Annotated in this window: 50 protein-coding genes and 1 riboswitch (2 of these 51 running past the window's edge); of the genes, 29 read left to right on the plus strand and 21 right to left on the minus strand. The window is 65.0% G+C overall.

Annotated elements, in window-relative coordinates; translation table 11 throughout:
• A protein-coding gene (locus V8U06_RS03090; protein WP_427139447.1) for a DMT family transporter crosses the window boundary here: on the minus strand, positions 1 to 904 show its 5' portion. The gene continues 2 nt to the left of window position 1, outside the view; 904 of the gene's 906 nt are visible here — the first part of the coding sequence; the start codon lies at positions 902 to 904; only part of the stop codon is in view: it crosses the left edge, with 1 base visible at position 1.
• A gap of 372 nt (positions 905 to 1276) precedes the next feature.
• On the opposite strand from V8U06_RS03090, the gene V8U06_RS03095 reads away from it, so the two are divergent.
• On the plus strand, positions 1277 to 3823 hold the full coding sequence (locus V8U06_RS03095; RefSeq protein WP_427139448.1) for a methyl-accepting chemotaxis protein: 2547 nt from the start codon (positions 1277 to 1279) through the stop codon (positions 3821 to 3823).
• Positions 3824 to 3890: 67 nt separating this feature from the next.
• On the opposite strand, the gene V8U06_RS03100 is transcribed toward V8U06_RS03095, so the two are convergent.
• The 3 genes from V8U06_RS03100 to moaA all read right to left on the minus strand — a co-directional run bounded on the left by V8U06_RS03100 (position 3891) and on the right by moaA (position 6752).
• Positions 3891 to 4823 carry a hypothetical protein gene (locus V8U06_RS03100; RefSeq protein ID WP_427139449.1) on the minus strand — a complete coding sequence of 311 codons (933 nt, stop codon included), beginning with the start codon at positions 4821 to 4823 and terminating at the stop codon, positions 3891 to 3893.
• A gap of 186 nt (positions 4824 to 5009) precedes the next feature.
• Complete coding sequence (locus V8U06_RS03105) at positions 5010 to 5645, minus strand: DUF1176 domain-containing protein (protein ID WP_427139450.1); 636 nt, start codon at positions 5643 to 5645, stop codon at positions 5010 to 5012.
• A gap of 54 nt (positions 5646 to 5699) precedes the next feature.
• Positions 5700 to 6752, minus strand: coding sequence for a GTP 3',8-cyclase MoaA (gene moaA / locus V8U06_RS03110; RefSeq protein ID WP_427139451.1), 1053 nt, complete (start codon positions 6750 to 6752; stop codon positions 5700 to 5702).
• Positions 6753 to 6887: 135 nt separating this feature from the next.
• Between moaA and V8U06_RS03115 the strand changes: the two genes are divergently transcribed.
• The 4 genes from V8U06_RS03115 to V8U06_RS03130 all read left to right on the plus strand — a co-directional run bounded on the left by V8U06_RS03115 (position 6888) and on the right by V8U06_RS03130 (position 11006).
• Complete coding sequence (locus V8U06_RS03115) at positions 6888 to 7262, plus strand: gamma-butyrobetaine hydroxylase-like domain-containing protein (RefSeq protein ID WP_226918797.1); 375 nt, start codon at positions 6888 to 6890, stop codon at positions 7260 to 7262.
• 54 nt (positions 7263 to 7316) lie between these two features.
• Entirely contained in the window at positions 7317 to 9143 is a 1827-nt protein-coding gene (locus tag V8U06_RS03120) for a monovalent cation:proton antiporter-2 (CPA2) family protein (RefSeq protein ID WP_226918798.1), read from the plus strand.
• 70 nt (positions 9144 to 9213) lie between these two features.
• Complete coding sequence (locus V8U06_RS03125) at positions 9214 to 9780, plus strand: TMEM175 family protein (RefSeq protein ID WP_427139452.1); 567 nt, start codon at positions 9214 to 9216, stop codon at positions 9778 to 9780.
• 14 nt (positions 9781 to 9794) lie between these two features.
• Positions 9795 to 11006: a low temperature requirement protein A gene (locus tag V8U06_RS03130; protein WP_427139453.1), complete on the plus strand. Its 1212-nt coding sequence runs from the start codon at positions 9795 to 9797 to the stop codon at positions 11004 to 11006.
• 104 nt (positions 11007 to 11110) lie between these two features.
• On the opposite strand, the gene V8U06_RS03135 is transcribed toward V8U06_RS03130, so the two are convergent.
• Positions 11111 to 11578, minus strand: coding sequence for a MarR family winged helix-turn-helix transcriptional regulator (locus tag V8U06_RS03135; protein WP_427139454.1), 468 nt, complete (start codon positions 11576 to 11578; stop codon positions 11111 to 11113).
• Positions 11579 to 11626: 48 nt separating this feature from the next.
• Here V8U06_RS03135 and V8U06_RS03140 point away from each other — a divergent pair, with 48 nt between their 5' ends.
• The 4 genes from V8U06_RS03140 (at position 11627) to V8U06_RS03155 (ending at position 14461) form a co-directional block, all read left to right on the plus strand.
• Positions 11627 to 12535: an alpha/beta hydrolase gene (locus V8U06_RS03140; RefSeq protein WP_427139455.1), complete on the plus strand. Its 909-nt coding sequence runs from the start codon at positions 11627 to 11629 to the stop codon at positions 12533 to 12535.
• A 69-nt stretch (positions 12536 to 12604) separates the two neighbouring features.
• Positions 12605 to 13213: a pyridoxamine 5'-phosphate oxidase family protein gene (locus tag V8U06_RS03145; protein WP_427139456.1), complete on the plus strand. Its 609-nt coding sequence runs from the start codon at positions 12605 to 12607 to the stop codon at positions 13211 to 13213.
• 80 nt (positions 13214 to 13293) lie between these two features.
• A complete protein-coding gene (locus V8U06_RS03150) occupies positions 13294 to 13677 on the plus strand; it encodes a hypothetical protein (RefSeq protein WP_226918804.1) in 384 nt (127 codons plus the stop codon).
• On the plus strand, positions 13658 to 14461 hold the full coding sequence (locus V8U06_RS03155; protein WP_427139457.1) for a M15 family metallopeptidase: 804 nt from the start codon (positions 13658 to 13660) through the stop codon (positions 14459 to 14461). The genes V8U06_RS03150 and V8U06_RS03155 overlap by 20 nt, the downstream gene beginning before the upstream one ends.
• A gap of 147 nt (positions 14462 to 14608) precedes the next feature.
• Here the strand turns inward: V8U06_RS03155 and V8U06_RS03160 are convergent, their stop codons facing one another.
• The 3 genes from V8U06_RS03160 to fumC all read right to left on the minus strand — a co-directional run bounded on the left by V8U06_RS03160 (position 14609) and on the right by fumC (position 18266).
• Positions 14609 to 15256, minus strand: coding sequence for a L,D-transpeptidase (locus V8U06_RS03160; RefSeq protein ID WP_427139458.1), 648 nt, complete (start codon positions 15254 to 15256; stop codon positions 14609 to 14611).
• 320 nt (positions 15257 to 15576) lie between these two features.
• The gene (locus V8U06_RS03165) at positions 15577 to 16647 is read right to left on the minus strand and encodes a GGDEF domain-containing protein (RefSeq protein ID WP_226918807.1); all 1071 of its coding nucleotides are present in this window, start codon (positions 16645 to 16647) and stop codon (positions 15577 to 15579) included.
• Between the two features lie 167 nt (positions 16648 to 16814).
• Entirely contained in the window at positions 16815 to 18266 is a 1452-nt protein-coding gene (gene fumC, locus V8U06_RS03170) for a class II fumarate hydratase (RefSeq protein ID WP_427139459.1), read from the minus strand.
• 475 nt (positions 18267 to 18741) lie between these two features.
• Here fumC and V8U06_RS03175 point away from each other — a divergent pair, with 475 nt between their 5' ends.
• Positions 18742 to 20622 (plus strand): L,D-transpeptidase family protein, encoded by a 1881-nt coding sequence (locus V8U06_RS03175; RefSeq protein ID WP_427139460.1) that lies wholly within the window; start codon positions 18742 to 18744, stop codon positions 20620 to 20622.
• A gap of 4 nt (positions 20623 to 20626) precedes the next feature.
• Here V8U06_RS03175 and V8U06_RS03180 read toward each other — a convergent pair whose 3' ends face one another.
• Both V8U06_RS03180 and V8U06_RS03185 read right to left on the minus strand, forming a co-directional pair.
• A complete protein-coding gene (locus V8U06_RS03180; protein ID WP_427139582.1) occupies positions 20627 to 21418 on the minus strand; it encodes an APH(3'') family aminoglycoside O-phosphotransferase in 792 nt (263 codons plus the stop codon).
• Between the two features lie 23 nt (positions 21419 to 21441).
• Positions 21442 to 22116 carry an HAD family hydrolase gene (locus V8U06_RS03185; protein ID WP_427139461.1) on the minus strand — a complete coding sequence of 225 codons (675 nt, stop codon included), beginning with the start codon at positions 22114 to 22116 and terminating at the stop codon, positions 21442 to 21444.
• Positions 22117 to 22317: 201 nt separating this feature from the next.
• Here V8U06_RS03185 and rpiA point away from each other — a divergent pair, with 201 nt between their 5' ends.
• Both rpiA and V8U06_RS03195 read left to right on the plus strand, forming a co-directional pair.
• Positions 22318 to 23016 carry a ribose-5-phosphate isomerase RpiA gene (gene rpiA, locus V8U06_RS03190; RefSeq protein ID WP_427139462.1) on the plus strand — a complete coding sequence of 233 codons (699 nt, stop codon included), beginning with the start codon at positions 22318 to 22320 and terminating at the stop codon, positions 23014 to 23016.
• An 18-nt stretch (positions 23017 to 23034) separates the two neighbouring features.
• Positions 23035 to 23577 carry a DUF2059 domain-containing protein gene (locus V8U06_RS03195; RefSeq protein ID WP_226918812.1) on the plus strand — a complete coding sequence of 181 codons (543 nt, stop codon included), beginning with the start codon at positions 23035 to 23037 and terminating at the stop codon, positions 23575 to 23577.
• Between the two features lie 62 nt (positions 23578 to 23639).
• On the opposite strand, the gene V8U06_RS03200 is transcribed toward V8U06_RS03195, so the two are convergent.
• Positions 23640 to 23975 carry a hypothetical protein gene (locus V8U06_RS03200; protein ID WP_226918813.1) on the minus strand — a complete coding sequence of 112 codons (336 nt, stop codon included), beginning with the start codon at positions 23973 to 23975 and terminating at the stop codon, positions 23640 to 23642.
• 251 nt (positions 23976 to 24226) lie between these two features.
• On the opposite strand from V8U06_RS03200, the gene gor reads away from it, so the two are divergent.
• A complete protein-coding gene (gene gor, locus V8U06_RS03205; protein ID WP_427139463.1) occupies positions 24227 to 25615 on the plus strand; it encodes a glutathione-disulfide reductase in 1389 nt (462 codons plus the stop codon).
• On the opposite strand, the gene V8U06_RS03210 is transcribed toward gor, so the two are convergent.
• Entirely contained in the window at positions 25593 to 26492 is a 900-nt protein-coding gene (locus V8U06_RS03210) for a LysR family transcriptional regulator (RefSeq protein WP_427139464.1), read from the minus strand. The two genes, gor and V8U06_RS03210, sit on opposite strands and share 23 nt — an antisense overlap.
• Positions 26493 to 26643: 151 nt before the next feature.
• Between V8U06_RS03210 and V8U06_RS03215 the strand changes: the two genes are divergently transcribed.
• From V8U06_RS03215 to V8U06_RS03225, 3 genes are all read left to right on the plus strand, one after another.
• Positions 26644 to 26871 carry a hypothetical protein gene (locus tag V8U06_RS03215; protein ID WP_427139465.1) on the plus strand — a complete coding sequence of 76 codons (228 nt, stop codon included), beginning with the start codon at positions 26644 to 26646 and terminating at the stop codon, positions 26869 to 26871.
• A gap of 186 nt (positions 26872 to 27057) precedes the next feature.
• The gene (locus V8U06_RS03220; RefSeq protein ID WP_226918817.1) at positions 27058 to 28431 is read left to right on the plus strand and encodes a class II 3-deoxy-7-phosphoheptulonate synthase; all 1374 of its coding nucleotides are present in this window, start codon (positions 27058 to 27060) and stop codon (positions 28429 to 28431) included.
• Positions 28432 to 28554: 123 nt separating this feature from the next.
• On the plus strand, positions 28555 to 28950 hold the full coding sequence (locus V8U06_RS03225) for a GFA family protein (protein WP_427139466.1): 396 nt from the start codon (positions 28555 to 28557) through the stop codon (positions 28948 to 28950).
• Between the two features lie 21 nt (positions 28951 to 28971).
• On the opposite strand, the gene V8U06_RS03230 is transcribed toward V8U06_RS03225, so the two are convergent.
• From V8U06_RS03230 to V8U06_RS03245, 4 genes are all read right to left on the minus strand, one after another.
• Positions 28972 to 30681, minus strand: coding sequence for a pilus assembly protein TadG-related protein (locus tag V8U06_RS03230; RefSeq protein WP_427139467.1), 1710 nt, complete (start codon positions 30679 to 30681; stop codon positions 28972 to 28974).
• 1 nt (position 30682) lies between these two features.
• Positions 30683 to 31105 carry a TadE/TadG family type IV pilus assembly protein gene (locus V8U06_RS03235; protein WP_226918820.1) on the minus strand — a complete coding sequence of 141 codons (423 nt, stop codon included), beginning with the start codon at positions 31103 to 31105 and terminating at the stop codon, positions 30683 to 30685.
• Between the two features lie 145 nt (positions 31106 to 31250).
• Entirely contained in the window at positions 31251 to 31781 is a 531-nt protein-coding gene (locus V8U06_RS03240; RefSeq protein ID WP_427139468.1) for a DUF1003 domain-containing protein, read from the minus strand.
• Positions 31782 to 31836: 55 nt separating this feature from the next.
• Positions 31837 to 33735, minus strand: a complete 1899-nt coding sequence (locus V8U06_RS03245) for an LTA synthase family protein (protein ID WP_427139583.1) — start codon at positions 33733 to 33735, stop codon at positions 31837 to 31839.
• 315 nt (positions 33736 to 34050) lie between these two features.
• On the opposite strand from V8U06_RS03245, the gene V8U06_RS03250 reads away from it, so the two are divergent.
• The 6 genes from V8U06_RS03250 to bluB all read left to right on the plus strand — a co-directional run bounded on the left by V8U06_RS03250 (position 34051) and on the right by bluB (position 40411).
• Complete coding sequence (locus V8U06_RS03250; protein WP_427139469.1) at positions 34051 to 35730, plus strand: NAD+ synthase; 1680 nt, start codon at positions 34051 to 34053, stop codon at positions 35728 to 35730.
• 97 nt (positions 35731 to 35827) lie between these two features.
• Positions 35828 to 36547 carry an NYN domain-containing protein gene (locus V8U06_RS03255; RefSeq protein WP_427139470.1) on the plus strand — a complete coding sequence of 240 codons (720 nt, stop codon included), beginning with the start codon at positions 35828 to 35830 and terminating at the stop codon, positions 36545 to 36547.
• 94 nt (positions 36548 to 36641) lie between these two features.
• The gene (locus V8U06_RS03260) at positions 36642 to 36965 is read left to right on the plus strand and encodes a hypothetical protein (RefSeq protein WP_427139471.1); all 324 of its coding nucleotides are present in this window, start codon (positions 36642 to 36644) and stop codon (positions 36963 to 36965) included.
• 2 nt (positions 36966 to 36967) lie between these two features.
• Positions 36968 to 37792 (plus strand): TolB family protein, encoded by an 825-nt coding sequence (locus tag V8U06_RS03265; RefSeq protein ID WP_427139472.1) that lies wholly within the window; start codon positions 36968 to 36970, stop codon positions 37790 to 37792.
• Positions 37793 to 37964: 172 nt separating this feature from the next.
• On the plus strand, positions 37965 to 39416 hold the full coding sequence (locus V8U06_RS03270) for a GGDEF domain-containing protein (protein ID WP_427139473.1): 1452 nt from the start codon (positions 37965 to 37967) through the stop codon (positions 39414 to 39416).
• Between the two features lie 34 nt (positions 39417 to 39450).
• Positions 39451 to 39667: riboswitch (cobalamin riboswitch) on the plus strand.
• Between the two features lie 45 nt (positions 39668 to 39712).
• The gene (gene bluB, locus V8U06_RS03275) at positions 39713 to 40411 is read left to right on the plus strand and encodes a 5,6-dimethylbenzimidazole synthase (RefSeq protein ID WP_427139474.1); all 699 of its coding nucleotides are present in this window, start codon (positions 39713 to 39715) and stop codon (positions 40409 to 40411) included.
• Here bluB and V8U06_RS03280 read toward each other — a convergent pair.
• Positions 40404 to 41513 carry a DUF2865 domain-containing protein gene (locus tag V8U06_RS03280; RefSeq protein WP_427139475.1) on the minus strand — a complete coding sequence of 370 codons (1110 nt, stop codon included), beginning with the start codon at positions 41511 to 41513 and terminating at the stop codon, positions 40404 to 40406. The genes bluB and V8U06_RS03280 overlap by 8 nt on opposite strands.
• Positions 41514 to 41751: 238 nt before the next feature.
• On the opposite strand from V8U06_RS03280, the gene V8U06_RS03285 reads away from it, so the two are divergent.
• Positions 41752 to 43338: an ABC-F family ATP-binding cassette domain-containing protein gene (locus V8U06_RS03285; protein WP_427139476.1), complete on the plus strand. Its 1587-nt coding sequence runs from the start codon at positions 41752 to 41754 to the stop codon at positions 43336 to 43338.
• Between the two features lie 49 nt (positions 43339 to 43387).
• Here the strand turns inward: V8U06_RS03285 and V8U06_RS03290 are convergent, their stop codons facing one another.
• Complete coding sequence (locus tag V8U06_RS03290; RefSeq protein ID WP_427139477.1) at positions 43388 to 45700, minus strand: NADP-dependent malic enzyme; 2313 nt, start codon at positions 45698 to 45700, stop codon at positions 43388 to 43390.
• 236 nt (positions 45701 to 45936) lie between these two features.
• Between V8U06_RS03290 and V8U06_RS03295 the strand changes: the two genes are divergently transcribed.
• Both V8U06_RS03295 and V8U06_RS03300 read left to right on the plus strand, forming a co-directional pair.
• Entirely contained in the window at positions 45937 to 46782 is an 846-nt protein-coding gene (locus V8U06_RS03295) for a UDP-2,3-diacylglucosamine diphosphatase (protein WP_427139478.1), read from the plus strand.
• Positions 46783 to 46907: 125 nt separating this feature from the next.
• Positions 46908 to 48131, plus strand: coding sequence for an MFS transporter (locus tag V8U06_RS03300; RefSeq protein ID WP_427139479.1), 1224 nt, complete (start codon positions 46908 to 46910; stop codon positions 48129 to 48131).
• On the opposite strand, the gene dgcA is transcribed toward V8U06_RS03300, so the two are convergent.
• Positions 48101 to 49084: an N-acetyl-D-Glu racemase DgcA gene (gene dgcA / locus V8U06_RS03305; RefSeq protein ID WP_427139480.1), complete on the minus strand. Its 984-nt coding sequence runs from the start codon at positions 49082 to 49084 to the stop codon at positions 48101 to 48103. The two genes, V8U06_RS03300 and dgcA, sit on opposite strands and share 31 nt — an antisense overlap.
• Positions 49085 to 49183: 99 nt before the next feature.
• Here dgcA and V8U06_RS03310 point away from each other — a divergent pair, with 99 nt between their 5' ends.
• From V8U06_RS03310 to V8U06_RS03325, 4 genes are all read left to right on the plus strand, one after another.
• Positions 49184 to 50371, plus strand: coding sequence for an MlaE family lipid ABC transporter permease subunit (locus V8U06_RS03310; protein WP_427139481.1), 1188 nt, complete (start codon positions 49184 to 49186; stop codon positions 50369 to 50371).
• A gap of 2 nt (positions 50372 to 50373) precedes the next feature.
• Positions 50374 to 51165 carry an ABC transporter ATP-binding protein gene (locus V8U06_RS03315; RefSeq protein WP_427139482.1) on the plus strand — a complete coding sequence of 264 codons (792 nt, stop codon included), beginning with the start codon at positions 50374 to 50376 and terminating at the stop codon, positions 51163 to 51165.
• 60 nt (positions 51166 to 51225) lie between these two features.
• Positions 51226 to 52596: an MlaD family protein gene (locus tag V8U06_RS03320; protein ID WP_427139483.1), complete on the plus strand. Its 1371-nt coding sequence runs from the start codon at positions 51226 to 51228 to the stop codon at positions 52594 to 52596.
• 134 nt (positions 52597 to 52730) lie between these two features.
• A complete protein-coding gene (locus V8U06_RS03325; RefSeq protein WP_427139484.1) occupies positions 52731 to 53348 on the plus strand; it encodes an ABC-type transport auxiliary lipoprotein family protein in 618 nt (205 codons plus the stop codon).
• 200 nt (positions 53349 to 53548) lie between these two features.
• Here the strand turns inward: V8U06_RS03325 and V8U06_RS03330 are convergent, their stop codons facing one another.
• Together V8U06_RS03330 and V8U06_RS03335 are read right to left on the minus strand one after the other, a co-directional pair.
• Positions 53549 to 54520: a Tim44 domain-containing protein gene (locus V8U06_RS03330; protein ID WP_427139485.1), complete on the minus strand. Its 972-nt coding sequence runs from the start codon at positions 54518 to 54520 to the stop codon at positions 53549 to 53551.
• Positions 54521 to 54821: 301 nt separating this feature from the next.
• Positions 54822 to 56312, minus strand: partial view of a kinesin gene (locus V8U06_RS03335; RefSeq protein WP_427139486.1) — the final stretch only. The gene runs 4410 nt beyond the window's last position; the window shows 1491 of its 5901 coding nt (coding positions 4411–5901); its start codon lies off the right edge, out of view — the gene reads right to left on this strand; it ends in the stop codon at positions 54822 to 54824.

Below are 56312 nucleotides of genomic sequence, written 5' to 3' on the forward strand. Positions count from 1 at the left end.
ACGGGGATTCGGGCGTCGATCCCTGCGCCAGGGTCTTCGCCCGGCGGCGGTTCTCGCGGTAGAAGGTATAGAGGCCGGAGGCGACGATGATCGCGACGCCGACCGTCATCCAGAGATCGGGCACTTCGCCGAAGAACAGGAAGCCGATGGCGATGGCCCAGATGAGGCTGGTGTAGCGGAAGGGCGCGACGAAGGAGATTTCCCCGGCGCGCATGGCGTTGACGATGGTCTGGTAGCCGACGAGCAGCAGGACGCTCGCCCCGGCGAGCCGCGCCAGCACATCCGGCGCCATCGGCTGCCAGCCGCCCATCGGCCCGGTCAACACGCCGCCGACGAGGGTGATGGCGAGCGCCGTTACCGCGCTGATGAAGATGGACGGGATGTCGCCGGGGATCTTGCGCGTGGACAGGTCGCGCGCCGCCGCACCGACGACCGAGGCGATGACATAGAGCGCCGCCAGCGAAAACCCGTCCGGCCCCGGACGGATGACGATGAGCACGCCGGCAAAGCCCGCGGCAATGGCAAGCCAGCGCCGCCAGCCGACCTGTTCGCCGAGAAAGAGGGCGGCGCCCAGCGTGACGGCGAGCGGCAGGGACTGCAGGATGGCGGCGGTGTTGGCGAGCGGCATGGCGCCGAGGGCGGAAATATAGGCGAGCGAAGCGAGGATTTCGGCCGAAAGGCGCAGCGCCACCGCCGGCTGCAGCACGATCCGCCACGAACCGAGCGCGCCCATGCTCCTGGCGATGGCGAGCACCAGCACGCTCGTCATCAATCCGCGCACGAAAAGGATCTGCCCGGTGTTCATGGCATGGGTGACGGATTTGACGAGGGCGTCGTTGCAGGTGAAGGCCGCCATGGCGATGACCATGAAAAGTGCGCCCCTGGCATTTCCGGAGGAGTTCATGCGGATGATTCCAAGCGTCTGTACCTCTCTCATAGGCCCAATGGGCGGCGCTTGCCATCAGGGCCTCAGGCGGAACAATCGGGGTGGATGGGGACGCGGGGCCGACATTTCGGTGCGGTGCATGAAGCGCCGGGTCCAAAGGCTTGAATTGCTGCCGTTTCGCCGAAGGGTTTCATTAAGCTTCCGCACCTATCGTTGCGTCATCCCATTGAGCGATCGCATGATGCGACGGGTGAGGGCGCGCCGCCTGGTGGAAGATCGGCCGAAGCCCCGACAGCAAACACGGCCGCGCTCGTATGACGAGCCTTTTGCGGCCGCTTCGGCTTTGAGACACCCGGGGGAGCTTGGTCGTCACAAAACGTCGGGGAACCCATGTCCTTCATCGACCGCCTGCTGCAGCAGCGCCGCATCGTCACCAAGGTGCTGTTGTTCGTCATCCCTCTCGTCGCGCTGATCGCGGGCATCGGCCTTGTCGGTTATTTCACCGCCAGCACGCTGAACGGCCATATGACGGTGACGCGCGAGACGATCAACAGCCTGTCGCATTTCCAGAACCTGCGCTCCGGCCTGCAGGACTTTGCCGACAAGCCAAGCCAGCAGACGCGGGGCGCGCTCGGCGTGCGGATCGACGAGCAGGAGGCCGGCATTCGCGATCTCGACGCTCTCCTGCCCGACGCGGCGGAAAAGGCGAAGATCGCTTCGGTCGTCGCCCTTGCCGCCACCATGCGCGACCAGGCGCAAACGCTCTGGACCATCGATGAAGAGCGCAACGCCGTTACCGCCGACCTCGAAGGGGCGCTGGCGGCGATGGCGAAGGACGGGGAGTTCGCCGAGAAGCAGATCGGCGTGATCCGCAGCGAATCGGGCGAAAAGGAAGCCTTCGCCAAGGCGTTGCTCTTCGACGCCGCCGCCTATCAGGGGCTTGCCGAACGCATCGGCAAGTTCCGCAAGCCCGTCGCGCTGGCGATGAAGGCGGAGGACAAGGTGAAGGCGGCCGAAACCTACCTGCCGCAGTTGCTCAAGCAACTGGACGAATCCAAGGCCATCGCCTCGCAGAAGGCGCTGACGCAGATCAAGGCCTTCGAGACCGAACTGGCCAAGGTGCGCGAAATCCTTGCCGGCGCCGACGATGCCGAGGGCAAGAAGGCGAAGTTCGTGCCTGTGCTCACCAAGCTTGCCAAGTTCGACGCCGACTTCCTCAAGGAAGCCGGCAAGAATTCCGATACGGCGGCAAAGCGCTTCGTCGGCATGGATGCGGAAATCGCCGTGCTGAAGACGTTGATCGCGCTGATGGGCGATACGTTCAAGGGCATCGACGAAACGCGCCTGCATATCAGCGAATTGCATCGCAAGCTGAACCAGGAGAGCCGCGACGCCGTGCTGGCCGACGTGAAGGCCGTTTCGACGAGCGCTGCCGAACTGGCCAAGCTCGGGGCCAAGAACGCGGCCTTGCGCGACCTCTCGCAGAAGCTCGCGCCGTCGCTGGCGAAGATCGAGAAGGGCACGGGCGACCTGATTGCCGTCGGCGAGAAGTGGCAGGCGGCGCGCATCGCCGCCTATGCCTCGGTTGCCGATGCCAGCCAGACGCTCGAACAGTTCGTCTCCAGCGCCCAGGAGGCCGGCAAGAAGGACAGCCAGCGCTCGGCCAATGTCTCGATCATCGCCATGGTCGCCGGCACGCTGCTCGCCATCATCGGTGGCCTGATGCTGGTGGAGACGCTGCGCGGACCGCTGAAGCGCGTCACCGAAGCCATGTCGCGGCTTGCCAGCGGCGACCTCGACATCAGCATCGACGGCCGCAACCGCGGCGACGAGATCGGCGACATGGTGCGCTCGGTCGCCGTCTTCCGCGACGCGGCACGGGAAAACATCCGGCTGGAGCAGCAGGCGGAAGCCCAGCGCCAGCTCACCGCCGAGGACGAGGCCCGCCGCGCCAGCGAACGCGCCCGCATCGAGGCCGAGCAGACGGAGGCGCTGAGCGCGCTCTCCGACGTTCTCGGCAAGCTTGCGGCCGGCAATCTCGAGGAAAGCATGACGGAGGCGCTGGCGGCCGAATATGTCGCCATGGCCCGAACCTACAACAATGCCGTCGAGGCCCTGCGCGCCACGCTTTCGGACGTGCGCGCGACGACGGTGGAGATCAACGGCGGCACCGGCAACCTTGCCGCCTCCGCCGACGACCTCGCCCGTCGCACGGAGCAGCAGGCCGCGGCGCTGGAGGAAAGCTCGCGGGCGCTCCGCCAGCTCACCGACATCGTCCGCTCCACGGCCGAAAGCGCGCAGAAGACGGCCGTCTCCGTCGACGAGACGCACAGCTACGCCCAGCGCTCCGGCGCGGTCGTGGCCAAGGCCGTCGACGCCATGGGCGAGATCAACCGCTCCTCGGAGAAGATCGGCACGATCATCGGCGTCATCGACGAGATCGCTTTCCAGACGAACCTGCTTGCGCTCAATGCCGGCGTCGAGGCCGCCCGCGCAGGCGAGGCGGGCCGCGGCTTTGCCGTCGTCGCGCAGGAGGTCCGCGAACTTGCCCAGCGCTGCGCCGGCGCGGCCCGCGAGATCAAGGGGCTCATTTCCGACAGTTCCGCCCAGGTGCGCAACGGCGTCGCTCTCGTCACCGAGACCGGCGAGGCGCTGAGCGTCATCAACGAGCACATCTCCTCGATCCACACGCTTGTCGGCAAGATCGAAGCGGCCGCGGCCGCCCAGTACGAGGGCATCAGCGAAGTGAACCAGGCGGTACACAAGGTCGAACTCATCACGCAGCAGAACGCCGCGATGGTCGAGGAGAACACCGCCGAGATCCACGGCCTGCGCCGCCGCGTGCAGACGCTCAACGAGAAGATCGACCACTTCAAGACGCGCGACCTTGAGACGCGACCGGAGGATGGTTACGGCCGGCAGCACTACGCCGCGTAAGGGCAGGTGACATGAAACGAAAGCGGCCGGGTGAAAACCCGGCCGCTTTGCGTTTCTGGTGCGTGGCCTACTGAAGTCCGTGCTGGTATTCCCGATCGAGGTAGAGTTTGCGGTCGATCGTCCTGAGGACGCCGGCTGCGGGCTTGATCGTGACCGGCTTCTTCGCCCCGGCCGTCACCGCCTGCTGCGGCTTCAGCTGCAGTGCGATGATCACCTTGTGCTTGTCGGTTCGCTTCCAGGTGTTTGTCATGCCTGCGTCTGCGAGCCCTACGCCATGCTTGACGGGAGACAGTTCGATCTTCGGGTTGACCCGTCCCGAGATCGTCGTTTGAAACTCGATGGCGTCCGAGAATGTCGTTGTCTTGTCGCCTTCCGCCTTACGCTCGATCCCGGCGATGTCGTTGAGATTGATGAAGGTCCGTACAACCTCCTTGAGGCCGATCGTGCCGGTGATCGGGTAAAGCGCGTTGCCGGCGGCGAGCCGGAAGCAGGAATCTTTGCCGTCCTTCGTCTCGTAGAGTTTGGCGAGTTCCGTAAACGTGTCGACGATCTGGAAGCTTCTCGTTCCCTGGTTCTGGCGCGCGACGCCCGCGCCGATGTCGAACGTCCTCGTGCCATTGCTGAAGGGATTGAACAGGTTGATTCCAACGCTGTTGTCGGTGTTGACGGTGATGTCGAAATTGAAATCGTAACCGATGGCCCCCTCCGCATAGGTGCGCAGATAGCTCTTCATGTCTTCGCTGAGCTGGGCCCTGTCCTTCCTGAGGATTCTCGTGCGATCGCTCCTCAGGTCGGCGGCATACCGCTTGTCGGATTCCGTCCCTCGTTCGTTGATTTTACTTATCATTGCATCCAGTACGGCATCGCGCGCCTCGCATCGTATCTTTTGCACGATGGCGACCGTATCGAGTGTTACGTCATCGGGAATTGGATGGGCATTGCAGCCGGCGAGCAGGACGACGGCGAGCAATGCGGCATTGCGTTTGTGGCTTTTCTGCATGACGGTCTCCCCCAAGGATATCCCCGGTCCGAGGATATTGGGCGGGAAACCGGGCGCAACCCTGCATGTCTATTTTCAAAAATTAAATTCCCGTTATGGGGGAGTTTGGGTTGCGGCGGAGAATGCGGGATGGCGCGTCGCTTTTGAGGGGGCGAAGGGAAGCGGGAACGGGAAGGGCGCGCCGCGCTACTTCCCGGCCTCATAAACCACGTAGCTCTCCGCAGCCGGGTCCGGGTCGCCGTAGGTCGGGTCGACCTCGAAGCGGGTCAGGATGAAATCGCCGTTGCGGAAGATCCAGTCGCCGCTGTCCCAGGCGTCGCCGATGCCGCGCCAGGCGGCGTGGCTGGAGATGGTGCGGGTTTTCTCGTTGAAGCTGGCATTGACCAAAAGGCCGGTGGCGCGGAAGCCGCAGACTTTCGGGGCCGCCTTCAGCGTGTTCATCTCCTCGTCCGCATAGGCATAGTCGAGATCGGGCGTGGCGAAGGCAATGAGCTTCGGCGTTTCCTCGTCGCTCTTCTTCAGCACGAAGGCATGGCGGATATTGTAGGCGCCGGAGCCGCAGAAGAGCTGGAACAGTTCGGCCTCGACGGCCGGACCATCAGGATTGTAGTCGGGCTTGTAGGTGAAGCGGTAGACGCTATGGCCGTAGCCCTCGTCGTCGGGGCCGGCCATCGGCACTTCCGGCATGCCGTTCATGTCGCAGTCCGCGCCGAAGGCGGCCTTGGCGATCGTTTCGGCGGCTGCGATGCCATCCGGACGGTCGGCGGCCAGCGGCATGGAGGGCAGGGCGGCGCAGAGGAGGGCAGGCAGAAGGCGCTTCACTGAAACCTCGTTCGCTCTTTCGGATGCCGCCCGACGCCCAATCGCCGGTGACGCTCAGCCGCCGGTGACGCTCATATGGCGGGCGACGGCCGGGCGGTTGCGGCGGTCGATGATGAAATCGTGACCCTTCGGCTTGCGGCCGATGGCCTCGTCGATCGCCTGGGAGAGCAGGGCATCGTCGTCGGAGGCGCGCAGGGGCAGGCGCAGGTCCGCGGCGTCGTTCTGGCCGAGGCAGAGATAGAGCGTGCCGGTGCAGGTGAGACGCACGCGGTTGCAGCTTTCGCAGAAATTATGCGTCATCGGGGTGATGAAGCCGAGGCGGCCGCCGGTCTCCGCCACCGTGACGTAACGCGCGGGACCGCCGGTGCGGTAGGCGTTGTCGGTGAGGGTAAAGTCTTCCGCCAGCTGCGCCCGCATCTGCGACAGCGGCAGGTAGCGGTCGGTGCGGTCTTCCTCGATCTCACCCATCGGCATGGTCTCGATCAGGGTGAGGTCCATGCCGCGACCATGCGCCCAGCGCATCAGGTCGGGGATTTCGCGGTCGTTGAAGTCCTTCAGCGCGACGGCGTTGATCTTGATCTTCAGGCCGGCGGCCTGCGCCGCGTCGATGCCTTCGATGACCTTGGAAAGATCGCCCCAGCGGGTGATCGCCCGGAACTTGTCCGGATCGAGCGTATCGAGGGAAACGTTGATGCGTCGCACGCCGCAATCGGCAAGTTCGGCAGCGTGCTTGGCGAGCTGCGAACCGTTGGTCGTCAGCGTCAGTTCGTCGAGCTGGCCGTCATGGATCTTCTTGCCGAGCTCGCGCACGAGATACATGATGTTCTTGCGCACCAGCGGCTCGCCGCCGGTCAGGCGCAGCTTGCGAACGCCCTTGGCGATGAAGGCGGAACAGAGCCGGTTCAGCTCCTCCAGCGTCAAAAGATCCTTCTTGGGCAGGAAGGTCATGTTTTCCGCCATGCAGTAGGTGCAGCGGAAATCGCAGCGGTCGGTGACGGAAACGCGCAGATAGGTGACCGCGCGCCCGAAGGGGTCGATCATCGGGGCGTCGGATCGGGCGACCGGGTCGGCGCCGTTCCAGGGTCCTGCAGGCGAATTCACGTCCATTCCTCCATCACCGACATGTCGTGCGCGCAACGCGCCGCGTCAAGCCGATGCGGCAATTATGACAGCATTTTCAGCCTTGCACATCCCCGGCTTGCGGCATAGTCCTTCGCGAAATCGAATGGAAAGGGATCTGGCATGAGCGACCTCTGGCCGACCGAACTGCGCGTGTCCAAGGACCGCCAGCGCCTTCTCGTCACCTTCAACGACGGCGAGAGCTTCGATCTTTCCGCCGAGCTCTTGCGCGTCCTCTCGCCCTCCGCCGAGGTGCAGGGCCATGGGCCGGGGCAGAAGGTGACGGTGCCGGGCAAGCGCAATGTGGCGATCATCGCCATGACGCCGACCGGCAACTATGCCGTCCGCATCGGCTTCGACGATTTTCATGATACCGGCATCTATACATGGTCCTATCTGCGGGAACTCGGGGAAAAGGGCGCGAGCCTCTTTGCCGATTACGAGCGCGAGCTTGCGGAGAAGGGCATGAGCCGCGATATATCCGAAAAGCCGCGATAATCCGGACTGCCTGCCGAAGGGCGCGTCCACCCAGAAACAAACGGGAGATGCCCCTTGGCCGCAGAAGCGAACGCAAACGATCTCACCCAGGTTGTCGTCCTGCTGGCGGCGGGCGTCGCCGCCGTGCCGGTGTTCAAGAAGATCGGGCTCGGTTCCGTGCTCGGCTATCTGGCGGCCGGGCTTGCCATCGGTCCGTTCGGCCTCGGCTTCTTCGCCGATCCGCAGGCGATCATCCATGTCGCCGAGCTCGGCGTGGTGATGTTCCTCTTCATCATCGGCCTCGAAATGCAGCCATCGCGGCTGTGGGGCATGCGCAAGGATATTTTCGGGCTCGGCGCGATCCAGGTGATGGGCGCCATGGCGGCGCTGACCGGCATCGGGCTTTCCTTCGGTTTCCCGCTCATTCCCTCCTTCGTCGCCGGCACCGGCTTCGTGCTCACCTCCACGGCCATCGTCATGCAGATGCTGCAGGAGCGCGGGACGATCTCGACGCTGAAGGGCCAGCGCATCATCGCCATCCTGCTCTTCGAGGATCTGGCCATCGTGCCGCTGCTCGCCATCGTCGTGCTGCTCGGCACGGGCGCGGCGGCGACGGACGCCTCCGATCGCTGGCTTGCCATCGGCATCGCCATCGGCGCCATCGTGGCGCTGGTGCTGGCCGGACGCTACCTGCTGAACCCGCTCTTCCGGGTGCTGGCCGCCTCCGGCGCGCGTGAGGTGATGACGGCGGCGGCGCTGCTGGTGGTGCTGGGCTCGGCGCTCGCCATGCAGGTCTCCGGGCTTTCCATGGCGATGGGCGCATTCCTTGCCGGCGTGCTGCTGTCCGAATCCTCCTTCCGCCACCAGCTCGAAGCGGACATCGAACCGTTCCGCGGCATCCTGCTCGGCCTCTTCTTCCTCGGCGTCGGCATGGCGATCGATCTTTCGGTCATCGCCGCCAACTGGCAGCTCGTGGTAGCGAGCGTCATCGGCTACATGGTCGCGAAGATCCTGCTGATCTACCTGGTCGCGCGCCTCGTCGGCACCTGCCACAGCGAAAGCCTGGAGCGGGCGGTGCTGATGGCGCAGGGCGGCGAATTCGCCTTCGTGCTCTACGCCGCGGCCGTTTCGGCCGGCATCCTCAGCGGCAAGGACAATGCCATCCTGACGGCGACGATCATCATCTCGATGATCCTGACGCCGCTGATGGTGATCCTGCACGACCGCCTCGTGCCGAAGCAGCAGCCGTCCACCGAGGGGCTGACGCTGCCGGAAAATGTCGAGGGCACGGTGCTGATGATCGGCTTCGGCCGCTTCGGCCAGATCGTCAGCCAGCCGCTTCTGGCGCGCGGCTACACGCTCTCGCTGATCGACAAGGATGCGGAATTCGTGCGCGACGCGTCGGAATTCGGCTTCAAGGTCTATTACGGCGACGGATCGCGCATCGATATCCTGCATGCCGCCGGCGCGGCGACCGCCAAGGCGATCCTCATCTGCCTCGACGACAGGCAGGCGGCCGTGAAGATCGCCGAGGTGGTGAAGGAGGAATTCCCGCTCGTGCCGATCCTCGCGCGCGCCTACGACCGTGGCCACGCCATCGACCTCGTGCATGCGGGCGTCGACTTCCAGATCCGCGAGACCTTCGAGTCGGCCATGACCTTCAGCCGCGAGACGCTGAAGGCGCTCGGCGAGGACGAGGACCTTGCGGCCGAGGTGGTGGAGGAATTCCGCGACATCGACCGCCAGCGCCTCGAGATCGAGACCGTCGGCGGCATCTATGCCGGTCGCCAGCTCATTCGCGGCAACGCCCAGCCCGCCGACATCGTCGCCGCCCGCACCGGGCGCGAGCGCGCTGCGGCGGAGGAAGAGCGCCACCGTCATGCCGACGAAGAGGTCAATTGACGTTACGCAATCTTCTGTAGCGACTCGCGGCAACATGCGGCATGTCTTATAAAAAGGACACGAGGCGCGCATGAACAAGGGACGTCTGGAAGCCTTCAGCGATGGCGTCATCGCCATCATCATCACGATCATGGTGCTGCAGCTCACCGTGCCGAAGGAGCCGACGCTGGCAGCGCTGCTGCCGTTGATGCCGGTGTTCCTCGGCTACCTGCTCAGCTTCGTCTATGTGGCGATCTACTGGAACAACCACCACCATCTCCTGACGGTGTGCGACAATGCCAGCGGCAGCGTGCTGTGGGCCAACATGCATCTGCTGTTCTGGATGTCGCTCATTCCCTTCGTCACGGCCTGGATGGGCAACAATCCGGCCGCCGCCTTTCCGACCGCGCTCTACGGCGCGATCCTGCTGCTCTCGGCCATCGCCTATGAGATCCTGCAGATCCGCATCGTTGCCGTCCATCCGGAAGCCGGCAGGCTGCGCGGCGTGCTGGGGCGGGATTTCAAGGGGCGCTTCTCGCCCGTCTTCTATCTGGCGGCCATCGGGCTTGCCTTTGTCTCGCCGGTGATTTCCCATGTCATCTATGCCGCGGTCGCGCTGCTTTGGGTCGTGCCCGACCGCCGTCTTGAACGGCTGTAACGAAAGGACGCGCCATGACGGCGACGAATGACGAGCGCTTTGCCAATTCCGCCTGCCTGCGCGCCCGCGGCACGGCCCGCGAAGGCAAGGTGGCCTTCGCGGAACTCTTCTTCGACCTGATCTTCGTCCTGACGATCATCCAGCTTTCCCATTCGCTGGCCGCGCACTATTCGCCGCTCGGCCTCGTCGAGGCCGCGATGCTGATGCTGGCGGTGTGGTGGGTGTGGATCTACACGACCTGGGCGACCAACTGGCTGGATCCCGACAAGGCGCCGGTGCGGGTGCTGCTCTTCGTGCTGATGTTCCTCGGCCTGATGCTCTCCATCGCCATTCCCACCGCCTTCGGCGCGGGCGGCTTCCTCTTCGCCCTGACCTATGTCGCCATGCAGGTGGGACGTTCGGCGTTCACCGCCTATGTCATGCGGCGGGACTGGCCGGAAAACAGCGCGAACTTCATCCGCATCACCGCCTGGAGTGCGTTTTCCGCAGTGTTCTGGTTTGCCGGCGCGATGGTGGAACACGAGGCGCGGCTGGCGCTCTGGCTGGTGGCGCTCGGCATCGAATATGCCTCGCCGGCGCTCGGCTTCGCCGTGCCAGGCCTCGGGCGCTCGTCGGTCAGCGACTGGCAGGTCTCGGGCGAGCATATGGCGGAGCGCTGCGCGCTCTTCGTCATCATCTGCCTTGGCGAAACCATCCTCGTCACGGGGCGGACGGTCGCCGGCATGGAGCTTCTCGACGGCTTCACCGTCTTCCTGCTGGCCACCGCCTTCTTCTCGACGGCCACCATGTGGTGGATCTATTTCCGCTTCGGCCATGGCGAGGCGGCGCATCTGATCGAGCATTCGCCGACGCCCGGGCGCATCGCGCGCATGGCCTTCACCTATGCGCATATCCCCATCGTCGCCGGCATCATCCTTTCGGCGGTGGCGGAGGAGTTCGCGCTTGCCCATCCGCACGGCCATGTGGATTTCAAGACCGCCAGCGCCATCATCGGCGGACCCGTCGTCTTCCTGCTCGGCAATATCTGGTTCAAGGCGGCGATCCGCGGCCGCTCGCCGCTGTCGCATCTCGCCGGCATTGCCGGGCTGCTGGCGCTGTCGCTCGCGGTGCCCTTCTTCGAGCCCTACCAGCTCTTCATGGCCGCCGCCGCGGTGCTGTTCATCGTCGCGCTGTGGGAGTTCCTGTCGCTGAAATCGACACCGGCGGATGACGTGGCCGTCGTCTAGGTCATGTCAGGTTCAGATCGAACCGGATATGCTCTGAATTCTTTTGTTTTCGTTTGTCCTTTCGGGAAAACCGGTTCCCACTTTTCCCTGACAAACTCCAGACTTCAGCCCTCGTCCGGCTCCATGGTCTGGAGGATGTGGATGATATCCTCCATGGCTTCGGCGACCTGAAGGCAGCGGTCGGCGGGCGTCTGCGACATGATGCGTTCGATCATGCCGGTCTGGATGGCCATCGCCTCGGCGGTGAGGCTGCGGCCGGACTGGGTGAGGAAGAGGCGCAGCACGCGTTTGTCCTTCGCATCGGGCTTGCGCTCGATGAGGCCGCGCTTTTCCAGCTGCGGCAGCAGCATGCTCATGTTGGAGCGCCCGACGAGCAGCTTGCGCGCCAGTTCCTGCTGGGAAATGCCCTCGAACCGGTAGAGATTGATCAGGATATCGAGATGCGGCGTCTTGATGTCGAGGTCGGCAATGGCCCGCGTCATCGCCTGCTGCATGAGCTGGCAGGCGCGCGCCACGCCGATCCAGCTGCGAAAGCGCGGATGATCCCACGGGAAGGCTTGATTTTTGTTCATCGTTGTACTTTATTGTTCAGCATTGAACATTTTTTACGGATTCCCACTATGGCATCCTTTGGCTTGAAGGTCATCCGGCTCGCGCTTTCGGGCGTCGCCAAGGTTTCTCCCGATGCGGCCGGCCGCGCCGCCTTCCGTCTCTTTGCGACGACGCCCGGCCGCCGGCCGCGCACCGCCAAGGAGAAGGAACTGTTTGCCCGCTCCGAAGGCTGGATGCGGCAGGCGCAGCGTGTCGAGCTGGCTTTTGCCGGCGGTACGGCCGTGGCGCACCGCTTCGCGGCACGTCCCTGCGAGGCCTTTGCCGGCCGCGTCCTCGTCGTGCACGGCTGGGGCTCGCGCGCGGCCTATCTCGCCACCCTGACGGAGGGGCTGGTCGCCGCCGGCCACGAGGTCGTGGCGCTCGACCTGCCGGGCCATGGTGCCTCGCGCGGGCGCACGCTGACGCTGCCGATGGCGGTCAGGGCCATTGACGCGGCCTGGCAGCGCTTCGGCGGCTTCGACTATTTCTGCGGCCATTCCTTCGGCGGCGCCTCGCTTGCCTGCGCGGCAAGCGGGCTCGTGCCCTCGGTGCCCGCGCACCGGCCGCGCCGGCTCGTCACCATCGGCTCTCCAAGCGAAATGACCTGGCTGTTCAAGGATCTCGGGCGTTATCTGAAACTCGGCCAGAAGGCGCAGGTGGCGCTGGAAGACCATGTCGAACGCATCGCCGGCGCACCGCTCTCCGCCTTCGATGCGGCCAGCGGGGCAGGGCGGCTCGATACGCCCATGCTGGTCATCCATGCCGAGGACGACAAGGAAGTCTCCGCGACCCATGCCCGGCGCTATGCCGCCTCCGGCCCGAACGTCACGCTGCACTGGGCGAACGGTTTCGGTCATCGTCGCATCGTCTCGGCCGAACCGGTGATCGACAGCATCGTGGATTTTCTCGCCGAGGACCGGCGCCGCATCGCCGCCTGATTGGCTTTGCGTCATGGGAATGTCATGCAAGGGTGCGATGCGCCGAAGGGCACAGCACAGGAGCAGGACATGACCATCGTCACCTCGGTCGAGGAATTGCAGGCACTTTACGGCGAACCGGGCGAGGCCTCGCTCGTCAAGGTGACGGACCACCTCCTTCCCGAATACCGCGCGATGATCGCGGCCTCGCCCTTCATGGCGCTTGCCACCGTCGGGCCGGAGGGGCTCGACTGCTCGCCGCGCGGCGACGCCGGCGCGGTCATTCATATCGAGGACGAGCGCACGCTGATGCTGCCCGACTGGCGCGGCAACAACCGCATCGATTCGCTCTCCAACATCGTGCGCGATCCGCGCGTGGCGCTGATGTTCCTCATTCCGGGCTCCAATACGACCATGCGGCTCAACGGCCGTGCCGTGGTGCGCATCGACGACGCGATCACGCAGCGCTTCGTGATGGACGGCCGCCATCCGCGCGCCGTCGTCGTCATCGCCATCGAGGAGGTCTATTCGCAATGCGCCCGGGCCGTTCTGCGCGCCGACCTCTGGAACCCGGAGAAGTTCCGCGATACGTCCCTGCTGCCGACGGTGGGGCAGATGCTCGCCTCGGCCAAGAAGGGCTTCGACGGCGACAGCTATGACCGGGAGTGGCCGGGCAGGGCCGCCAAGACGATGTGGTAGGACCGGCATGGCGAATATCCATGCGGTCAGGCCCGTCTTGTCAGTGATCGAAAATGGCTTCGGCCGATTGGGAGCATGAAATGCGGACAGGAATTTTTGCGGCAACCTTCGCGGCGGTCATGGCGGTCTCGGGCGCCGCGCATGCGGACGAACTGCTGGAGAGCTACAACGCCTATATCGGCCAGGACGATCTCTACAATTCCAGCGGCGCACGGCTGACCCAGCCCTGGCAGGTCATCCGTCAGGACCGCGCCAACGTGCACCGCTTCGGCATCAGCCAGCCGGGCGACGACACGGACGGCTATTTCGATTCCGCCCGCAACCGTGACCTCGCCGAGCGCATGATCCGCGACGGCCGCATGGAGAACAGCGCGGCGCGCAGCCTGCTGCGCGGCGACGTGCGCATCTATGTCGAAGTCTGGCGTGGCTCCAATGGCGACTATCTTGCGATCACCGTGGATTAAGCCCGGCCTCGCCGTCGCGGTCGCGCTGGCGGCCGGTCTGCCTCAGGCCTGCGCGGCCGAGCCTGATCCCGCGACCCGTCTTAAGCTGCTTGTGGACGCCTATCCGGAAAGCCTTGCCGGCGTTGACGGCAACAGGCTTGTCTTCCGCGATGGCGGATCGGCGCTCGAGATCGACGATGGCAGGACCAAGGACCATCAGGCGGCGCTCAAGGCCGGCGATGTCGAGGACAGTCTTCGGCAGATCTACCCGCTCGGCGCCTGCGAGATGACGCCGGCGGTGAATGCCGATCCCGGTCGCATCCGCAGCGATGCGCTGATGATGCGGCTCTATGGCGGATCGGCGAAGGCCGTGGAGGCCGACCTCGTGCGCGTCGACTGGTTCGGCGCGACGCTCCGCGTGACGAAGCGGCAGGGGGCCGCCGCGGCGCTGGAGAAGGTGCGCGACGCGCTGGCGGAACGGCCCGAGCTGAAACGCTATCTTGCGCCCTCGGCCGGCACGTTCAACTGGCGCAAGGTCTCGGGCGCGCCGAACCTTTCGGTGCACAGTTTCGGTGCGGCCATCGATCTCAACACGAAATATGCCGATTACTGGGTCTGGTCGGGCGGCAAGCCGGGCAAGGTGCCGACCTATGCCAACAAGTATCCGCTGGAGATCGTCGACCTCTTCGAGCGTCACGGCTTCATCTGGGGCGGCCGGTGGTATCACTACGATACGATGCATTTCGAGTACCGGCCGGAACTCATCGCCATCGCGAAGGCGGCGGGCGCTTCGGCCTGCCGCTAGCGTTTGTCAGGGAAAAGTGGGAACCGGTTTTCCCGAACAGACAAACGAAAACAAAAGAATTTGGAGCATGTCCGGTTCAATCGGAACCTGACATGCCCTAGATCCGCGCCGAAGCGTTGCCGCCTCGGCTGGAAATGCGTGGATGGCTCAATCCCGCACGATGACCGTCGCGCCCGCCGTCACCTGGGCATAGAGATGTTCGACGTCTTCGTTCGCCATGCGGATGCAGCCGGACGATTGCGCCTTGCCGAGCGAGGACGGCTGGTTGGTGCCGTGGATGCGATAGATCGTCGAGCCGAGATAGATGGCGCGCGAGCCGAGCGGGTTGTCGAGGCCGCCCTTCATCGAGACCGGCAGGATCTTGCCCTTCTTGGCTTCGCGGGCGCGCATGTCTTCCGGCGGCGTCCAGGTCGGCCATTCGGTCTTGCCGGTCACCTTTTCCGTGCCGGTCCAGATGAAGCCCTCGCGGCCGACGCTGACGGCGTATTTCACCGCAAGGCCCGAGCCGAGCACGTGGTAGAGGCGGCGTTCGGAATTGTCGACGATGATGGTGCCGGGCGCGACATCCTCGTTGAAGGCGACGAGTTCGCGGGCGATCGGGGCGCGGGAAACGGCGGCGATCTTCTTGTCCGCCTTCACGGGCTTGCCGCCCGAGAGCACCTGCAGCCAGCCCGTCTTCTGGACGGAGGAGGACAGCGAGGCGACTTCGATGGGGTCGACGGCATTGTCGGCGGCATGGGCGGCGCCGGCGGTGGAGAGGAGGCCGGCGATAAGGGCGATGGCGAGCGTTTTCATCTGTGCTGTCCCTGTCTGGAGGCCGGGTCTTCATGCCCGGCGCCTTGTTCTGATGGGGACGTTTTAGGACAGCACCGCCCGGCGTGATGTTCCGATGGGAACAGGCCTCAGAAGGGCTGGATCCAGACGAGGCTGCTCAGCATCAGCACGGCGATCATCGTCATTTCGAGAAATCCGGTTTGCATGGCACGCTCCTCCTTTGGCGGAAAAACGCCGGCAGGCCGCCATGGTTCCGCCGGATTTCGCGCGGGAAGAAAAATCGTTGCCAAAATGCAAAACGGCGCCGCTGGGGCGCCGTTTCGGGACAGGATCGAGCCGTCCTATTTCCGATAGATCAGCCAGCTCTTGGCGAAATCCTTCTTCATGCCGTCCTCGAAGGCCATGGTGCGGTTGCGACCGCCGTTCTTGGCGCAGTAGAGAGCGATGTCGGCCTTGGAGTAGAGTTCGCCCGGGCCTTCCGCCCAGGACGCCATGCAGAAGCCGAGCGAGATGGTGATCGGGCCGTAGTTGACGCCGGTCTTGGAATTCTTGAAGGGCGTGTGTTCCAGCGCGGTGCGGATGCGCTCAGCGATCGCCATCGCCTCGTCCTCGGTATTGCCTTCCACGATCATGGCGAATTCCTCGCCGCCGGTGCGGGCGACGAGAATGTCCTTGCGCACATTGGCGCGGATCAGGCTGCCGACCGAGGCGAGGATCTTGTCGCCGACGGGGTGACCGTAGGTGTCGTTGATCTTCTTGAAATGGTCGATATCGGCGAGGATCAGCGCGGTGACGTTGCGCGACATCGGGGAATTGTAGATGGCCGAGAGCTTGTCGTCGAAGGCGCGGCGGTTGGAGAGCTGCGTCAGCGAATCCGTGTTGGCGATACGCTTGTACTCGTCCAGTTCCTTGCGGACATTCTCCATCTCGCGCGACTTCTGCGTGACGTTCTCCACCATCTCCTTGCCCTGGCTGATGGTGTCGCCGGTCGCTTCCGTCAGGACGCTGATGACGCTCTTGATGATGTCGACGCTGGTCGTGTTCTTGCCGTTGATACGCACGAAGGTTTCGTCGAGCAGCTTGTTGTAGCTTTCGAGCGAGGTCTGTTCCTGCTTGAGCAGGCGCAGCAGGCCTTCCAGTTCGCCGACGATCTTGGTGTGCACGCCGTCAATGGAGGTCGCACCGTGATGGTGGCCGAAATACTGCTCGCCGATCTCGTCCAGTTCCTCCTGCGAGGCCTTGCTGCCGAGGGCGGCAAGCTCGCGCGTCAACTTGGGGTTGGAGCCGATATAGGCTTCGTAGAACAGCTCGTAATTGCGGGGAATGGGAGAAACGCCCATTATGCGCATGGCGTAGGTCACTTGCGCCGCGATATCCGGCACCTGGACCTTCTGCGCAACTGCCGTATTCATATCGGCTGCTCCTGATTTCGTTCGTTGGCTCCCATCCCCCAAAATAGAGCGGAAATGCTTTGGGAATCCTTAACGGTTGTAATTTCCGTAAGGGGAGCCGGAAAGAAAAAAGGCCGCAAATCCAACGATCTGCGGCCCTCGAAGCGGGAATATTCAAAAATTCTGTCTCAACCCGGCATAATCATTTTCTCGGGACGTACAACCTCGTCGAACTCTTCGTTCGTGACATAGCCGCCGCCGACGGCTTCCTCACGCAGGGTTGTGCCGTTCTTGTGGGCGGTCTTGGCGATCTTGGCCGCGTTGTCGTAGCCGATCTTCGGGGCGAGCGCCGTGACGAGCATCAGCGAGCGGTCGAGCGCCGCCTTGATGTTGTCTTCGCGCGCCTCGATGCCGACGACGCAGTTGTCGGTGAAGGAGATCGCCGCGTCCGACAGCAGCTGGACCGATTGCAGGAAGTTGTAGGCCATCAGCGGGTTGAAGACGTTCAGCTCGAAATGGCCCTGGCTGCCGGCGAAGGTGAGCGAGGCGTGGTTGCCGAAGACCTGGGCGCAGACCTGGGTGAGGGCTTCGCACTGGGTCGGGTTGACCTTGCCGGGCATGATGGACGAGCCGGGTTCGTTTTCGGGCAGCGACAGTTCGCCAAGGCCGGAGCGCGGGCCGGATCCGAGGAAGCGGATGTCGTTGGCGATCTTGAAGAGCGCCGCGGCGGCCGCGTTGATCGCGCCGTGCGAGAAGACCATGGAATCGTGGGCGGCCAGCGCCTCGAACTTGTTCGGCGCGGTCTTGAAGGCGATGCCGGTGATGGCGGCGATGTGTTCGGCGACCTTTTCCGCAAAGCCGACCGGGGCGTTGAGGCCGGTGCCGACGGCGGTGCCGCCCTGGGCGAGTTCACACAGGCCCGGCAGCGTCAGTTCGATGCGCTTGATCGAGGAGGCGACCTGCGCGGCATAGCCGGAGAATTCCTGGCCGAGCGTCAGCGGGGTGGCGTCCTGCGTGTGCGTGCGGCCGATCTTGATGATGTGATCGAAGGCCTTCACCTTGGCTTCGAGCGCGGCATGCAGGTGCTTCAGCGCCGGCAGCAGGTCGTGCACGATGCGTTCGGCGCAGGCGATGTGCATGGCCGTCGGATAGGTGTCGTTCGACGACTGGCTCATGTTGACGTGGTCGTTCGGATGCACCGGCTTCTTGGAGCCCATGACGCCGCCGAGCATTTCGATCGCCCGATTGGAGATCACTTCATTGGCGTTCATGTTGGACTGGGTGCCCGAACCGGTCTGCCAGACGACGAGCGGGAAATGGTCGTTGAGCTTGCCGTCGATGACTTCCTGCGCGGCTTCCGTGATGGCCTTGCCGATGGCGGGGTCGAGGCGGTTCAGCTCCATGTTGGCGCGGGCGGCGGCCTGCTTGACGATGCCGAGGGCGCGGACCACGGAAAGCGGCTGCTTTTCCCAACCGATCTTGAAGTTGCCGAGCGAACGCTGGGCCTGAGCGCCCCAATAGCGGCTGTTGTCCACTTCGATGGGGCCGAATGTATCCGTTTCCGTGCGCGTCGATGTCATAGTGCGTCCCGTTTCTTCGAGCCCATGCGTCAAGGTCTGCCGCCGGCGATGCCGCCGCATGGGGCGCGGCAGGCCGGGCGAGCGCGGGCAATCCGGGGAGGCCCGCGCTGGCGCGAAATCGCGCAATTCTCTGGCCCATCCGCGACCCAGTTGCAAGGGTGGATTTGCCCGTCGCAGCCGAGACTTTCGGTTAAAATCGATTAGGCCGCGAGGGCCGATGGAGGGTTGTCGGGCGGCCTTTGCGGTTGTGCTTTTTTCATCACAACGGTCCGCCGATTTTTTATCCGATTTTCCGGCGGGCGGCGGGGAGCGGCTTGCGAAAAGCAAAAAATATGCGTCGATTCAAATTTTTACGCGGCCTGATCCGTCATGCCTGCCATGGTCCGGCGTCACGGTTTCGTGAGGCCTGGAGGGGCTGGCGGGGAGGGGCGTTTCCTTTTCATTCACCATCCTTTCCTATAACTTACCGGCCTGCTGGTTCGGGCGCCGCCAGGGACCGCGATGGGCGGTTCATACGGGGAATGGAATACGACTTATGAAGCTGACAAAGACTGCCGTGCTGGCCGCTGCGCTGGCGCTTTCCTGTGCCACCATCACGCTCCACGCCGCGCCCGCCAATGCCATCACGCTGATGGACTTCATCCGCGGCGGCAAGAAGAAAGAACCCAAGCGCGAAGCGCTGCCCGGCGTCGAGACGGGCCTCGCGCTGCCGGGCGCCGAGGTCAAGCAGGAGCCGAGGCCCCTGCCGCGCGTCACCGGCCCGCGCTACTACACCTACAAGGCCGACGCCCTGAAGCGCGTCGCCGTCGACAAGTTCGCCGACCCGGTCGTCACCAGCTCGATTTCCACCGATGTCGCGCCGGCGGGCGATGCCGGCATCCGCGCGGCCTTTTCGACCGTCAACCTGCGTGCGTCCGCGGACGCTGCCAAGGCGGTCGAGACCTATTACAGCGACAAGAAGGGCTTCCTCTGGATCCAGGGCACCGGCATCACCGAGAAGGCGAAGACGGCGATCGCCGTGCTGGCCGATGCGGCGTCCGTCGGTCTCGATCCCTGGGACTATGCGGTGAAAATTCCCGCCGACAGCTTCGACAGCGCCAACATGAATGCGCGCTACAGCGAGCTGGCGACGTTCGAGCTCGCGCTTTCCGCTGCCGTTGCGACCTATGTGCAGGACGCCGCGCGCGGCCGCATCGATCCCAACCGCATTTCGGGCTATCACGACTTCAAGCGCAAGGACGTCAACCTCGTCGCGGCGCTGAAGAACGTCGGCCTCAGCGGCAACGTCAAGGCGTATCTCGAAAGCCGTTCGCCGATGAGCGACGACTTCCTGGCGCTGAAGGCAGAACTTGCGAAGCTGAAGGCGGAAACCCAGGGTGACGACCGTGTGGTCATTGCCGAGGGCACGCTGCTGAAGCCCGGCCAGAGCAATCCGGAACTCGCCAATATCGTCAAGGGCATCGTCAAGCACGGTTCCGACGCGCTGAAGACCGAGCATTCGGTGACCATCGCGTCCTACAAGGACACGCCGGACTACACGCCGGAACTCGTCACGCTGGTCGAAGCCTTCCAGAAGGAAAACGGCCTGAAGCCGGACGGCGTCGTCGGCAAGGCATCCATCCGCAAGATGGTCGGCGGCGATTCCGTCGCCGACAAGGTCGCCAAGCTCGAAGTGGCGCTGGAACAGGCGCGCTGGCTGCCGGTCGATCTCGGCGCGCGCCACGTCTTCATCAACCAGCCCGCCTTCATGGTCTACTACTACGAAGAGGGCCGCGAGAAGTTCTCGATGCGCACGGTGGTCGGCTCCAAGTCGAACCAGACCTACTTCTTCGAGGACCGCATCCAGACCGTCGAGGTCAATCCGTACTGGGGCGTGCCGCAGTCGATCATCATCAACGAGATGCTGCCGAAGCTGCGCAACGATCCGTCCTATCTCGACCGCATGGGCTATGAAGTGGCCGTCGGCGGGCAGGCCGTCGCCTCGTCCTCGGTCAACTGGAACGGCTCCACGTCGGGCATTTCCGTTCGCCAGCCGCCGAGCGGCGACAATGCGCTGGGCGAATTGAAGATTCTCTTCCCGAACAGCCACGCCATCTACATGCACGACACACCTTCGAAGAGCTTCTTCAAGAAGGACATGCGCGCGCTGAGCCATGGCTGCGTGCGCCTTGCCGAACCGCGCAAGATGGCCGCCGCCGTGCTGGGCGTCAGCGAAGAGGATGTCGGCAAGGAAATCTCGGCCGGCCGCAACAAGGCGCTGACCGTCAAGGCGGATATCCCGATCTATATCGCCTATTTCACCGCCTGGCCGAACAAGGATGGCGCGGTCGAATATTTCGACGACGTCTATGGTCGCGACGACTACATGCGCAAGGCATTCGCCGCCACGCGCGCTGCCCGGAAGGTGGAGAGCTGATCCGTCAGCCCCAGGTCAGCGGATCCAGCCTGAGATAGAATGCGAGGCGCCCCCTGTCGGGCGCCTCTATTTTTATGGTCCTGAAGAGAATGTCGAAGGCCTTCTCCGCCTCGTCCGCGCTCGTCCAGCTTTCCCCGGCATTGGCCAGCATCAGCGTCAGGTCAGAATAGCGGTCGGCGGTGCCGAGCCGGCCGAGATCGATCAGGCCCGTGCAGCGCAGCGTGACGGGGTCCACCAGGATGTTCGGCATGCAGGGATCGCCGTGGCAGACGACACGGCCGGCGGCCTCCTGCGCGAGCCGCAAGGGCAATTCCGTTTCAACGCGCGCCAGCAGGTCTTCACCCGGCATTTGCCTGTCCTCGTCCGGCAGGAAATCCGGATTGACGGCGCCGCGCGAAACGACGTCGGCGGCGCGGGCGGCAAGTTCCGCGAGGGATTTTCCGAAGGGGCAGTTTTCAGCGGGAAGGGCGTGCACGGCTGCAAGCTGTTCGACCATCGAGGGCCAGGCCTCGATGAGGTCCGCGCCCGAAAGCGAAGCGGCGGGAATGCCGGGAAGGGCGGTCATGACCAGGCAGGCGCCGTGCTCGTTCTCGCGCCAGTCGACCGCCTCCGGGCAGGCGACGGCCCTGCCGGCGAGCCAGGCGAGACGGTCGCGCTCGCCGGCCAGCGCTTCGGCGCGCGGACGCGCGGCGATCTTGGCATAGCGTTGCCCGTCGGCGCTGCGGAAAACCCGGTCGCCCGATTCGCCCTGATGCGCCGGGATCCAGCCGGACCGGATATCGAGAAGAGCTTCCATCCAGTCCACGGGCACTCCTGGGGTCAGTTGGCGAGCAGGCGCTCCACCAGATCGGGCGTCAGTTCATCGAAATGGGAGATGACGTGGTTCGGTTCAAGCGTGGCGACCGGCACGTCGGAATAGCCGAAGGGCACGCCGATGGAGGGCACGCCGGCATTGCGGGCGACGAGGATGTCGTTGAGGCTGTCGCCGATCATCACCGTACGCTTCGGGTCGGCCTCGGCAAGACGGACGGTGCCCATCAGGTGCTCGGCGTCCGGCTTGCGAACGGCGAAGGTGTCGCCGCCGGTGATGGCCGAAAAACGCGGCGTCAGCGCAAGGCCGTCGAGCAGGCGGCGGGCGAGGCCTTCCGTCTTGTTCGTGCAGACCGCGAGCCGGTAGCCGGCATCGGCGAGGCGATCCATCGCGTCCGTCAGGCCGGGATAGGGCACGGAAACGCCGGGCATCGCGTTGCCGTAATGCTCGATGAAGACGCCGAGCATGCGCTGGAGATCGCTGTCGGCCATCTCGCGGCCCCGCAGCGCGAAGGCGCGCTTGATCATCACCTGCCCGCCATGGCCGACGAGATAGGTAAGGTCGCCATAGCCGACCGGATCCAGCCCTTCGAGGCCGATGGTGTGGTTGAGGCTCGTCACGAGATCGTGCGCCGTATCGATGAGCGTACCGTCGAGATCGAAGACAACGAGAGAAGCGGACATGGCGGACCTTGCGGAAGGAGAGGAGGGAGGGACTTCTCCGGTATGCGATGGCGCGGGCATTTGCAATCCGGTTCTTGCTCCCGGTTTCGGGTGAGCCTCGCTGCGGCGATTTTGGCTTTCGTTTGCCATGCAGGGCGTGTAAGTGTCTCACCGGAATTCCGGCCGCTTCGCGCCGGTCACATCACTATGGAGTGTTGGGGCATGGACGCCCGGGAAATGAAGATCAAGGCCGCGGAGGCCGCGCTCGCCCATGTGGAAGACGGCATGCGCCTCGGCATCGGCACCGGCTCGACCGCGGAAGAATTCGTACGGCTTCTGGCGGAAAAGGTGGCCAGCGGCCTTCGGGTCGAGGGCGTTCCGACCTCCGAGCGCACGGCGCGGCTCTGCGTCGAACTCGGCGTGCCGCTGAAGTCGCTCGACGAACTGCCGGAACTGGACCTCACCATCGACGGCGCCGACGAAGTCGACGGCCGGTTGCGCCTTATCAAGGGCGGCGGCGGTGCGCTGCTGCGCGAGAAGATCGTCGCCAGCGCCTCCACCCGCATGATCGTCATCGCCGACGAGAGCAAGGTGGTCGACACGCTCGGCGCCTTCAAGCTGCCGATCGAGGTCAATCCGTTCGGCCTCGTTTCCACCCGTATCGCCATCGACAAGGCGGCCTCGCGCCTCGGCCTTTCCGGCGCGATCACGCTGCGCGCCTCGGGCGACGGCACCTTCATGACGGACGGTGGACACTACATTCTCGACGCATCTTTTGGCCGCATTCCTGATGCAGATGCGCTCGCAAGCAACCTCAATGACATACCGGGCGTTGTCGAACACGGCCTCTTCATCAATATGGCGTCGCTTGCCATCATCGCGGGACCCGCTGGTGCGCGCACGCTGACGGCAAAAGAATAGACAGGAGCACAGACCGACATGATCAAATTTGCTGGTTTCGGCCGGACCCTCGCGGTGACCCTCATCGTTTCGGCAGGCCTTTCCGGCGCCGCCAAGGCGCAGGACGTCACGGACGAGCAGATCAAGGCCGCGCGCGCCGCCATCGACGCCATCGGCGCGACGAGCCGCTTCGACAACATCCTGCCGGGTCTTGCCGTGCGCGTGAAGTCGACCCTCGTGCAGGCTTCGCCGAACCATGAGGCGGAGATCAACGCCGTCGTCGACGAGCAGGCCCTGGCACTCGCTCCGCGCCGCGCCGACCTCGAGAAGGAAGCCGCGACGATCTACGCCAAGACCTTCACGCAGGAAGAGCTCAAGACCATCGCCGATTTCTACAGCTCTGCCGTCGGCAAGAAGCTGCTGGCCGATGGTCCGATCGCCACGCGCGAAGTCATGAAGGCCGCCGAAATCTGGGCGACCGGCGTCGACCGCGACCTGCGCGCGGAAAGCGGCAAGAAGCTGGACGCGATGATCGGCACGCCGCCGGCGACCGAAGGCGGCGACGCGCAGCCGCAGCAGTAAGAAATGCAAAAAGGCGGCCATCGGCCGCCTTTTCTCTTTCCGGGATCGTCTTCCCGCGGGTCTTATTCGTGGATGGTGTAGGTGCCGAGTTCGCAGAGGTTCTGCGTGTCGGTGGTCGTGTCGAGGTCGGACTCTTCCGTGAACTCGAAACGCATGTCGTATTCGCAGACGCTGCGGCCGTCGGCGATGGTGATCTCGATCGTCTCGCCCGGGTTCAGCACCTGGTCGCCGAAGACGTCATCCTCCCACTTGTCGACGCCGACCGGGGAGGTATGGAAACGGGTGAGGACGGAGTTCGTGCCGTTCTTCAGCGTGAAGACGAGGTCTTCCGCGAGAGCCGGGCCTGCAAGCATGGCGAGCGCTGCGGCACAGGCCGCGATATGCGTCAATTTTTTCATCTTGATCATCCACTTAGACCACAATCGGTCGGGTGTATTTCTTAAGTCTGATTTTTGGCGGCGTAAATCGGGTTTGAGGGCGCGGCCTGCTCATTTTTGAACGGCCCCTCCGGTCCTGCTCGATGACGTGACGATGTGGCCTTTTCCTTTTCGTCCTGCTGTTCCTATATGTGTCGAGCCCGCAGGCGGATTCGCCTGCCGCACCCCGCCAGACGGCCGCCCGGCCAGGCTTGCCCGCAGGAGATCACGACATGACGGCATATGACTACGACCTCTTCGTCATCGGCGGGGGCTCCGGCGGCGTGCGCAGCGCGCGTCTTGCGGCCAGCATGGGCAAGAAGGTGGCGATCGCGGAAGAGTTCCGCTTCGGCGGCACCTGCGTCATCCGCGGCTGCGTGCCCAAGAAGCTCTATGTCTATGCCTCGCAGTTCCACGAGCATTTCGAGGATGCGGCCGGCTTCGGCTGGCAGGTCGGCGAGAGCCGTTTCGACTGGCAGGCGCTCGTCGCCGCCAAGGAGAAGGAGATCACCCGTCTCGAGGGCCTCTACCGCAAGGGGCTGGACAACGCCGCTGCGACGATCCTTTCCACCCGCGCCGTGCTGGTCGGCCCCAACACCGTGCGCCTCACGGCGACCGACGAACTGGTGACGGCCGAGCGCATCCTGATCGCCGTCGGCGGTCATCCGACGCCGCATGTCGACCTGCCGGGGCACGATCTCTGCATCACCTCCAACGAGGCCTTCGACCTGCCGGTCATGCCGAAGTCGATCCTGATTTCCGGCGGCGGCTATATCGCGGTCGAGTTCGCCAACATCTTCCATGGGCTCGGCGTGGAGACGACGCTGATCTATCGCGGCAAGCAGATCCTGTCGCGCTTCGACCAGGACATGCGCCAGGGCGTGCAGTCCGCCATGATCGCCAAGGGCATCCGCGTCCTCTGCGAGGACCTCATCACCAGCGTTGCCGAGGCCGGGGACGGCCGCCGCACCGTGACGACCAAGGCCGGCGAGACGCTGACCGTCGACCAGGTGATGCTGGCGCTCGGCCGCGTGCCGAACACCGGCAGCCTCGGGCTGGAGACGGCGGGCGTCAAGACGAACGAGCGGGGCGCGATCGTCGTCGACGCCTATTCCCGCACCAACGTGCCGGGCATCTTCGCGCTGGGCGACGTGACCGACCGCGTGCAGCTCACCCCTGTCGCGATCCATGAAGCCATGTGCTTCATCGAGACGGAGTTCCGCGGCAACCCGGTCTCGCCCGACCACGACCTCATCGCGACTGCCGTCTTCTCGCAGCCGGAGATCGGCACCGTCGGCCTCAGCGAGGAGGATGCCGCGAAAAAGTTCGATGACCTCGAAGTCTACCGCGCCGAATTCCGCCCGATGAAGGCGACGCTCACCGGCCGGCAGGAAAAGACGATCATGAAGCTCGTCGTCAACGCGGCCGACCGCAGGGTGGTGGGCGCGCATATCCTCGGCCACGAGGCCGGCGAAATGGCGCAGCTCCTCGGCATTTCGCTGAAGGCCGGCGTCACCAAGGACGATTTCGACCGCACGATGGCGGTGCATCCGACGGCGGCGGAGGAACTGGTGACGATGTACCAGCCGAGCTATCGCGTCAGGAACGGGCAGCGGGTCTGAGGCCTGACTGCGCCCGTGCGGCACGGCCGGCGAAGCGGTCCTCGTGATGCTTGAAGAGCGCTGAAAGGCGATCGATCGCCAGCCGCATTTCCGGCCGGTGGCGGTCGTCGTCGTTCACAGCCAGCCACAGCGGATGCGTGAGGTCCTCGATGACCTCGCCCTCGCGCGCCAGCGCGGGCATGGCATCGCCGACGAAGACGGGCAGGACGCCGCGCCCGGCGCCGCTCGCGATCAGCCGGGCAAGCACATCGGGCGCATTCGTCCAGGTGTGGATGTGCGGTTCGTGGGTGCGGAACACCCATTTCTCCGCGTCCGACGCCGCCACCTCCGTGCCGATGGATATCCAGGGCAGGTCCTTTTCCAGTTCCCGGTCCGCCGCGCGGTAGACGGCGTAGGCGACCTCGACCGACCGTCGCACCGCGACATTGCCGGTCTTCGGCGCCGTGTCGAAGAGCGCGATCATGCCATGGCGATAGGTGAGGTCCTCGCCCGGCATCAGCTGCTTGCAGCAAAGGCGAAAACCATCAGCCGGACTGCGCAGCGCGCCGATGTTGTCGGCAATGAAGCCGGTCAGCCAGATGTTGGCGGCAATGGAGACGATCGGCAGCGCGAAGGCGTCGCCATGCCAGCGGGTGATGTCGGCCGTGGTGCGGCGGATGGTCTGGACATGCTCGAACAGGATGGCGCCGTCCGCGGCGAGCCGGTAGCCCTGCTGGCTGCGGATGAAGAGCGCACGACCCATGGCGCGCTCCAGCGCGAGCATGCGGCGCCCGATGGTCGGCGCGCTGACGCCTGTCATCGCAGCCGCGCCGGCAAGCCCGCCTTCGCTGGCCACATGGAAGAAAAGCTGCAGGTCGCTCCAGTCGACTTCCGCCATTGCGGGTTCCCCGTTCGGATATCCCCTTCTACCGCAAAAGCCGCCTGGCGGTATCGCTCATCGGTGAAACGGGCGTTTCATTTGCGCCTCTACGGTCCGGCGAGCGGCCAGCCTACCTCCTAGGCGTGATTGAAAGCCAAGGAGTTTGCCCATGAGCCCGGAATGGATGTTCGCTCTCGACCGCGTCGAAAGGACGGCGCGCGGCCGCAACCGGAACCGTCTGTCCGATCCGCTGGAACGGGAAGAGTGGAAAGGGCTTGGATGGCTGATCGGTCTGTTCATGCGCCTGTCGAGCCGCCGCCGACACGGGGCGAAACGCGCCGCGCCTGCCGGCTTTGGCCGGTCTTTTCCACCGCTTGCTGCACCGCGTCGCAATTAGGCCGAAACTCGCCGGCCAACCGTGCTCTACCACCCGTCGCGGCATGGGGCTTTTCGACCGTCGCAATTGCGTGGCCGCCGCTGGAAAGTCGGCTATGCAAGAACCATCTAACGGTTTATAAGCCCGCATCTTCAATACGGAGGGGCGTTTGCTCGTTGCGCGAACGCGTCAGGACAGGTGAGTAACATGGCACAGAATTGGACCCCGAGCAGCTGGCGGCAGAAGGCCATTCAGCAGGTTCCGGATTATCCCGATCTCGCCGCATTGGCGGCGACCGAAGAGCGCCTCGCGAAGTTTCCGCCGCTCGTCTTCGCCGGTGAGGCACGCCGCCTCAAGAGCGCGCTGGCGAACGTTGCCGAAGGCAAGGGCTTCCTGCTTCAGGGTGGCGATTGCGCCGAGAGCTTCGCCGAACACGGTGCCGACACCATCCGCGACTTCTTCCGCGCCTTCCTGCAGATGGCCGTGGTGCTGACCTTCGGCGCCCAGCAGCCGGTCGTGAAGGTCGGCCGCATCGCCGGCCAGTTCGCCAAGCCCCGCTCCTCGGGCATCGAGAAGCAGGGTGACGTGACGCTGCCGTCCTACCGCGGCGACATCATCAACGGCATCGAGTTCACGGAAGAGGCGCGCGTGCCGAATCCGGAGCGCCAGATCATGGCCTACCGCCAGTCTGCCGCCACGCTGAACCTGCTGCGCGCCTTCGCCATGGGCGGCTATGCCAACCTGGAGAACGTCAACCAGTGGATGCTTGGCTTCGTCAAGGATTCGCCGCAGGCCGAGCGTTACCGCAAGCTCGCCGACCGGATTTCCGAGACCATGGACTTCATGAAGGCCATCGGCATCACGGCGGAGAACCATCCGAACCTGCGCGAGACGGATTTCTTCACCAGCCATGAGGCGCTGCTGCTCGGCTACGAGCAGGCGCTGACCCGCGTCGATTCGACCTCGGGCGACTGGTACGCGACGTCGGGCCACATGATCTGGATCGGCGACCGCACGCGCCAGCCCGACCATGCCCATATCGAATACTGCCGCGGCATCAAGAACCCGATCGGCCTCAAGTGCGGCCCGTCGCTGACCGGCGACGGTCTCCTGGAGCTGATCGATCTCCTCAATCCGCAGAACGAGGCCGGCCGCCTGACGCTGATCTGCCGCTTCGGCCACGACAAGGTCGCCGAGAACCTGCCGCGCCTCATCCGCGCGGTCGAGCGGGAAGGCAAGAAGGTCGTCTGGTCCTGCGACCCGATGCACGGCAACACGATCACGCTCAACAACTACAAGACCCGTCCCTTCGAGCGGATCCTGTCGGAAGTCGAAAGCTTCTTCCAGATTCACCGCGCCGAAGGCACGCATCCGGGCGGCATCCATATCGAGATGACCGGCAATGACGTGACGGAATGCACGGGCGGCGCCCGCGCGCTTTCGGGCGACGACCTTGCCGACCGCTACCACACGCATTGCGACCCGCGTCTCAATGCCGACCAGGCGCTCGAACTCGCCTTCCTTCTTGCCGAGCGCATGAAGGGCGGCCGCGACGAAAAACGCATGGTCGTGAACGGCTGATCACGTTCCGTTCATGCTTCGGTTCCGTAAATTAGCGGAGCTGATGCAAGCATTCAGGAATGTGAAATTGACAGGACCGGGCCGGCTGGCAAAGCTGGCCCGGTTTTCGTTTGGGGGGGAAGAATGAGCCAGGAACATACGGGGCATTGCCTTTGCGGCACGGTGCGCTTTCGCACGAGCGGCGACCTCAGCAAGGTGATCGCCTGCCATTGCAGCCAGTGCCGCCGCCAGACCGGCCACTTCTATGCCGCGACCAATGTGACGAACGACACGCTGACCGTCGAGGGCGCGGAGAACGTCACCTGGTATCGGGCAAGCGATACGGCGAGCCGCGGCTTCTGCCGCACCTGCGGCTCGGCGCTGTTCTGGAAGGGGGACGGCGCCGGCTATACCTCGATCATGGCCGGCACGTTCGACCAGCCGACAGGCCTGACGATCGGCGTGCACATCTACTGCGCCGACAAGGGCGATTATTACGAGATCGACGACGGCGCGCCGCAGTTCGCCCAGAGCCGCTGACGCGGGGCTACCGTACCCGAACTACTGCACCAGGGCTGGGCGCTGGCATTGCACGCCCGTCACCCGCACGTCGGCCTCGCCGACCCTGACGCCGACCACCAGAAGCAGGTTGTAGAGCAACTCGTCGATGGCGGGTGTTACGGTCGTCAGCGTCGAGGCGAGCGCCTTGGAAACGAGGTCCAGGCCGAGCCCGAGGCCGAGCAGGTTGATATCGACGTCGAGATCGCCCAGCAGGGTCTTGACGGCCGAGGTCAGCGTGTCGCGGGTCGAAACGGTCTTTATTGTCTTGGCGGAAATCTCCGTCGGCGTGTAGGTGAGGCGCGTCTTGCCGAGGTTCTTCACCTCGCCATGGGCATAGGCATCGATGTTGATGAGCGCGGATTCGACGATGCGGGCTTTCTGCACGCGCGGCTCGTCGGAGAAGTCGGAGAGGACCGAGGGATCGACCTTGCCGATGGCGATCTCGGCAATGCCGGGCACGGCATCGACCGAGACATTGGCATTGGACGGCGTGCCGCCCAGGCAGCGGATATCGGCAAGCTTCGCCTCCGAGGCGGCGACCTCGACATAGAGCGGCAGCTTGATGCGCAGCCCCGCGAGGGCAGCAAGGCCATTGATGCCGATCTCCACGGACAGCCGCGTCTGGGCGCTGCGCACGGCGCTACCCGGGGCGCCGAGGCGCAGCGACGGCGTTTCCACCGGCGGTTCGCCGATGGCGAGATTGATCTTCACCGTCGCGATGCCCGGAAGGCTGACGCCGGTATCGAGCGCCACCTGGTTCTTGCCGTTCGCCAATGCAGCGGCGGCGGCCACCATCTGCATGACATTGGCCGACATTTCCCAGTTGCCGCCGGCATTCACCGCGACGCCCTTCTTGGGGTCGATGTTGAGGATCTTCGACAGCGGCAGCTTCACCTTGCTGCCCGCGGTCGCCTGTTCGATGGCGCGCAGCGCCGAACGGACGGGGCCGGAAAGGCCGTCCACCGCCTGCATGGAGGCCAGAAGCTGCGGCATGGTCAGGCCGGCATTCAGCACGTCCTCATAGGTCGCCGCCGTCAGGTTGAGGTCGGTGGCGATGGCCTTGAGGAAGGGCTGGACCGAAAGGTCGGCATCGACCAGCGCCTGGTAGTCCATCGCCTTCAGCGACAGGCTTGTGCCGAGCAATTTGCCGAGCAGCGCGTTGAGTATACCCTCGTTGAGGCTGGCGAGGCGCGTGCCGATGGAGAAGGCGGCGACCTTGGTGCGCGAGGCCGACCCGGTTGCCGACAGGAGCGGCGACTTCGGCATGAACATCGCGGCAAGGAAGAGATCGGCGGAGCGCGAAACGGTCACGCGGGCAGCATCCGCATCGGTGGTCGCCGCCTTGAAGCGCTCCTCGGGTGCGATATCGGGGTCGGCGACATAGCGGCCGCGCTCGACGCTCGCCGTGCCCGTGATGACATTGGCGTGGATCGGTGTTGCGGCGGGGAAGGAGACCCCGTTCTTGCCGGTGACGGCGACGGAGAGGTTGTTGAGCGAGAAATAGGTCGCCGCGGCCTTCTCGGCCTGCACGACGTCGGAGGCGGCCGCGATGGCGGCAAGGTCTGCCGTTGCCTGCAACTGCCGCTGCTGCACGGTGAGGTAGCCGTAGTCGACGCCGAGCGCGAGCGAGAAGATCATCAGTGGCAGGCTCAGGGCCGACAGCGTGGCGATGTTGCCGCGCCGGTCTTCGATAAAACGGCGAAGCGTCATGTCACAGTCCTCCCACGCGCACCGTGGCATAGCGCTGGATCTTTTCGTGCGGCAGCGCGAAGGTGAAGAGCTTCCAGATCGGCAGGTCGCTGGAATCGTAGGAGATCGTCACCGTGAACTGGTCCGGATTGCCGGGATCGTCGGCGACGATCACCTGCATCTTGGAGCGGTTCAGAAAGGAATAGTTGAAGCGCGAGGCGTCGAGGTAGCGGTTGACCAGCGTGACGCGCTCGGTCGGGTTGAGGCCCGCGACCGCCGTACGCGCGGCATCAGCGGCGATCTGCTGGACCGAATGGGTGACGGACAGATAGATGCCGTAGGCGATGAGCGTGAAGAGGGCGAGAAAGAACAGCGGCGCCACGATGGCGAATTCCAGCGCCGAGGTTCCGGCGCGATCCTTCGACAGGCGGGTGAGGGCGTGCATGACATCTCCTCCTTCTGGTTTTGTGATGACGACAGGCAATCCCGCATCCGGAAGGTGGATGCACGTTTATCGTGCGCCCAGAGTCTTAATTTCTCCTATAGATTGATTTTTGACAAAGGCGTGTAGCGTTGGTTGTGGAGGATTGTCACTCCTTCTGGCGCAGCAGGTCGTGCAGGCGCAGCACCTCCATCTTCAGCGCGGCGATCTCGCCGAGGAAATGCGTGTCGATCTTGTGGTGCAGCGCCATCAGTTCGATCTCCGCCTTGAGGTTGACCTCGTAGTCCTTGGTTGCCTCGAAGCGGTCGCGCGCCGCCTGCCGGTTCTGCGACATCATGATGATCGGCGCCTGCAGCGCGGCGAGCATGGACAGCACGAGATTGAGGAAGATGAAGGGGTAGGGGTCGAAGGCATCCTTCGTCAGCAGGACCGTGTTTGCGATGGTCCAGGCGACGAGAAAGACGAGAAAGCCGATGATGAAGGCCCAGGAGCCACCGACGCGGGCGATGGCGTCGGCGACGCGTTCGCCGGGCGATTGCTTGGACTGGTAGGCGCTGTTGCGATCCGCCGAAAGAATACGGCCCTCGCGGGAATGGAGGAGGACCTCGCGCTCGGTCTCGTCGAGCTGGTCGGCGGGCTTGCCGAAGAGGATCTGGGCGGCGTCGTCGAAAGGTCTCATGGCCGGGCTCCGGAAGGCGAATCGGAGCCCTAGCCTAGTCCCGTTTCAGGGAAAATCAGTAGCCGGCGCTCATCAGCTCCGCATGGGAATCGAAGAAGCGTTCCAGGCCGTACTGCTTGCCGAACATGATGTCGTGCTGCAGGAAGCGGAAGTCGCGGACCAGCGGGTCGACGGTCTTCTTGCGCGCCCAGTCGGCGGTGGCGTTGCCCTTGGCGTCGATCAGCATGTAGCGGTCGATGACGCGCAGCTTGTCATGCACGGCGCCGAGGAAGCCGGTGTAGTAGGGATGCTCGTAGCCGGCTTCCTTGAGGATGTAGTAGGACAGGAAGGCCGGGCTGATCGTGCCGATCTCCTTCTCGACGCCGGTCTTGTTCGACCAGATGACGAGCGGGGTCTCGTGTTCCTTCTTCATCTGCTCGGGCGAGCCCTTGCGCGCGGCGGTGATGCCCTTCATGTAGCCCGAGTTCTGATAGACCGTGTTGAGCGGCGGCAGGTGGTCGCCGAAGACGACGATAATCGTCTCGCGGTCGCGTCCCTTGGCCCAGTCCATCAGCATCTTCAGGCTCTTGTCGGCTTCCTTCACGCCCTGGGCGTAGCTGGCCAGCATGCGGTTGTCGCGCGCATCGAGCTTGCCTTCGACGGCAATGTCCGTCTTCGTGTAGCGGCCGTCGTCATAGGGGCCATGGCCCTGCAGGGTGACGGTGAAGAAGAAGAACGGGTCTTCCTGCGCATCCGCCTGGCGGATGATCTCCTTGGTCAGCGCCTCGTCCGAGGTGAAGTTGCCGCGTTTTGCCAGCGGCGGCATCTTGTCGACATCCTTGAAGGTCTCGAAGCCGAAGGCCTTGTAGACGCTGCTGCGGTTCCAGAACCAGCCCGAGAAGGGATGGATGGCGCGCGCCGTGTAGCCTTCCGCGCGGAAGAACGTCGCGAGCGAAGGGATCGGCTTGCGGACATACTGCTGGTAGGGAATGCTGCCGGTCGGCAGGAAGGCGTTGGAGAAGCCGGTCAGCGCCTCGAATTCGACATTGGCGGTAAGGCCGCCGAATTCCGGCGAGAAGACGTTGCCGCCCTGGCTTTCGCGGATGGTCGGCATCGGATCGGCCGAGAGCTTCACGTTTGCGATGCGCGTCGGATCCCACAGGGATTCGCTCATGACGACGATGACGTCGGGCTTGGAGCGGTGCGTCGTGCCGGCCGGAAGGGGCTTGGACGGGATCTTGTCGATGGCATCGACCATGTAGCCGGAGGGGGCCTGGACATTGGCCATCGGCAGGTTGATGGCGAAGGCCATGACGAAGCCGTTGTGGCGATAGTTCTCCGCCTGGTCCCACATGATCGGGAAGACCTTGAGCCGGTCGCGGACCCAGGAGAATTCGTTGTAGTCCATGATGGAGACGAAGCCGGCAATCAGCGGCAGCGCGACGGCAAGGCGCGTCAGGCGTTCCTTGCGCGTCAGCGGCCGGAAGCGGCGCCAGGCGAAGATCCAGAGCGAAATGAGGCCGACGATGCCGCCGAGGACGGCGACCGCGAGCGCTGCGGCGGTCCACGGACGGTCCTGCACGAGGACGGGCATCAGCTCCATGATCTGACGGCCGAACAGCAGGTCCGCCGGATAGAGCGGGTCGGTCAGGAAGACCTGCTTCTGCTGCGAGATGACGCCCATCAGCACGACGAGCGGGGAGACGAGCAGCACGGCCTTGTGCTGGCGGCCGATCAGCGCATCGATGGCGAGATAGAGCAGGAAGAACATGCCCGTGGTGGTCCAGCCGGGCTGTTCGGTATTGGTGAGATAGAGCCAGGTCTGGGCAAGCGAGCCGCGCGTGATCCATTCCACGACGACGACGGTGGCAAGCGCGAGAAGGCCGGAGACGACGAGCGAACGCAGGACGGCGAGCGCCTTGGCATGGCGCGCGAGGAAGCCTGCCTTGAGGGCAAGTCCTTCGGTGGCATCCATCGCCAGGGCTGCGGGAGTAAACAGGGCCAAGGCCGTCTCCAAACTTCATGAAACTTTCGTGTATCTGTCATACGGATGTCATCTTGAACAGAAGATGAATGGTTTCTGCAACGTTCGGCCGGTGCTTTGGTTCCCTCTGTTGCATTGCGGCAATGGTGCGCGGAACCCGCTGGAAAACAGGCATTTTCGGCGAAAGCGCCCGCAATCGGTGCCGCCCTTCATTCCCAAAGCGCCCGTGATGTTCTAAAGAGCGGATGACCGTTCGGGAGCGCGGGCCGCCGCGGGATCGGACACAGCAGGAGACGGACCGCAGACATGACTTCCGAGACCGTAAAGACGACCTTGCGCATTGCCGTCGCGCAATTGAACCCGACCGTCGGCGATGTGACGGGCAACCTTGCCAAGGCCCGTGCCGCCCGCGAGGACGCCAAGCGCCAGGGTGCCGACCTCCTGCTCCTCACCGAACTTTTCATCTCCGGCTATCCGCCTGAGGACCTCGTGCTGAAGCCCGCCTTCCTCAAGGCCTGCCGCCGCGCGGTGGACGACCTTGCCGCCGACACCGCCGATGGCGGCCCCGGCGTCATCGTCGGCTTCCCCCGCCAGGACGAGACGGGCCGCTACAATGCCGTCGCCGTGCTCGACGGCGGCAAGGTGATCGCCGTGCGCGACAAGGTGGACCTGCCGAACTACGGCGAGTTCGACGAAAAGCGCGTCTTCGACCAGGGCGCGATGCCTGGACCGGTGAATTTCCGCGGCATCCGGCTCGGCATTCCGATCTGCGAGGATATCTGGGGTGAACTCGGCGTCTGCGAGACGCTGGCCGAGAGCGGTGCGGAAATCCTGCTGTCGCCGAACGGCTCGCCCTATTATCGCGGCAAGGTCGATATCCGCCATCAGGTCGTGCTCAAGCAGGTCATCGAAACCGGCCTGCCGCTGCTCTATGCCAACCAGCTCGGCGGGCAGGACGAACTCGTCTTCGACGGCGCGAGCTTCGCCTTCAACGCCGACAAGTCGCTCGCCTTCCAGATGAGCCAGTTCGAGGAGACGATCGCGCTCGTCACCTGGAAGAAACATGGCGAGAGCTGGGTCTGCGACGGCGGGCCGATGTCGCGCATTCCGGAAAAGGAGGAGGCGGACTATCGCGCCTGCCTGCTCGGCTTCCGCGACTACGTCAACAAGAACAGTTTCAAGAACGTGGTGCTCGGGCTGTCCGGCGGCATCGACTCGGCGATCTGCGCCGCCATCGCGGTCGATGCGCTGGGCGAGGAGCGGGTGCGCTGCATCATGCTGCCCTATCGCTACACCTCGAAGGATTCCCTGAAGGACGCCGCCGACTGCGCCAGGCTGCTGGGCTGCCGCTATGACATCGTGCCGATCGAGGCGCCGGTGACGGGCTTCCTCTCCTCGCTGTCCGAGCTCTTCGAGGGCACGGAAGAGGGCATCACGGAAGAGAACCTGCAGAGCCGCACGCGCGGCACGATCCTGATGGCCGTCTCGAACAAGTTCGGCTCGATGGTGGTGACGACGGGCAACAAGTCGGAAATGTCGGTCGGCTACGCCACGCTCTACGGCGACATGAACGGCGGCTTCAATCCGATCAAGGACCTCTACAAGATGCAGGTCTACGCGATCTCGCGCTGGCGCAACGACCACGTTCCGCCGGGCGCGCTCGGCCCGTCCGGCCTGGTGATCCCGCAGAACATCATCGACAAGGCGCCGTCGGCGGAACTGCGTCCCAACCAGACCGACCAGGATTCGCTGCCGCCCTATCCCGTGCTCGACGACATCCTCGAATGCCTCGTGGAACAGGAGATGAGCACGGAGGAGATCGTCGCGCGCGGCCACGATGCGGCGACCGTGCACCGGGTCGAGCACCTGCTCTATATCGCCGAATACAAGCGCCGCCAGTCGGCCCCCGGCGTCAAGATCACCAAGAAGAACTTCGGCCGCGATCGCCGCTACCCCATCACCAACCGCTATCGGGACCGGGGATAGCATCGCGTTAACCTCCGCAAGCAAAAGGCGCATCCGGCGATTGCGACGGATGCGCCTTTTGTTACTGTCGAAGACAGTTTGCCGGAGTGTGACCAGGATGGAAAAGCGGATTGCTCTGTTTGTTGATGCGGAGAACCTTCCGTCGGCGTTGGCGTCCGAGATCGTCAGGCAAGCAGGACAGTACGGACTACTCGCGCAACGCCGTATATATGGCGACTTCTCCGGCGGTGGTCTTTCGGATTGGCTCAACGAGGCTCCACGTCATGCCTTCTCCGTTTTTCAGACGATCCGCGGTGCTGCCGGCAAGAATGGGGCTGATATAGCCCTGGTTATCGACGTCATGGACCGGCTTCATGCAAACGACGTCGACGTGTTCTGTCTGGCGACCTGTGACAGTGACTTCGCGCAATTGGCAATGCGGATACGACAGGATGGAAAAACTGTTGTCGGCATTGGCCTCAAGCATGCGGCTGCCACTTTCCGGGCTGCGTGTGATGTCTTCAATTTCTTGAGGTCGCCGGTAGAATCCGCCACTCAGACAGGAAACCAGCCAGTAGCACCCATGGCGTCGAGAGTGCTGAGTTCGGATCTGTCGCAAAGGGCTTTTGTCGCCGCGCCGCAGCTTGATGGCGGTTGGGTCGCATTGACCGACGTTATGAAGGCCTTGAAATCCTGCGACCCGAACTTCACGCTCCAATCATACGGCCATAGCAAGCTCAGCAAATTGCTCGCCGTTTCCGGCGTCGAATTGACCGCCGACAATCGGAAGGCACGATTGAAGACCCGGCAGTTGAAGAAGGTGATCGATAACGGCTAAGCTTCGGGGCTCTCACCATCCCGGCGGGCTGTGGTGAAATGTTGTCGGGGAAACTGGCAAGAGCTGCTTCAGCCGACGTGAGAAACGAGGAGTAATGGATTTGTCTTCCGTGGAGCCGAGCCAACCGATCTTCACGGAAGAGGAAATCCGGTTGATCCGACTGTGGTCGCTCAGCGACGTTTCTGCCGGGCGGCAGGTTTTTGCGCAGGTCGCCTATTTCGCGACGCCGGCCGTCTTCGGCCTCTACGGCCTTGCGACCGGCAGCCAGACGGTGCTGGGTGTCGCCTTCATCGCCGTCCTGCTGCTGCTGGCATGGGGCTTCGTGTCGACCTGGCGTGCGCAGAAGGCTTCGCTCCTGATGCAGTCGATCTTCCGCAAGCTCTCCGCCGGGTTGCCGGCCGGCGACGGAAAGCCGTGACCATGCGCAGCTCCGTCGAAATCCACGATATCGTCACCGGTGAGACGCGGGTCGTCTGGCAGACGGAGCGGCTGGTCGAGGCGCCGAATTTTTCCAGGGACGGGCGCTTTCTCGTCATCAATGGCGACGGGTTGCTCTACCGTCTTCCCCTCGATGGCGGCGAGCCGACCCGGATCGATACGGGCTTTGCCACGCGCTGCAACAACGACCACGGCCTGTCGCCGGATGGCCGCCTGCTGGCGATCAGCGACAAGGTCGAATTCGGCAAGTCGGCGATCTACGTGCTGCCTGCCGAAGGCGGCACGCCGCGACTGGTGACGGAAAACCTGCCGTCCTACTGGCACGGCTGGTCGCCGGACGGTGCGACGCTCGCCTATTGCGGCATCCGCGACGATCTCTTCGATATCTATACCATCCCCGTCGCCGGCGGCGCCGAGCGGCGGCTGACCTTCGGCGAAGGGCGCAACGACGGGCCGGATTATTCGGCGGATGGCGCGTGGATCTACTTCAACTCCAGCCGCACCGGGCGCATGCAGATCTGGCGGGTGCGGCCGGATGGCAGCGAGCCGACGCGCATCACCGACAGTCCCTATGGCGACTGGTTTGCGCATCCTTCGCCCGATGGCCGCAACCTCCTGGTCCTGTCCTATGACGGCGATGTCTTCGACCATCCGCGCGACCTCACCGTGCGGCTGCGGCTGATGGACATGGACGGCGGCAATGCGCGTGTGCTTTTCGAGCTTTTCGGCGGGCAGGGCACGATGAACGTGCCGAACTGGTCGCCGGACGGCCGGCAGTTCGCCTTCGTGCGTTACGCGCCCGCCTGAGCGAAATGACCGCGATTAAGCTTTCGCTCACCAGCCTGTTTAAGCGAATTTTGCCGTCTGTCCTCTAGCCTTCGTTCAACAATGCCCGGAAACGCGGGCAGGGGACGGCAGGCAGGGAAAAATGACGGGCAAGGCGGAACAGGGCCGCGCAAAGCGGCGACGCGGAGTGGGCATGGCGATCCGGGCGGCGGCCCTGATGATCGTCCTGCTGTTCGGCACCGCCAACTATCTGGTGCTCGACCACGCCATCGACCGGGCCGACAGTTTTGTCGCCGAGACGGAGCGCACGCTGGTGCGCAACGAATTCAGCCACCAGATCGACCAGGTCGTTCAATACCAGAGCCAGATCTCCTTCTGGGACAAGAGTTTTCAGGAGCTTGCCTTCGGCATGCCCGGCGACAGCTTCGTGCGCGACCAGTTGCGGGACTGGATGTGGGCGGACTTCGGCTTTTCCTGGATGATCTTCACCACGCCCGAGGGCGACAAGGTGCTCGGCGTGCATCGCGGTGAAAAGGTTTCCGACCGCAAGGCGCGCGAGAAGCTGCACTGGGTGAGCGACCTCACCAAGAAGGCCGAGCGGGCCTATTACGAGGCGCTGTCGCCCGACCGCGGCGGCTGGCAGGTGGCGGGCGCCAAGGAGGACCCGGACCTGCTGACGCCGGCGCTTCCCGAAATCCACGTTTCCGGCATGCGGCTCATCGACCGCGTCATGAGCATCGTCGTCGTGCAGGCCGTCGTGCCGAAGACGCTCTACATTCCCGCCAGCCGGCGCGAGCCGACGCTGCTCATCACCGTCAAGCCGGTCTCGCAGAAGATGCTGGCCAATTCCGAGCGGCGCCTCGGCGTGCACGGGCTCGGTTTCACGCCCATCGTCACCCAGGAGCCGGGGTTGCTGATGACGCCGGTCGGCGGCGATACCTACAATCCCATGGTCGCCTCCTGGCGGCCGAACATGCCGGGTTCCTTCGTCTGGCAGTCCGCGCTGATCCAGATCACCCTGTTCGTTCTGGTCTTTGCCGGCGTCATGCTTTTCGTCACGCTGCGCTTCTCGACGCTCGTGCGGGCGCTCCAGCGCAGCGAGGCGCAGAACGCCTTCCTCGCGCGGCACGATCCGCTGACAGGGCTGAAGAACCGCAGCGGCTTCGACGAGGATGTCCTGCGCGCCATCGGCCGGGGCGAGAACAAGCCGTTCACGATCCTCGCGCTCGACCTCGACCGGTTCAAGGCCGTCAACGACCGGCACGGCCACGCGGCCGGCGACGCCGTCCTGCAGGCCGTCGCCCGGCGGTTCTCCGAGCGCATCGGCGCGCGCGGCTGTGTGGCGCGTCTTGGCGGTGACGAGTTCTGCGTGCTGCTGACAGGTGCCTATGAACGCGAAAGCCTCCTGGAACTCGCCAACAGTCTCGTGCTCGATACGCAGGTACCCGTCGCCTATGACGGGCAGTTGCTGCTCATCGGCGGCAGCGCCGGCATCGCGCAATTCCCGGCCCATGGCAAATCGGTGCACGATGTCATGGTGATCGCCGACGCCGCGCTCTACGCCGCCAAGAACGGTGGGCGCAACCGCGCCGTCCATGCCGACGACATCGAGATCGACGGCGCGGAGGCCGCCCGCGCCGCCTGACATGGGGTGGGCTTGATCGCAGCGCCGAGCCGTGCGCATATCCTCCTTGTCAGGTGCCCGCTCTGCGGGAGAATCGGGAATCCGGTGCGGGTCCATGCCCAGGTCCGGAACGTGCCCAACGCTGTGACGGGGATGGCTCGCCCTAAAAGCTTGAATCGATTCAGGCTTTTGCCACTGGTTGTTCAACCGGGAAGGCAGGCGCTTGCCAGAGGAACCGAAGTCAGAAGACCGGCCTGACGAGATAGACCGAACCGCGCGGACGGCGGCAGGTTGTACGCATTGTTGGGGAGATGACGATGCGAACCGAACCGTTGGACCCTCTGGTCCGGGCGGGCGCCTTTCCGCAGGAGGAAAGGCAGGCCGTCTACCGCGCCATCGAAACGCGCCGCGATGTGCGCGACCAGTTTCTGCCCGATCCCTTGCCGGACGCGCTCGTCGCCCGCCTGCTGCAGGCGGCGCACAATGCGCCTTCCGTGGGCTTCATGCAGCCATGGAATTTCCTGCTGGTGCGCAGCGAAGAGACCCGGCGGGCGGCGCATGCCGCCTTCCTCAAGGCCAATGCCGAGGCGGCGGCGCTGTTTGCCGGCGAGCGGCAGGCGCAATACCGGGCGCTGAAGCTCGAGGGGATCCTGAAGGCGCCGCTGTCGATCTGCGTCACCTGCGATCCGACGCGTGGCGGCGCCGTCGTGCTGGGGCGCACCCACAATCCGCGCATGGATGTCTATTCCACGGTCTGTGCGGTGCAGAACCTCTGGCTTGCCGCGCGTGCGGAAGGGGTGGGCGTCGGCTGGGTCAGCATTTTCCACGACAGCGATATGCGCGCCATCCTCGGTATTCCCGCCCATGTCGAGATCGTCGCCTGGCTCTGCGTCGGCTTCGTCGACCAGCTCTATGCCGAACCGGAACTGGCGGTGAAGGGATGGCGGCAGCGCCTGCCGCTGGAGGAACTGGTTTACGAGGAGCGCTGGCCGGAGGGTGGCGCCGGCGTCAGTTGACGCCGGCATCGGCCGGGCGGCCGAGATCGATGGCGGTGGAGTTTTCCGGCAGGAAGAGCGGACCGACCGTGCGAACCTTGCTCTTCGTGGGGTCGTAGACGCGGTCTTCGATCCTTGCGGCCGGCTTGCTTTCCACCGCTTCCTTCTTCTTCGGCAGGGTCTCGATCGTGGTGATGGAACCGCTTTCCTCGTTCTCGCCGGTGCTGGCGGTCCGCGTGTCCTTGCCCTTGGCGGCCTTATCGCGCTTGATCATCTCCTGATAATAGGCAGCGAGGTTGCAGCCGCAGGCGCCTTCCTTTTTGGAAAGATCGCGCGTGCGATAGGCGAAGGCGTTCTTCAACTCGAAATAGGGCCGGCCGGAGACGGTGGACGTCATCTGCTCGGTCTCCTGACCATTGGTCATCGACTGGTAGAACAGCTCCGTCTGGGTTTCGGGGCACATCATCGCGCAGACCTTCTGGTCGCGGCGGAAATCGAGCGGCGTCGCGCCGGAGGAAATCGGGAAGAAGCCGCCGTCGCAGGTGCGCACGCAGACCGTGCGCAGGTTGCCATGGCCGGAATTGCCGCCGAGCGAGCGCAGTTGCAGCCTCTCGCTGCCGTCGGGCGCGGTGCCGAGCGGCAGGGTGCGTGTCTCGTCCAGCGTGCGCAGCGTTTCCGTCGCGGCGACGGGCATGACCTTTGCCTCCGCATCGCAGCCGTTGGTTTCCAACGCGGCGAGCAGGCGGTTTCGCCGGCCTTGCGAGGACGCGCCGCCGGCAAATTCCCGGCGCTTGCCGTCGAGAATGGTGAGATTGCGCTCCATCTTGCCGATGACGGCGGCAAGCGTTTCGCAGGCCGCGGCATTGACGCCGCCGACGACGATGATGCTGCCACCCGAGCAGCCGAGACGGCGCTGGTCGCTCTTGGCCTTGCGGAGCTGGATGTTCTGGCGCGCGATGGCGCCGGCATATTTGCGGGCGTTGGCGGTATCGACCACGATCTTCGGCTGGTTCGCGAGCTCCGCCTGGATGCGCTCGCAGATGCCCGCTAGCGCCGTGCCGCCGGCAAGAAGCATCGGCAGTCCGGCTGCAATGGCAAGGAGAAGACGGCCGCGTCTCTTCAAATCCCTCGATCCCTGATGGCGTTGAAACCGCCGGCAAAACCGGCCGGATATCGCCCTATCATAGGCCGCATGGGGGCGAGTGCAACGTGCTCCCGCATTTGTGATTAACGCGCTCGCCTTGCAACGGCCATGGTTCGCGCCTAGTGTCGGCCATCGTCAATGCCTGCAGGATGGTGCTTCATGGATTTCAACCCGACCGCAAACCGGCTTCGTTTTGTCATCGGGGAATTCCGTATCCATGCCGCATTCCATCACGCTTTCCAAAATCACGTGGTCCACGCCTGACGGGCACACGCTTCTTTCCAATCTCGACGTGACCTTCGGCCGCGAGCGCGCCGGCCTTGTCGGCCGCAACGGCGTCGGCAAGACGACGCTGCTGAAGCTCGTCACGGGCGATCTTGCCCCGCAAGCCGGCACCGTCACGGTGGACGGCACGCTCGGCCTCTTGCGCCAGAGCGTGCAGGTCGGCGCGCGCGAAACCATTTCCAGCCTGTTCGGTATCGCCGAGGCCCTTGCGATCCTTGCCCGCGCCGGGCGCGGTGAGGCGACCGCGGAGGACCTGGCCGAGGCCGACTGGACGCTGGAGACGCGTCTTGCCGCCGCGCTCGCCCGCGTCGGGCTGGAGGCGGAGGCCGAAACGCCGCTTGCCGCGCTCTCCGGCGGCCAGCGTACACGTGCGGCGCTGGCGGCGCTTGTCTTCCGCGCGCCGGATTTCCTGCTGCTCGACGAGCCCACCAACAATCTCGACCGGGACGGGCGGCGAGCGGTGATCGACATGCTCGCCGGTTGGCGCGCCGGCGCCATCGTCGTCAGCCACGACCGCGAGCTGCTGGAGACGATGGACGCAATCGTCGAACTGACGACGCTGGGCGCAACCCGCTATGGCGGCAACTGGAGCGCCTATCGCGCCCGCAAGGCGCTGGAACTTTCCGCCGCCCACCGCGACCTCGCGGATGCGGAAAAGCACGCCGACACGGTGGCGCGCACCATGCAGACGATTGCCGAGCGAAAGGCGCGGAAGGACAGCGCCGGCCGCCGCAAGAAGGCGCGCGGCGACATTCCGCGCATCATGCTGGGCGCGATGAAGGAGCGCAGCGAACTGACGGGCGGGGCGAATGCCCGGCTGGCCGAGAGCCGGCAGGCGCAGGCGGCCGAGGATATCGCGGCGGCGCGCGAAAGGATCGAGGTCCTGCAGCCGCTCAGCGTTAGCGTGCCGCCGACGCATCTTCCCGCGAGCAAGATGGTGCTTCGCATGGAGGGCGTGACGGCCGGCTACCGCCCGGAACGGCCGGTTATCCGCGACCTTTCCTTCGCTATTACCGGTCCGGAGCGGGTGGCGGTGACGGGGCCGAACGGTTCGGGCAAGACGACCCTTCTGGCGCTCGTCACCGGGCAGATGCAGCCATGGGCAGGCAGCGTACGGCTGGCGACGGATGTCGCCGTGCTCGACCAGAAGGTCAGCCTGCTCGATCCCGCGCTGTCGATCCGCGACAATTTCCGGCGGATCAACCCGGAAGCGGACGAAAACGCCTGCCGCGCGGCGCTGGCGCGCTTCATGTTCCGGGCGGATGCGGCCTTGCAGATCGCCGGCAGTCTCAGCGGCGGGCAATTGCTGCGTGCCGGTCTGGCCGCGGTGCTGGGCGGCACACGGCCGCCGGCGCTGCTCATCCTCGACGAGCCGACCAACCATCTCGATATCGATGCCATCGAGGCGGTGGAGGTCGGTCTTCGGGCCTATGACGGCGCATTGCTGGTGGTGAGCCACGACGAGCCGTTCCTGGAGGCGATCGGCATCACGCGCCGGCTGGCGCTTCCGGCGCAATGAAAAACGGCCGCCCGAGGGGCGGCCGTTCCGGATTCGGGTCACGCCCGGATCAGGCGGGGTAGGAGGCTTCCACCACGGCAAGCGCGGCCATGTTGACGACGCCGCGCGAGGTGGCGGACGGCGACAGGATATGGGCGGGCAGGGCGGCGCCGAGCAGGATCGGACCGACATGCAGGCTGTCCGTCATGGTCTTGACCACGCCGAGCGTGATGTTTGCGGCGTCAAGGTTCGGGAAGACCAGCAGGTTGGCTTCGCCCGAAAGCGTCGAATCCGGCATCACGCGCTGGCGCAGCGCTTCGGAAATAGCGGCGTCGCCGTGCATTTCGCCGTCCGCTTCCAGCGTCGGATCGATCTCGCGCACCATGTCCATGGCGCGGCGCATCTTGGAGGCGCCTTCGGAATCGCGCGAACCGAAGTTCGAATGCGAGACGAGCGCGGCGCGGGGCGTGATGCCGAAGCGGCGGATTTCCGCGGCGGCCATGACCGTCATTTCCGCCACTTCCTCGGCCGTCGGGTCGATGGTGACATAGGTGTCGGTAAAGAAGGTCGCGCCGCGCTGCGAGATCAGCAGGCTGAGGCCGGAGAAATCGAGCACGCCGGGCTTCTTGCCGATGATCTGGCTGACGTCGCGCAGGTGACGGGCATAGCGGCCTTCCACGCCGCAGATCAGCGCATCGGCTTCACCGCGCCGGACAGCGAGCGCGCCGATGACCGTCTGGTTCGTGCGCACGATCGTGCGGGCCGCCTCGGGGTTCACGCCCTTGCGGCCGACGATGCGCAGGTAGTCATCGACATAATCGCGGTAGCGCGGGTCGTCGTCGGGGTTCACCACCTCGAAATCGACATGCGGGCGCACGCGCAGGCCGTAGCGCTTCAGGCGGGTCTCGATGATCTGCGGACGGCCGATCAGGATGGGTTTGGCGATATCTTCTTCCAGCAGCACCTGGGCGGCGCGCAGCACGCGCTCGTCCTCGCCTTCGGCGAAGATCACGCGCTTCTTCTCGGCCTTCTTCGCGGCGGCGAAGATCGGCTTCATGATGAAGCCGGAGCGCCAGACGAAGCGGTTGAGCTGGTCGAGATAGGCGTCGAAATCGGTGATCGGGCGGAGGGCAACGCCCGTTTCGGCCGCGGCGCGCGCGACGGCCGGCGCGATGCGCAGGATGAGGCGCTGGTCGAAGGGCGAGGGGATGAGGTAGTTCGGGCCGAAGCTCGGCGTGTCGCCGGAATAGGCGCGGGCCGCGACGTCGGATACTTCCTCACGGGCGAGCGAGGCGATGGCGCGCACGGCGGCCATCTTCATTTCCTCGTTGATCGTGCGCGCGCCGCAATCGAGCGCGCCGCGGAAGATGTAGGGGAAGCACAGGACGTTGTTGACCTGGTTCGGGAAGTCCGAGCGTCCGGTGCAGATCATCGCGTCCGGGCGGGCGGCGCGCGCCTCCTCGGGCATGATTTCCGGCGTCGGGTTGGCGAGCGCCATGATGAGCGGCTTTTCCGCCATGCGGGCGAGCAGTTCCGGCTTCAGGACGCCGGCGGCCGAAAGGCCGAGGAAGACGTCGGCGCCGTCGATGCTCTCGGAAAGCTGGCGCTTGTCCGTCTCCTGGGCGTAGACGGCCTTCCACTGGTCCATCAGCACTTCGCGGCCCTTGTAGACGAGGCCTTCGATGTCGTGCACCCAGATGTTCTCGACCTTCGCGCCCAAGGCGACGAGCTGGTTGAGGCAGGCGAGCGCGGCCGCGCCGGCGCCCGAGGCGACGATCTTGGCATCCGAAAGCGCCTTGCCGGCCAGTTCCAGGCCGTTCAGGATCGCCGCCGCGACGATGATCGCCGTGCCGTGCTGGTCGTCGTGGAAGACCGGGATGTCCATCTTCTCGCGCAACTGGCGCTCGACCTCAAAGCATTCCGGCGCCTTGATGTCCTCGAGGTTGATGCCGCCGAAGGTCGGCTCCAGCGCGGAAACGACATTGACCATCTCGCCCACGGTCGGCGCGTCGATCTCGATATCGAAGACGTCGATGCCGGCGAATTTCTTGAACAGGACGGCCTTGCCTTCCATGACCGGCTTGGAGGCGAGCGGACCGATATTGCCGAGGCCGAGAACGGCCGTGCCATTGGAGACGACGGCGACGAGGTTGGCGCGGGCCGTATAGTCGGCGGCGGTGTCCGGATTGTCCCGGATGGCGAGACAGGGCGCGGCCACGCCCGGCGAATAGGCGAGCGCCAGGTCGCGCTGGTTGCCGAGCGGCTTGGTGGCGGTGATCTCGAGCTTGCCGGGGCGGGGGTGGCGGTGGAAGAAGAGGGCCTGCTGGTCGATATCGCCGCTTACGGGGCCGTTCTGCGTCCTCGATTTATCACCCGTGCTCATGATGCTCCCTGCCATATGCTGTTTTCGTTGCGGCTATTCGTGGCACGAAACCGCCGCGACGCGAAGTTTTCGGAACCTTCCATAAAGCCGCAATCGTCCGCGCGCGCAATGCCTATTTGCGGACGGAAAATGCATAGGTGTGTCATCAATTTGAAACAGGAGTCTGGTTTTCAACGGAACCAAAGCCGCCCGTCATGACGATGATCGCGGCGGCCGGCCACCCGGAGACCAAAGGCATGACCGTGACCCCCGTCGATCCCAATGTCCGCCATTTCCGCACGCTGTTCATTTCGGATGTGCATTTGGGCTCCAAGGCGGCCAAGGCGGACTTCCTCATCGATTTCCTGCGGCATCATGAAGCCGAGACCATCGTGCTCGTCGGCGACATCGTCGACGGCTGGCGGCTGAAGCGCGCCTGGTACTGGCCGCAGGCCTTCAACGACGTCACGCAAAAGCTCCTGCGCAAGGCGCGCAAGGGCACGCGCATCATCTACATTCCCGGCAATCACGACGAGTTCCTGCGCGATTTCCCCGGCACGCATTTCGGCGGTGTTGAAGTCGCTGAGCGCATCATCCACGAGGCGGCGGACGGCAAGCGCTATCTCGTGCTGCACGGCGACGAGTTCGACGTCGTGGTGCGCCATGCCCGCGTCGTCGCCTATCTCGGCGACTGGGCCTATGACGCGGCCATCGCCATCAACGTCGTCTTCGCCGCCATCCGCCGCAAGCTCGGTCTGCCCTACTGGTCCTTCTCCGCCTGGGCCAAGCAGCAGGTGAAGTCGGCGGTGAACTTCATCGGCGAGTTCCAGCGCGTCGTTGCCGAGGAAGCGCGGCGCAACAATGCCGACGGTGTCATCTGCGGCCATATTCACCACGCCGTCATCACGGAGATCGACGGCATCCGCTACATCAACAGCGGCGACTGGGTGGAAAGCTGCACGGCCATTGCCGAGCACCACGACGGCGAGATGGAGCTGATCACCTGGCAGAAGCTCGCCTCGGTTCCGGCCGAGGTGCTGCCGGTCTCGCGGCAGATGCCGGCAATCGAGGCGCGCACGCCGGTGGGCGTCGAAGCCGCCTAGCGCGTGGAGGGCCGCGCGGCGTTCGCGCAGCAGGGACATGCGATCCCGCCCGGCAGAAATAGCGCATTGGCGTACGTACATCGCCGTGCTAGAGCCGGGAGCGTCCCAACGCAGGTTCCCCGCCAATGACTGCCCCTTCCGGGTTCTCCGTGACTTCAGGCGCGCCGCCGTTCTTCGCCGCGCGCATCGCCCTCGTTTTCTGCGCACCCATGATGGTGAACGGCATTGCGCTGCCGTTCTTCCCCGTCTGGCTGGAAACGCTCTCGATGAACGATTCCCAGATCGGCATCGTGCTGGCCCTGCCGATGTTTGTGCGCGTCTTCACCGCGCCGCTGGCCGGCATCCTCGCCGACCGGATCGGCGAGCGTGCGGTCGTGCTGCTCTGGTCGGGCCTGCTGTCGCTGGCGACGGCGCTGGCGCTCTTCGCAACGGGCTCCTTCTGGCCGGTGCTGCTGCTCTATACGCTGCAGGGCGCGGTCTATTCGCCCTATCTGCCGATCACCGACGCCATCGCGCTCTCCGGCGTGCGCCGCTGGAATTTCGACTATGGCAAGATGCGGCTGTGGGGCTCGCTCGCCTTCATCGTGTCGACCATGACCGGCGGCTGGCTCGCCGGATTGTACGGCGGGGCGATGGTGCTGCCGGCCATGGCCGTCGCCTTCCTTTTGACGGTGCTCGGCGCGCTGATCGTGCCGAAGATCGGCAAGCCGCGCCGGCCGTCGCCTATCACGGCCATCGCCACGATGCCGGCGGATGGCTCGCTTCGCCAGCGCGACGTGCAGTTTATGCTGATCGGCGCATCGCTCGTCAGCGCCAGCCACGCCATGTACTACGCCTTCTCGGTCATCCACTGGCAGAAGCTCGGCTTCAGCGGCACGGATGTCGGCATTTTCTGGAGTGCAGGGGTGCTGGCCGAGGTGATCCTCTTCGCCTTCGCCGTCCAGCTTCGCCGCCGGTTCAGTGTCTGGTCGATGATGATCTTCGGCTCGCTGGTCGCCGTGGGACGCTGGATCCTCTTTCCGATGGAGATGGGCTTCGGTGGTTACTTCGCGCTGCAATGCCTGCACGCCCTCACCTTCGCCATCATGCATATCAGCGTGCAGAGCCGCCTCGTCGAGCGGGTCGCGGAGGAACAGGAAGCGGCCGCGCAGGGGCTCTACTTCTTCTATACCGGCATCTTCACGGCGGCGGCCACCTTCGTCTCCGGCTATGCCTACAACTGGTACGGCGTCGCAGGCTTCTATCTGATGACGATCGTTGCCGTTGCGGGTCTCGTCTGCATCATCGCGGGGCGGTTCGTCGCCCCGCCGGCAGGCCCTCAGCCCCAGAGCGCGGCTTCGGGCGGATAAACGGTCGAGCCCTCGTAGTGAAGGCCCGGCTCGCGGTCGCGGGCAAGCAACAGCGGGCCGTCGAGATCGACGAAATCGGCGCCCTGCGCCAGGAGCACGGCCGGCGCCATGCCGAGCGAGGTGCCGACCATGCAGCCGACCATGATCTTGAGGCCGTTCTCGCGCGCGGCCTCGCGCAGCGCCAGCGCCTCGGTCAGCCCGCCGGCCTTGTCGAGCTTGATGTTGATGGCGTCGTAGCGGTCGGCAAGCCCCGCCACATCCTCCGTGCGGTGCACGCTTTCGTCGGCGCAGATCGGAATCGGGCGTCGATGGTCGCGCAGCGCCGAATCGTTTCCGGCCGGAAGCGGCTGTTCGACGAGGGCGATGCGCGCCTCGGCGCAGAGGTCGAAATGATAGGCGAGGTTGTCCGCCGTCCAGCCCTCGTTGGCGTCGAGGATGATGGCGCTGCCGGGGGCGCCGGCGCGCACAGCGCGGATGCGCGCGGCATCGTCCGCCGTGCCGACCTTCACCTTCAGCAGCGGCCGCCAGGCATTGTCCGCCGCCTGCCGCTGCATCGCCTCCGGCTCACCGAGGGAGAGCGTATAGGCGGTGGCGAGCTGCTGCGGGGCCTCGTTGTTGACGACCTGCCAGGTGGGCACGCCGGAAAGCTTGGCCTCGAGGTCCCAGAGCGCGCAGTCCAGTGCATTGCGCGCCGCGCCCGCCGGCATATCCCGGGCGAGGTCCTCGCGGCCCATGCCGTCTTCGATGGCGCCGCGCATCGCCTCGATGGCGGCAAGCACGCCCGGAACCGATTCGCCGTAGCGGGCATAGGGCACGCATTCGCCGCGGCCGATGAGGCCGGAACCGCCGATCGTGCAGGTCACCACCTCGGCCGTCGTCTTGGCGCCCCGCGAAATGGTGAAGGTCCCGGCAATCGGGAAGCTTTCGGTGACGGCGAGGAGGGTGCGGCGCATGAGATCGATCCTGACTGGCCCCGAAATTTTCGGGGCGGGAGGCGGCTTTTGACCGTTCGTTCGGTGACAGACGGCCGGCGAGCCGGTAAGACAGGGCGCATGTTGTCCCAAGCACGGGAAGATGCAAGAGACTTGACCGCCCCCGCCAGCCCCACAGCCGAAATCGCAACCGAAAGCCTGCCGGGCAAGGGCGGGGAGATCTGGCGTCTCTCCGGCCATTGGGTGAACACGACCGCCGTCGCCGCCAGCAAGCGTCTCGCCGAGATTGCCGCCGGCAAGGACGGCCCGCTCGAAATCGATCTCAGTGGCGTGAGCGAGATGGACACGGCCGGCGCGTGGCTGTTGCGCCGGGCGATCACCGAGCGGCAGGCCGGCGGCGCGGATGTCAGCGTTTCCGACCGCGAGGGCGCGCGCTATGCCGATCTCGTCACCGCGCTGCCGGAAAAGCTCGCCGAGCCGCGCGAGGAGAAAGGTCCGCCCGTCTCGCGCTTCGAGCGCATCTTCGCGCCCATCGGCCGCGTCATGGTGGATGTGTGGGACGATGCCGTCGCCGCCATGTTCATCCTCGGTTCGGCGGTGCGCGGCGCGCAACTTAAGCTCGGCCGCCGCAGCGGCGTGTCGCCGGCGGCCATCGTGCACCAGATCGACCACATGGGCGTGCGCGCCGTGCCGATCATCCTTTTGATGTCCTTCCTCATCGGCGCGATCATCGCCCAGCAGGGCGCGTTCCAGCTTCGCTATTTCGGCGCGGAAGTCTTCGTCGTCGACCTCGTCGGCATTCTGCAGCTTCGCGAGGTGGGCGTGCTGCTCACCGCCATCATGATCGCCGGCCGCTCCGGCAGTGCGATCACCGCCGAGATCGGCTCGATGAAGATGCGCGAGGAGATCGACGCCCTGAAGGTCATGGGCCTCAGCCCCATCGGCGTGCTCGTCTTCCCGCGCCTCGTGGCGCTGACGGTGGCGCTGCCGCTGCTGACGATCCTCGCCAACTTCGCCGCGCTAGGCGGGGCGGCCTTCGTCGCCTGGTCCTATTCCGGCATCACGCTCGACACGTTCCAGTCGCGCCTGCGCGAAGCCATCGACCTGTCGACGGTGGTCTCCGGCATGATCAAGGCGCCGTTCATGGCGCTGATCATCGGCATCGTCGCCTCCGTGGAGGGCCTGAAGGTGGGCGGCAGCGCCGAATCGCTCGGCCGACACGTCACCGCCGCCGTGGTGAAGTCGATCTTCGTCGTCATCCTTGTCGACGGCCTCTTCGCCATGTTCTACGCCGCAATCGATTTCTAGGGATGCAGATGGATTCGGCTTCGGCAAAACAGGATGGGGTTGTGCTTTCGGTCAAGGATCTGACCGTGGCCTTCGGCAGCAATGTCGTGCTCGACAAGCTCAACCTCGACATCTACCGCGGCGAGATCCTCGGCTTCGTCGGCGCGTCCGGTACCGGCAAGTCGGTGCTGATGCGCACGGTGCTGCGCCTCCTGCCGCGCCGTTCCGGCAATATCCGCATCTTCGGCACGGACTTCGACAAGGCCACGGAGGCCGAGCGCCTCGCCCTCGACATGAAGCTCGGCGTGCTCTTCCAGCACGGCGCGCTGTTCTCCTCGCTGACGGTGAAGGAGAACATCCAGGTGCCGATGCGCGAATATCTCGACCTGCCGCAGGCGATGATGGACGAACTGGCGCGCCTCAAGATCGAACTGGTCGGCCTTGCGCCGGAAGCGGCGAACAAGTTCCCGTCCGAGCTTTCGGGCGGCATGATCAAGCGCGCGGCGCTGGCGCGCGCGCTCGCGCTCGATCCGGCGCTGGTCTTCCTCGACGAGCCGACCTCTGGCCTCGACCCGATCGGCGCGGCGGAATTCGACGAGCTGATCGCCAAACTGCGCGACACCCTGGGATTGACCGTGTATATGGTGACTCACGACCTCGACAGCCTGTTTTCGGTGTGCGACCGCATCGCCGTGCTCGGGCAGAAGAGGGTTCTGGTCGAAGGCACGATCGAGGACATGCTGGCCTTTGACGATCCGTGGGTGCAGTCCTATTTCCGGGGCAAGCGCGCGCGATCGATCGTGCGCAACACGTGAAGGATGTCCGGGCGCCGCGCGGCCCCGGCTGTTGGAACTGCGAGCAGGATAGCCTGAAGCATGGAAACGAAAGCCAACTACGCCCTCGTCGGCTTCTTCACCGTCCTAGTCATGGCGGCTGCCTTCGTCTTTGTCTACTGGATGTCGCAATACGGCCGCGGCGGCGAGATGGCGCAACTGGCGATCCGCATTCCAGGCTCGGCCAACGGCCTTTCCGTCGGCTCGCCGGTGCGCTTCAACGGAATTCCCGTCGGCTCCGTGCGCAGCCTTGCCATCGACAAGAAGGATCCGAAGTTTTCCGTCGCGATGACCGAGGTCTCCACCAGCGCACCGGTCAAGCAGAACACCCAGGCCGTGCTGGAAGTGCAGGGCCTGACGGGCGCGGCCTATATCGAGCTCGGCGGCGGCAATCCGGCCGATCCGAACATCCTGCGCGAGGCTTTCGACAACGAGACCATCGCGACGCTGACGGCCGAGCAGTCGAGCGTGACGAACATCCTGTCCACCGCCGACAAGATCCTCAAGCGCGCGGATACCGCCATCACCGATATCCAGGGCTTCGTCGCCGATGCGCGCGGGCCGCTGACCAATACGATCCGCAATGCCGAGCAGTTCTCCGGTTCGCTTGCCCGCAACGGCGAGAATATCGACGAGTTCCTGCAGAGCGTCGGCGCGCTTTCCACCACCTTCAAGAACCTTTCCGGCCGGCTGGATTCCACGCTCGCCTCGGTCGATTCGCTCATCAAGGCGGTCGATCCGAAAAAGGTCGAGGACTTCGTCGGCAATGTCGACAAGGTCAGCAAGGACATCGCGGACGCGTCCGGCAACGTCAAGGAGACGCTGGAAGGTTTCCGCAAGACCGCCGAGACCTTCGACAACTTCGGCAAGCGTGCGACTGCCAGCCTCGACAAGGTGGATGGCCTGATCGCCGCCGTCGATCCGCAGAAGATCAGCGGCGCTGTGGACAATATCTCCGTCGCTTCGGCCGATGCACGCAAGGCCATCGCCTCCGTTACGGGCGTCGCCGACCGTATCGGTTCGCGCGGGGAGGATATCGACCAGATCATCACCGATGTGCAGCAGATGGCGAACAAGCTGAATGCCGCATCCACGCGCGTCGATGGCGTGCTCGCCAAGCTCGACGGCTTCCTGGGCGAGGGCGATTCCGAATCGCTCTTCGCGGAAGCCAAGGCGACGCTGCAGTCGATCAAGCAGGCGGCCGATACGCTGAACGGCCGCATCGGCCCCATCGCGGACGGGCTGCAGCGCTTCTCCGGCTCGGGCCTGCGCGATGTCGAGGCCCTGGTCCTGGATACACGCCGCACGATCCAGAATCTCGACAGCGCGATTTCCGGCTTCGAGCGCAATCCGCAGCGCCTGCTCTTCGGCGGCGAGACGGTCAAGCAGTATGACGGCCGTACGCGCCGCTGAAAGACCGGCGGAAAGTGTGGCGCTATCCCCACAATGGCGAACCCGGATGGTTCGGACACGATTTGTCCGTTCGCGCAGCCGTGACAGCATGCTGTCTCACTGCTACACAGCATGTATCAGGGTTCGAGGATGAAATGACGGTATCGGGTATGGAGTTGTTGCGGAGCGGGACTGCGGCACGGGCCGCGCTCGTCGCCGTTCTGGCGGCAACGCTTGCCGCCTGCGGCAGCGGTCCGGCGAAGAACGACACGTTCAGCCTTTCGGCCGTCACGGCCATCGAGGGACCGGTCGCCAAGAGCCGGCAGATTCTCGTGCCGCAGCCTTCGGCGCTGAAGGCGCTCGACAGCGAGCAGATCGTCATCCGTCCGTCCCCCTCGGAAATCCAGTATCTCGCGCAGGCGCAGTGGAGCGACAGCCTCAGCAAGATGGTGCAGGCCAAGCTCGTTCAGGCATTCGAGAATACCGGCCGCATCGGCGGCGTCGGCACGCCGGGGCAGGGACTGGCGATCGACTACCAGATCGTCACCGATATCCGCTCCTTCGAGGTGCAGACCTCGGGCGCGGATACGGCCGTCGTCGAGATTTCTGCCAAGCTGCTCAACGACCGCAACGGTACGATACGGGCGCAGAAGGTCTTCCGCGCGTCGGTGCCGGTGCGCGGCACGGGCAGCGTTGCCTTCGTGAAGGGGCTGGATGCGGCCTTCGCCGCGGTGACGGCCGATATCGTCGGCTGGACGCTGAAGTCGATCTGACCGGACTGTCCGCGCACGGAGCGCGTTTCATGCCGTTGCTGCGACGCTCACCCCGCATGCGGGGCGAAGGGCAATGGCTGTTTTTCCTGACAATGTGCCGATTGCGTGACGGGGGGAACCCCTCGTCATCCGTCCGTTCGCCCGCATGCATCGGACCGGGTGGAGGCATGCGCCACATCGGCGGCGCATGCCTTGGAGCCTCAGGCGGCTTCGACGCCCTGGATGGCAGAGACCTTCCAGTCGCCGCCATTGCGGCGCACGAAGGTCCAGATTTCGACGGCTTCCGTGAGATTGTCGGGATCGCCGGAGACCACGCGACCGCTCGTGCGGTCCCGCATCACATCGATGCTCTCGTAGCGCATGGCGACCGTGGCATATTCGTCCGTGCCCTCACGCCATGCTTCGGCGATATCGCCCTCCACGAGATGGATGTCGCGCACGTCGTTCTTCAGGCCCTGCGTGGCATTGTCGCCGATTTCCTCGGCCAGATACGACATGGCTTCCGGCGTGGTGATCTGGCGCAGCGTGCGGAAATCCTCGGCGGCATAGGCCGTCTGCAATTCCTTCAGCATGCTCTCGAACTGATCGAGGTCCTCTTGCTTGACGCCGATCTCGTCGCCGGATTTCGGCTGGGGCGCAGCCTGCCGGCTACCGCCGCCGATGCGCGGGATTTCAAAGTCCGAACCACCGTTCTGGTAGGCGCTGCGCTGGGCGCCCGAGCCGGCATAGGCAGGCGCGCCTTTTTGGGCGAACATCCGGCGCAGCATCATGAAGAGGCCGGCGATCAGCAGGACCTGCAGGATGAGGCCGAGGAAGCCGATGCCGCCGCCGAGGCCGTAGCCGAGCAGCATGCCGACGAGACCGCCGAGCATCAGCCCGCCGAGAAGCCGGCCGCCGAAGCCGTTGAAGAGGCCGGGGCGCGGGGTATTGGCGGTGGTGTTGCGGCTCGCCGAGGGCTGGGCCGACTGCTGGCGCGTCATGGTGCGGTCGATGGGCTGGGCGTCCGTCGGCGCGGTGCGCGTGGTCGAGGGCGTGGAGAAGGTGCGGGTGCCGCGGCTGCCGAAGCCACCGCCGGCGCGACGGGCTTCCGCCACGTCCACCACCGTCATCATCACCACCAGCGCCATCGCGAGCATTGCCAGCGCGCGGCCAAATCCCTGTATCAAAATCATATTTTCCTCTTCCCCATGCGTCGTGCGACGGTTCCAACGGCATATAGAGAGTGCGGCCGCGGATTTTAAGGTTCCGGCCGTTCAAAAGTGGGTGATGGGCGGCGCGCCCGACAGGCAAAAGGTCGCGGAGCGGCGGCAGCTGCCAGCGAAGCCGTGCAAGGCGCCCGACCGATTCTTCGCCACCGGGAGAAGAGGAGCCCTGACTCAAGGCCGCAGATGGTGGCGGCGGGCAGGTGGGGTTCGTCAAAAGCAGACGGCCGCCCGATGGGCGGCCGTCGCTTCATTCCGGTGCCTGATCCGCTTAGCTGAAGCGGCCGGCGGCGTGGGCCAGCATGGTGTAGACCTTGCCGGTATCCGACGTGAGGTAGGTCTGCGTCATCACCTTGTCGCGGTCGTTGCGGGCGACGTCGGCGAGCAGCTTCTCGAAGTCCGAGATATAGCGGTCGACCGCGGTGCGGAACTCCGGCTCGCGCTCGTACTTGCGCTTGATCTCGTCGAAGGTCTGCTGGCCCTTCAGCGTGTAGAGGCGGCGCGTGAAGACATCGCGCTCGCCACGCTGGTAGCGCCGCCACAGGTCGACAGAGGCGTCGTGGTCGATGGCGCGGGCGATATCGACCGACAGCGAGTTGAGCGATTCCACCACATGGCGCGGGTTGCGGTTGTCCGCCGGACGGGCGGCCTGACCTTCGCCGCGCGGCTGGCCGAACTGGGCTTCCTCACGCGAGACGGCGCCGCGCAGGAGATCGCGCATCCAGCCGCCTTCGCCGGCCGTCTTGGCGTCGGCCTCGGCGGGCAGGGGCTGTGCGCGCTGCGGTACGGTGGCCGCTGCCGCCCGCTCGAGGCCGAGGCTGCCACGCAGCGGGGCCGGCTCCTCGCGGCGGGGTTCGACGCGGGTCTGCTGCTGCACCGGCTGGGCCGTCTGAACCACCTGGGCGGTCTGCACGGCGGCAGGCTGGGCTGCGGGGCGCGAGACTTCCAGCGCGGAGGAAGACTTGCCGATGATGTCGGAAAGATCCTGCAGGGCCTTGATCTGCTCGCTGACGGCGCGACGCATCTGGGCGGCGTTTTCCTTGGCTTCTTCCGGCAGGTCGAAGGCGCTGCGCTTCAGTTCGCCGCGGGTCTGGTCGAGCTCCTTGCGGATTTCGCTGGCGGCGCGGCGGATTTCCTCCGTTGCGCCGGAGAACTTGCCGATGGCTTCCTCGACGGCTTCGCGCATCGCTTCGCGCATGACCGTCGTTGCGGCTTCGGACTTCTTGCCGGATTCGCTGAGCAGGCGGTCGACATCCGACAGCGAGGCGCCGACGCTGCCGCGCAGACGGCTGGCCACTTCCTTCGTCCGCTCTTCGGCGCGGGTGAAGGCGCCTTCGACGGACTGGCCCGCTTCCTCGCCGGCCTTGACCAGCGAGTCGCGCAGCGTGGTTGCGGCGGCCTCGGCGCGCTTCTCGGTTTCGCCGAGGATGCGGCCAACTTCGTTGAAGGAGCTCTGGATGCCGCCGCGCAGATTGCCGGCGATGAGGTTCGAGCGTTCCTCGGCGCGGCTGAACGCGCCTTCCACCATGCCTTCGAGCGACTGCATGGTCTTCTCTATCTCTTCCGACCGCTGGACGAGGCCGATGGAGAGCGAGCGCAGCGCGTCCTGACGCTCTTCCAGCGTCGAGACGAGGTTCGACTGGGCGGCGGCGAGGAGATCGGATGCCTGCGACAGGATCTTGGAGTGATCCTCGAAGCGTCCGACGATGCCGCCGATCTGCGAGAGCGTGCCGGCGGAAATGTCGGAGAGGCGGTCGACCTT

The sequence above is a fragment of the Shinella sp. G-2 genome (genome assembly GCF_050172695.1).
Taxonomy (GTDB): domain Bacteria; phylum Pseudomonadota; class Alphaproteobacteria; order Rhizobiales; family Rhizobiaceae; genus Shinella.

Excerpts from the sequence above, each read along its gene's own strand:
- V8U06_RS03225 (WP_427139466.1), top strand. The coding sequence starts at position 28,555 with ATGAGCCAGGAACATACGGGGCATTGCCTTTGCGGCACGGTGCGCTTT.
- fumC (WP_427139459.1), bottom strand. The coding sequence starts at position 18,266 with ATGCGGCGGCATCGCCGGCGGCAGACCTTGACGCATGGGCTCGAAGAA.
- V8U06_RS03160 (WP_427139458.1), bottom strand. The coding sequence starts at position 15,256 with ATGAAAACGCTCGCCATCGCCCTTATCGCCGGCCTCCTCTCCACCGCC.
- V8U06_RS03140 (WP_427139455.1), top strand. The coding sequence starts at position 11,627 with ATGGCATCCTTTGGCTTGAAGGTCATCCGGCTCGCGCTTTCGGGCGTC.
- V8U06_RS03165 (WP_226918807.1), bottom strand. The coding sequence starts at position 16,647 with ATGAATACGGCAGTTGCGCAGAAGGTCCAGGTGCCGGATATCGCGGCG.
- gor (WP_427139463.1), top strand. The coding sequence starts at position 24,227 with ATGACGGCATATGACTACGACCTCTTCGTCATCGGCGGGGGCTCCGGC.
- V8U06_RS03245 (WP_427139583.1), bottom strand. The coding sequence starts at position 33,735 with ATGGATGCCACCGAAGGACTTGCCCTCAAGGCAGGCTTCCTCGCGCGC.
- V8U06_RS03095 (WP_427139448.1), top strand. The coding sequence starts at position 1,277 with ATGTCCTTCATCGACCGCCTGCTGCAGCAGCGCCGCATCGTCACCAAG.
- V8U06_RS03300 (WP_427139479.1), top strand. The coding sequence starts at position 46,908 with ATGACTGCCCCTTCCGGGTTCTCCGTGACTTCAGGCGCGCCGCCGTTC.
- V8U06_RS03250 (WP_427139469.1), top strand. The coding sequence starts at position 34,051 with ATGACTTCCGAGACCGTAAAGACGACCTTGCGCATTGCCGTCGCGCAA.
- V8U06_RS03215 (WP_427139465.1), top strand. The coding sequence starts at position 26,644 with ATGAGCCCGGAATGGATGTTCGCTCTCGACCGCGTCGAAAGGACGGCG.
- V8U06_RS03290 (WP_427139477.1), bottom strand. The coding sequence starts at position 45,700 with ATGAGCACGGGTGATAAATCGAGGACGCAGAACGGCCCCGTAAGCGGC.
- V8U06_RS03130 (WP_427139453.1), top strand. The coding sequence starts at position 9,795 with ATGACGGCGACGAATGACGAGCGCTTTGCCAATTCCGCCTGCCTGCGC.
- V8U06_RS03135 (WP_427139454.1), bottom strand. The coding sequence starts at position 11,578 with ATGAACAAAAATCAAGCCTTCCCGTGGGATCATCCGCGCTTTCGCAGC.
- V8U06_RS03180 (WP_427139582.1), bottom strand. The coding sequence starts at position 21,418 with ATGGAAGCTCTTCTCGATATCCGGTCCGGCTGGATCCCGGCGCATCAG.
- V8U06_RS03115 (WP_226918797.1), top strand. The coding sequence starts at position 6,888 with ATGAGCGACCTCTGGCCGACCGAACTGCGCGTGTCCAAGGACCGCCAG.
- V8U06_RS03260 (WP_427139471.1), top strand. The coding sequence starts at position 36,642 with ATGGATTTGTCTTCCGTGGAGCCGAGCCAACCGATCTTCACGGAAGAG.
- V8U06_RS03125 (WP_427139452.1), top strand. The coding sequence starts at position 9,214 with ATGAACAAGGGACGTCTGGAAGCCTTCAGCGATGGCGTCATCGCCATC.
- bluB (WP_427139474.1), top strand. The coding sequence starts at position 39,713 with ATGCGAACCGAACCGTTGGACCCTCTGGTCCGGGCGGGCGCCTTTCCG.
- V8U06_RS03255 (WP_427139470.1), top strand. The coding sequence starts at position 35,828 with ATGGAAAAGCGGATTGCTCTGTTTGTTGATGCGGAGAACCTTCCGTCG.
- V8U06_RS03295 (WP_427139478.1), top strand. The coding sequence starts at position 45,937 with ATGACCGTGACCCCCGTCGATCCCAATGTCCGCCATTTCCGCACGCTG.
- V8U06_RS03210 (WP_427139464.1), bottom strand. The coding sequence starts at position 26,492 with ATGGCGGAAGTCGACTGGAGCGACCTGCAGCTTTTCTTCCATGTGGCC.
- V8U06_RS03315 (WP_427139482.1), top strand. The coding sequence starts at position 50,374 with ATGCAGATGGATTCGGCTTCGGCAAAACAGGATGGGGTTGTGCTTTCG.
- moaA (WP_427139451.1), bottom strand. The coding sequence starts at position 6,752 with ATGGACGTGAATTCGCCTGCAGGACCCTGGAACGGCGCCGACCCGGTC.
- V8U06_RS03175 (WP_427139460.1), top strand. The coding sequence starts at position 18,742 with ATGAAGCTGACAAAGACTGCCGTGCTGGCCGCTGCGCTGGCGCTTTCC.
- dgcA (WP_427139480.1), bottom strand. The coding sequence starts at position 49,084 with ATGCGCCGCACCCTCCTCGCCGTCACCGAAAGCTTCCCGATTGCCGGG.
- V8U06_RS03320 (WP_427139483.1), top strand. The coding sequence starts at position 51,226 with ATGGAAACGAAAGCCAACTACGCCCTCGTCGGCTTCTTCACCGTCCTA.
- V8U06_RS03235 (WP_226918820.1), bottom strand. The coding sequence starts at position 31,105 with ATGCACGCCCTCACCCGCCTGTCGAAGGATCGCGCCGGAACCTCGGCG.
- V8U06_RS03265 (WP_427139472.1), top strand. The coding sequence starts at position 36,968 with ATGCGCAGCTCCGTCGAAATCCACGATATCGTCACCGGTGAGACGCGG.
- V8U06_RS03230 (WP_427139467.1), bottom strand. The coding sequence starts at position 30,681 with ATGACGCTTCGCCGTTTTATCGAAGACCGGCGCGGCAACATCGCCACG.
- V8U06_RS03185 (WP_427139461.1), bottom strand. The coding sequence starts at position 22,116 with ATGTCCGCTTCTCTCGTTGTCTTCGATCTCGACGGTACGCTCATCGAT.
- V8U06_RS03145 (WP_427139456.1), top strand. The coding sequence starts at position 12,605 with ATGACCATCGTCACCTCGGTCGAGGAATTGCAGGCACTTTACGGCGAA.
- V8U06_RS03100 (WP_427139449.1), bottom strand. The coding sequence starts at position 4,823 with ATGCAGAAAAGCCACAAACGCAATGCCGCATTGCTCGCCGTCGTCCTG.
- rpiA (WP_427139462.1), top strand. The coding sequence starts at position 22,318 with ATGGACGCCCGGGAAATGAAGATCAAGGCCGCGGAGGCCGCGCTCGCC.
- V8U06_RS03325 (WP_427139484.1), top strand. The coding sequence starts at position 52,731 with ATGACGGTATCGGGTATGGAGTTGTTGCGGAGCGGGACTGCGGCACGG.
- V8U06_RS03240 (WP_427139468.1), bottom strand. The coding sequence starts at position 31,781 with ATGAGACCTTTCGACGACGCCGCCCAGATCCTCTTCGGCAAGCCCGCC.
- V8U06_RS03195 (WP_226918812.1), top strand. The coding sequence starts at position 23,035 with ATGATCAAATTTGCTGGTTTCGGCCGGACCCTCGCGGTGACCCTCATC.
- V8U06_RS03285 (WP_427139476.1), top strand. The coding sequence starts at position 41,752 with ATGCCGCATTCCATCACGCTTTCCAAAATCACGTGGTCCACGCCTGAC.
- V8U06_RS03150 (WP_226918804.1), top strand. The coding sequence starts at position 13,294 with ATGCGGACAGGAATTTTTGCGGCAACCTTCGCGGCGGTCATGGCGGTC.
- V8U06_RS03220 (WP_226918817.1), top strand. The coding sequence starts at position 27,058 with ATGGCACAGAATTGGACCCCGAGCAGCTGGCGGCAGAAGGCCATTCAG.
- V8U06_RS03310 (WP_427139481.1), top strand. The coding sequence starts at position 49,184 with ATGTTGTCCCAAGCACGGGAAGATGCAAGAGACTTGACCGCCCCCGCC.
- V8U06_RS03270 (WP_427139473.1), top strand. The coding sequence starts at position 37,965 with ATGGCGATCCGGGCGGCGGCCCTGATGATCGTCCTGCTGTTCGGCACC.
- V8U06_RS03330 (WP_427139485.1), bottom strand. The coding sequence starts at position 54,520 with ATGATTTTGATACAGGGATTTGGCCGCGCGCTGGCAATGCTCGCGATG.
- V8U06_RS03200 (WP_226918813.1), bottom strand. The coding sequence starts at position 23,975 with ATGAAAAAATTGACGCATATCGCGGCCTGTGCCGCAGCGCTCGCCATG.